The sequence below is a fragment of the Streptomyces sp. NBC_00878 genome, assembly GCF_026341515.1.
GTDB lineage: Bacteria > Actinomycetota > Actinomycetes > Streptomycetales > Streptomycetaceae > Streptomyces.
Map to the genome: position 1 here is coordinate 2,468,966 of NZ_JAPEOK010000001.1, position 57,671 is coordinate 2,526,636.

Genomic DNA, 57,671 nt, shown 5'->3' on the forward strand with positions numbered 1-57,671 from the left:
GGTCGGCGGACATCTCCGTCGGGTGGTGCGCGTACGAGTCGATGACCTGCACGCCCGCCGCCTCGCCCTTCAGCTGGAGCCGCCGCTTCACGCCCGTGTACGAGGCGATGGCCGGGGCCAGCTCCGCCGCCGGGATGCCCAGCGCCGCGCCCGCCGCCAGCGCCGCCACCGCGTTGTGCGCGTAGTGACGGCCGGGGACCGAGACCGTGAAGGTGAGCGGCGAGCCGTCCAGCTCGACGGTCACCTCGCTCTTCAGGCCCTGGGCGACCACGGACAGCACACGTACGTCCGCGTCCTCGGACTCGCCGTACGTCACCACCCGGACGCCGTCCGGCAGCCGCCGGGTCAGTTCGCGCGCGCCCTCCTGGTCCGCGGTGATCACCAGGGTGCCGCCCGGCACGATCCTGCCCGCGAACGTCTCGAAGGACTCGTAGATCTCGTCCATCGAGGCGTAGTTGGCGTGGTGGTCCAGCTCCACGTTCAGCACGATCGCCACCTCGGGCGCGTACTTGTGGAAGCTGCGGTCCGACTCGTCGGCCTCGGCGACGAAGATCTCGCCCTCGCCGTGCAGGGCGTTGGAACCGGGGGCGTCGAGGTCGCCGCCGATCGCGTACGACGGGTTCAGGCCCAGGGTCGACAGGGAGACGGCCAGCATCGACGTCGTGGTCGTCTTGCCGTGGGTGCCCGCGACCGCGATCGGCCGCAGGCCGTCCATCAGGCGGGCGAGGGCGTCCGAGCGGTGGACGACCGGGATGCCCAGCTCGGCCGCGCGGGCCAGCTCCGGGTTGTCGGCGCGGATCGCGGACGACACGACCACGCAGGTCGCGTCGTCGTCGAGATGCCCGGCCGCGTGGCCGATGTGCACCGTCGCCCCCAGCGCGCGCAGGGCCTCGGCGGTCGCGGACTCCTTCGCGTCACTGCCCGCGACCTCGGCCCCGCGCTGCGCGAGGATCTTCGCGATCCCCGACATCCCGGCACCGCCGATGCCGATGAAGTGCGGTCGGTCCATGGCGGTGGGAAGACCGGGTGCCATAGGTGTTTCTCCCAGGATTCGGGTACGACGATGAGCGCGCCCAGCTTATTCGGTACGGCGACAGCGGCCCCGCAAGGGCTGCGGAGACGGCGCCCTACAGGGGCGCGGGGAACTGCGCGACCAGCCCCCACGCACCCGCAGCCGAAACTCAGACCCCCGCAGCCGCAGCCCCACCACTCACGACTTACTGTGCGAGAACAGCTTCAACACCGGCACCCCCACCTTGTGCCGAGCCCGCGAGGCCCAGTCCCGGTGGAAGAACTCCTCCACGTAATGAGGGTCGGTCAGCACGATGACCTCATCCGCATCGATCTCGTCGACCAGCCCCTTCAGCGCATCCAGCGGATGATCCTCGATCAGCCGCCCCTCCGCCTCGCTGCCCGCCGCCCGCAGTGCCACCAGCGACACCTCCAGGGCCTTCTGTCCCTGGTCGACGGCCGCCACGCCCTCGGGCGTCTCACGCTCGCGGGTCGCCTCGTCCAGCTCGCCGAGCGCCACGTCGTCAATGGCCCGCAGCAACCGGTCCGCCTGGTCGCCCCGGGGCTGGAGCAGCACATGGAAGGCGACGCTCTCGTCACCGTGCAAGCTGGTGACGAACTCCACGTCCGCGGACGTCAGGGCCTTCTCGATCATCAGTACGCTTGTGAACACGACAGGCGCCCTTCTCATCCGTGGGCCGTCCGTAGGCCCCTGCGGAAACCATCCTGCCCCGAGACCACACGGGGTCTGCGAGATTTAGTGTGCCCAGCGGAAGCAAAACGGAACGGATGATTCCGCCTACTTGGTCAGGTCCGACGGTAGCGGCTGAAGAGGAACCCGGCTTCCTCCAGTAGAGACGTCAGCTCGAACCGCCTCGGCACCGCCACCGGGGGGCCGCCGGCGATGCGCTGGGCGTCGCCCGCGGTGAGCATCGGGGACAGGGTCAGACAGAGCTCGTCGAGAACCCCGGCCGCGACGAACTGGCCGAGCAGCCGGGGCCCGCCCTCGGTCAGGAGCCGGTACAGACCCCTGTCGGCGAGCTCACGTACGGCCCGGGCCGGGTCCACGCCCGTGCCGTCCCCGGCGATCACGACCTGTGCGCCCGCCTTCTCGGCGGTGGCGATCCGGTCGGGGGCGGCCCCGGCCCCGGTGAGCACGAGCGTGGGGACCAGCGGCGAGGTGAACAGCGGCAGCGAGTAGTCCAGGTCCAGGCTCGCGCTCACCACCGCGATCGCCGGGGCCGGGCCCTGCCCCGCCGCCTCCCTCAGCGCGGCGAAGTCCTCCCGCGCGCGTGCCGGGCGGTAACCCTCCTGGCGTACGGTTTCCGCACCGACCACCACGACGTCCGCGAGCCCCCGCAGCGTGCCGAAGATCCGCATGTCGGCGGCGCTGGAGATGGGCTGCGAACGCCCGTCGTGCGCGGCGGCGCCGTCGAGCGTGGACACCATGTTGGCTCGCAGCCAGGGCTGCCGCCGCGAGGCGCCCGACGGTCCCGAGCCGTCCGGCGGACCGGAGGCGCCCGACGGACCCGACGACCCCGACGACCCCGACGGATAGGCATACGCCTCCGCCAGTTCCTCCAGCCCCCACTCCCGGTCGACCCCGTCGACCCCCTCCGCACCGGCCCGGCCGGCCGTACCAGGGGCCTCATCCGAGGCCCGAGCTGCTGTCTCGTCAGTCACAGGGAACAGGCGTCGCATGTCGTGCAGTCTGGCACGAGCCGTACAGTAGGGAACCGTGTCAGCCTCCACCACCGCCTCCGGTCTCGGCTCCATAGCCGACGCGGCGCCGTCGTCCCTGTGCGCCCGCGAGCCGCACGTCCCCGCGGACCGGCTGGTCGCCGAGATGGTGCCGCCGCCGCGCTTCGACTCGGTCCGCTTCGCCACGTACATTCCGGACCCGAACCAGCCCAGCCAGACCGAGGCCGTCCGCGTCCTCGACGGCTTCGCGGCGGGTCTCGGCCGGGCACCGGCCACCGGTTCCGGAAAGAAAAAGGCGCGAAGCGCTTCCTTGGAAGGGCGGGGGCGGGAGACGGGCGGGCGCGGCTTCCTCGGCTTCGGGAAGAAGGCCGCGAAGGCCCCGGCCGGCTCCCGCGGTGTCTACCTCGACGGCGGCTACGGCGTCGGCAAGACACACCTCCTCGCCTCCCTCTGGCACGCGAACCCGGCCGAGCCCTCCCTCAAGGCCTTCGGCACGTTCGTGGAGCTGACGAACCTGGTCGGCGCCCTCGGTTTCCAGAAGACCGTGCAGACACTGAGCGGGCACCGGCTGCTCTGCATCGACGAGTTCGAGCTCGACGACCCCGGCGACACCGTCCTCGTGTCCAGCCTGCTGGGCAGGCTCGTCGAGGCGGGTGTGGCGCTCGCCGCGACCTCCAACACCCTGCCGGGCAAGCTCGGCGAGGGCCGGTTCGCCTCGGTCGACTTCCTGCGCGAGATCCAGGGCCTGTCGGCGCACTTCCGGTCACTGCGCATCGACGGCGAGGACTACCGCCACCGCGGGCTGCCCGACGCCCCGGCCCCGTACTCCGACGAGCAGGTCACGAAGGCCGCGTACGCGACGCCGGGGGCCTCGCTCGACGACTTCCCGCATCTGCTCGACCACCTGGCCCGGGTCCACCCCAGCCGGTACGGCGCGCTGACCGACGGGGTCACGGCGGTCTGCCTCACGGACATACAGCCCGTCCCGGACCAGTCGACCGCGCTGCGGCTCGTCGTCCTCGCCGACCGTCTGTACGACCGCGAGGTGCCGGTACTCGCCTCGGGGCGGCCCTTCGACCAACTGTTCAGCGAGGAAATGCTGAACGGCGGCTACCGCAAGAAGTACTTCCGCGCGATCTCACGGCTCACGGCGCTGGCACGGGACGCGAAGGACCTCGTAAAGGCGCAATGAACGGCTGAACGGCTGAACGGCCTCGTGAAGGAGTGAACCAGTCCCCCGTATCAAGGCCGTCGAATCAAGGCCGCCGAATCGGGGCCGTTTTTCGGTCTGTTTCCGGCCCGCATTCGATGCTCTTCAGCCCTCTTCAGGCTCTCTTCAGGGTGAAACGCTACGTTAACCCTGCAAACAAGTTCCCGCGTTAACGTACCTGTCAGCGTGAGAGCACCCGACCCGACGTCGGCCGAGAGGGGGCGCATGTCACGAGGTAAGACGACCCGGATCCTGTTCGCCCTGCTCTCCGTCGTCCTGCTCGCCCTGCCCCTCTCCACGCCCGCTTCGGCGTTCGCTTCCGCGCACGTGACCCATGTCATGGGCCCCAAGAGCGAGGCCGAGTTCGTCACTTGTGACGAGGCCCTGCACCCGGGCGGTCCGACGGGTCCCCTGCGGACCCGTGACCGGATCCGCGTCGCGGACCAGGTCTCCCAGTCACCCGCGCGTTCGTTGCTCTGCAAGGACCCCGCGACCTACGACGACGACCCGTCGCACGTCGCCGCTCCCGCGGCGCACCACCGTACGACGAGATCGTCAACAGCCCATTCCGCGGCGGCACTTCAAGTGTTCCGCTGCTGACCCGACCCCCCACCGGGCACGAAGCGACTCCGACCTGACCCGCCCTCACCACGCCACGTCCGCCGAGCGCGTCGACGTGGGGTCATGTCGCCGTACCCGCATGCGCTCCGTTTTTGTACGCCGACGCGCCCCCGGGCGCGCCAGGAGGAACAGACACATGCAGCCCCTCATCGATCACGCACGCTCCTTTCGCGCGCGGTCCGCGGACCGCGCGGAGGAGTTCGCCCGCCTCGCCGAAGGCCAGTCCCCGCAGGTCCTGTTCATCACCTGCTCCGACTCCCGGGTCGTCCCGGCCCTGATCACCGGAGCCCGGCCCGGTGAACTCTTCGAACTGCGCACGGCGGGCAACATCGTCCCCCCGCACACCTCCTCGCAGCCCACCAGCGAGGCGGCCACCATCGAGTACGCGGTGGAGGTGCTCGGGGTCGCGGACATCGTCGTCTGCGGCCACTCCCACTGCGGTGCCGTCGGCGCGCTGGTGCGCGGCGACGACCTGACGGCCGTTCCGGCCGTACGCGACTGGCTCGCGCACTCGACTCCCCGCCCCGAAGGCGCTGTTGAGGACCCGTCCGTCGCCGAGGCCGTGCGGAGCCACATACTCACCCAGCTCCTGCGACTGCGCTCCTACCCGTGCGTGGCACGGCGTCTGACGGATGGTCAACTGCGCCTGCACGGCTGGTTCTACGAGGTGCACACCGGCTCCGTCCTGGCGCACGACGTGCGCTCCGACTCCTTCGAGGAGCTGTGAGCGACGCGATGAACACTCCCACGAGCAACCACCCCACAAGCAAGCGCCCCGCAAACAACCGCCCCACAAACAACCGAATGAGCCCGGGCAACCGAATGAAGTTCCCCCGACTGCGGCAGGACTTCGCCGCCTCGCTCGTCGTCTTCCTCGTCGCTCTGCCGCTGTGCGTGGGCGTGGCGGTGGCGTCGGGCGTGCCCGCCGAACTCGGCCTGGTCACCGGCATCGTGGGCGGCCTCGTCACCGGACTGCTGCCCGGCAGCAGCCTTCAGGTCTCGGGTCCGGCCGCGGGTCTGACCGTGCTGGTCTTCGAGGCGGTACGCGAGTACGGACTGCCCGCGCTCGGTGTCATCGTGCTGGCCACGGGTCTGATCCAAGTCGCCATGGGCGCCCTGAAGTTGGGGCGCTACTTTCGGGCCATCTCGGTGGCCGTCGTCGAAGGCATGCTGGCCGGGATCGGGCTCGTCCTGATCTCGGGGCAGCTCTACTCCGTGGCGGGCACGGAGGCGCCCGCCTCGGGGCTGGGCAAGCTGGCCGGGCTGCCGGGTCTGGTCGCCGACTCCGCCGGGTCCACCGAGGCGCTGGCCTCGTTCGGGCTCGGGGTCGGCACCATCGCCGTACTCGTCCTGTGGAAGCGGCTGCCGAAGAAAGTGCGTACGGTCCCGGGGGCGCTCGCCGCGGTCGCGCTGGCCACCCTCGTGACGCTCGTGTTCAGCCTGCCCGTGGCGACCGTCGAGGTGAAGGGCCTGCTCGACTCGATCCAGCTGCCGGGCCTCGATGCCTTCGGCGAGCTGGCGAGCGTGGGCATGCTCGGCACGATTCTGGCCTTCGTACTGATCGCCTCGGCGGAGTCGCTGTTCAGCGCCGCCGCCGTGGACCGGCTGCACGACGGACCGCGTACCGAGTACGACAAGGAACTGATGGCGCAGGGCGCGGGCAACACGGTCTGCGGGCTCCTCGGCGCCCTGCCGATGACCGCGGTGATCGTGCGCAGCGCGGCGAACGTACAGGCGGGCGCGCTGACGAAGGCGTCCCGGGTGATGCACGGTATGTGGCTGCTGCTGTTCGCGGCGCTGCTGCCGGCCGTGCTGGCCTACATCCCGCTGCCGGCCCTCGCGGGCATCCTGGTGCACGCGGGCTGGAAGCTGATCCCGCTGCGCGAGATCGCGTCGCTGTGGCGCGAGCACCGGGGCGAGGCGCTGATCCTCGTCGTCACGGCCGGGTCGATCGTCGCGGTGAGCATGTTCGAGGGGGTTCTGATCGGACTCGCCCTCGCGGTCGCCAAGACGGCCTGGGAGGCCTCGCACCTCAAGCTGGAGGTCATCGACAAGGGAGCGGGCCCCGTGCAGGCGTACCTGTCGGGCAACGCCACGTTCCTGCGGCTGCCGAAGATCCTCGACAACCTGGAGGCACTGCCCCAGGACCGGCCGGTCGAACTGGACCTCTCCGGGCTGCACCACCTGGACCACGCGTGCCGAACGGCCCTGGAGAACTGGGCGGAGCGGCACAGCGCGACGGGCACGGAACCGGTGAAGGTCACGGCTCCCTAGTCCCCCGTAGCCCCCTGAGCAGGCACGATAGCCGCCTGAGCAGGCAGGAACGGCCCGAGGCTCGACCGAGCCCCGGGCCGTTCCGCTGCCGGAACTCGGGCGTATCGTTGAAATAGCCATATAAGCGGCGACTCGATCGACAGAGGGCGCGGAGGCAGGGGGTCGTCATGGTCGAAGAACTCGTGGTCGCGGCGGTGACGGTCGTGTCCGCCGGAGTCGTGTACGTCGCGGCGGCGGCACGGATCGTCAAGCAGTACGAACGCGGAGTGGTCCTCCGGCTCGGACGGCTGCGCGGTGACCCTCGCTCTCCGGGGTTCACGATGGTCGTCCCCGGGGTCGACCGGTTGCACAAGGTGAACATGCAGATCGTGACGATGCCCGTGCCCGCACAGGAGGGCATCACCCGGGACAACGTCACGGTGCGTGTCGACGCGGTCGTCTACTTCAAGGTGGTCGACGCGCCGAGCGCGATCATCCGGGTCGAGGACTACCGCTTCGCGGTCTCGCAGATGGCACAGACGTCACTGCGTTCGATCATCGGCAAGAGCGACCTCGACGACCTCCTGTCGAACCGCGAGAAGCTCAACCAGGGCCTGGAGCTGATGATCGACAGCCCCGCCGTGGACTGGGGCGTCTCCATCGACCGCGTCGAGATCAAGGACGTATCGCTGCCGGAGACGATGAAGCGGTCGATGGCCCGGCAGGCCGAGGCCGACCGTGAGCGCCGGGCACGGATCATCAACGCCGACGCGGAACTCCAGGCGTCGAAGAAGCTGGCGGATGCCGCCGGGGTCATGGCCGAGCAGCCCGCCGCACTCCAACTCCGGCTGCTGCAGACCGTGGTGGCGGTCGCGGCCGAGAAGAACTCGACACTCGTCCTGCCCTTCCCGGTCGAGCTGCTGCGGTTCCTGGAACGGGCACAGCAGCCGAACGAGCCCCAAGGAACGACCGACGGGCAGACGGCAATCCAGCCCGAGGGACAGGCGGCGATCCAGCCCGCCGGACAGGCGGCAGACCAGCCCGACAGACAGACGACAGATCGGCCCGACAGACAGACGACAGATCGGCCCGACAGACAGACGCAAGACCGGCCCAACGGGCAGACGCAAGACCAGGACGGGCCAACTCTCCCGCCATCCGGGTCATCTGACGGTCCGTAAGAACGCCACAGCTACGCGCGTGGTTCACGTGCCTGGGGTCGCGTGATACACACAGGCGGATCACATTCTCCTGTCCGCCAACAGGAAGGTCTGTCACATGTCTGCTTCTCGCATGCCCGCAACACGACGCGAGGTGCTCGCCCGCTCCGGTGCCCTGGGAGTTGGCATCGCGTTCACGGGAGCGATGTCGGAGCTCTTCACCGGCACAGCCACCGCGCTGGGCCACACCGGATACGGCCCCCTGGTCCCCGACCCGGACGGCCTGCTGGATCTGCCGGAAGGTTTCCGCTACCGGGTGCTCTCGCGCGAGGGCGACCAACTGCGCTCCGGCGAGGGCCGGGTGCCGAGCAACCACGACGGTATGGCCGCGTTCGCCGGACGGTCCGGCTCCGGCGACAGACACGGCCGCGTCGTCCACCTGGTCCGCAACCACGAGAACCGCAACACCGGCCGCATCCCGGTCCCGACGATCGAGGGCCTCACCTATGACCCGATGGGCAAGGGCGGCTGTACGTCGCTGACGGTCGACGCGCGCGGGAACGTACTCGACGAGCGGGTCGCGATCGCCGGTACGGCCGTCAACTGCGCGGGCGGGCCCACCCCTTGGGGCACCTGGCTCACCTGCGAGGAGACCGAGGACAAGGCCGGTACGAACGGCTACACCAAGGATCACGGCTTCATCTTCGAGGTCGACCCGGCGCATCCGCACCGCACGGGCGCGGTCCCCCTCACCGCGATGGGCCGCTTCCAGCACGAGGCGATCGCCGTCGACCCGAAGCGCGGCATCGTCTACGAGACCGAGGACGCCTTCGAGAGGCCCTTCGGCCTCTTCTACCGCTTCCTGCCCAACAAGCCGGAGGGCGGCCTGGGTTCGCTCCGCGCGGGCGGCCGGCTCCAGGCGATGCGCGTGCCGGGCGTACCGGACCTCTCCTCGATCCAGGAGACGGGCGCATCCTTCGACGGCATCGAGTGGGTGGACGTCCCCGACCCGCTCGCCGCCCAAACCGCCATCCGCTTCCAGGACTTCGGCCCGAAGGGCATCACCCACGCCCAGAAGCTGGAGGGCTGCTACTGGGGCGGCAGGTCCGTCTACTTCGTCTCGTCCTTCGCGCACAGCAGCGCGGGTTCGGCCGCCGACCACTTCGGCCAGATCTGGCGGTACGACCCCGACGCCCGCCGACTCACCCTGGTGATCGTCTTCGGCCCGGACACGGACGTACAGCTGCCCGGCGAGTCCCCGGACAACATCTGCCTCGCACCCAGCGGCGGCCTGATGGTCTGCGAGGACGGCGGGGGCGTACAGCACGTGTACGGCGTGACGCGGCGCGGCGAGGTGTACGCGATGGCCCGCAACCGGCAGAACATCGGTACGCCGGACGCGCCCGAGTGGGGCGAGTTCGCGGGCGTCACCTTCTCGCCCGACGGCAGGACGATGTACGTGAACTGCTACACGCCGGGGACGACGTTCGCGGTGACGGGCCCCTGGCGGAGGTAGCAACCGGCAGGTCACCTGCGGCACCTCACCTGGGGCAGTTCACGTCCGCCCAGACCGTCTTGCGGGGCGCCGGGCCGGGCTCGACGCCCCAGCGGTCGGCGAGGGCGGACACGATCAGCAGGCCGCGGCCGTGTTCGCCCTCCGGGCTCGCGGGGCCCGTGGCGAGCTGCCGTTCCGGGTGGGTGTCCGTGACCTCGATCCGCAGCACACCTTCTGCCGTACGGAGAGTCAGGCGCAGCTCGAAGTCCCGTCCGGGTACGCGGCCGTGGAGCACGGCGTTCGCGGCCAGCTCGGCGACGATCGCCTCCGCGTTGTCGGACGGGACGTCCCACTCCGTCAGCTGGTGCACCGCGAGAAGCCGGGCGAGGCGGGCGCCCCGCCGGGTGGACGAGAAGCGCTGTGTGAACACACGTACGGTAGCGGGAGGTTGGGGGGTGGTGGCTCTCATGGCCATCACGGTGCCGGGCCGGTGAGCGGTCTGACCAGGCCTACGGCGTGTACGGCGGGCGAGCGTACATGCGTGTTCGGTGGACAGTACGCGTAACGTTCCGTGACCCTGGGTGAGTTGAGCGCGGGGAGATGCAACTCACCAGGAGGTAGGCGCGGATGACAGGTGACTGGGAGCCGGACCCGTCCGACAGCCTGAAGACGTTCGGGGCGTTTGTGCAAGGGCTGCGGGAGCATGCGGGGTTCACTCGTGAGGAGTTCGCGCGGTTGGTCCGCTTCTCGGTGCACACGGTGACGTCGATCGAACTGGGCCGCCGAATGCCGGACAGCGAGTTCATCGAGCGGGCGGAGGCGGCACTGGGCAACACGGGTGCGCTGCGCAGAGCGGCCAAGCATTTGTCGCGGCAACCGGGGTTGGCCTCCTGGTTCCGGCGGTGGGCGAGCTTGGAGGGGCAGGCGGTGAGCTTGTGTACGTATGAATGCCGCCTGGTGCCCGGCCTCCTCCAATCGGAGGCATACGTAAGGGCGGTGTGCGACAACGACATTCCTCCGGTGCCCGACGACGAGCTGGAAGCTCTGGTCTCGGCACGAATGGAGCGACAGAAACTGCTTCGCGAGAAGCCCCGGACGACGTTCGACTTCGTCATCGAGGAAACCCTCTTCGTACGGCGTATCGGCGGCGTGGAAGTGACGCGTGGGCTGCTCGATCACGTCCTCGCCTTCTGCGCCTTGCGCAACGTAACGCTTCAGATCATGCCGTTAGCGAGCGAGCACCACGCCTGCCTGGCCGGGCCATTGCAACTGCTGGAGACTCCGGACGGCAAGTGGCAGGCCTACGCCGAGGGACAGGAGAGCGGTCGACTGATCACTGACCGGAAAGAGGTCAGCAGGCTCCAGATGCGCTATGCGAGACTGCGTTCGCAGGCCCTCTCCCCGCAGGATTCGGTGGGCCTGCTGGAGCGGATGCGAGGAGCGCTGTGAACACAACCGACCTAGCCTGGTTCAAGAGCAGCTACAGCAGCGCCCAAGGAGACAGTTGCATAGAAGTCGCCCTCAGCTGGCGCAAGTCCTCCTACAGCAGCGCCCAGGGCGACGACTGCGTTGAGGTCGCCGCCTGCCCCTCCACCATCCACGTCCGCGACTCCAAGGCAGCCGAGGGCCCCGCCCTCACCCTCTCTCCCGGTGCCTGGACGGCCTTCGTCGCGCACGCTCGGCGATAAAGTTAAGTAGACTTACCAAATCAGCCAACGGGTGCCATGAATGCGTGAGAATGGCGGGATGCCCGCCATTGACGTCGCAGAGCAGCCGGAACAGCCCTGGAGTCGCCGTCGGCTGCGCAGCACCAACGAGCGGTTGCTCCTGGACCGGCTGCGGTCCGCCGGTGCCGCTTCCCGTGCCCAACTCGCCCGCGAGACAGGCCTGTCGAAGCCGACGGTGTCCAGCGCGCTGGCGGCCCTGGCGGAGGCCGGCCTGGTCCACGAGGTCGGTACGCAGGCACCGGAGCGCGGCCGGATCGCGGTCCTGTACGCCCCTGATCCCGGCGCCGGTCACGCACTCGGAATCGATATCGGCCGCGGCTGGCTGCGCGTCGCGGTGGCCGATCTGGACGGCGAGGTGGTGGCCCGCGCCGATGTGCGCAACCGGGCCCGCTCCTCGGGCGCCATGGCCGACCTGGTCGTGGCCACGGCCCGGCAGGTGATCACCAACTCGGGCGTCGCCCACGACGAGGTGACCCACGCGGTGGTGGGCACTCCGGGCGTCTACGACGAGGAACGGCGGCGGGTGCGGTACGCGATGCACCTGCCGGGCTGGGGCCGGGCCGGGCTGTTCGACCGGATGCGGGAGGAGCTGGGCATCCCGCTGGAGATCCACAACGACGCCAATCTGGCGGCGCTCGGCGAGTACACGTACGGCATCGGCGCCGGCAGCAGACTGTTCGTGTACCTGCTGATCGGTACCGGTCTCGGCATGGGCGTCGTCAGCGAGGGGCGCCTGTTCACCGGTGCGCACGGCCTGGCCGGGGAGATCGGATTCCTGCCGTGGCCCGGGCAGCAGAAGCCGGAGACGCTGGAGGCCGCGGTGTCGGGTGTGGCGGTCGTCGAGTCGGCGCGGCGGTTCGGCATGAGCGGGCAGCTCACCGCGAAGGCCGTGTTCGACGCCGCCCGGCAGGGAGACCCGGCCGCGGTCAAGGCGGTCCGGCTGGAGGGCGAGCGGATCGCCTACACGGTGGCGGCCGCGGCGGCCATGCTCGACCCGGACCTGGTGGTTCTCGGCGGCGGGGTGGGCCACAACGTCGACCTGCTACTGAGCCCCGTACGCGAGACGCTGCGCACCCTGACCCCGCTGCGCCCGAAGATCGCGCCGAGCCGGCTGGGCGAGGACGCGGTGCTCCTCGGCGCGGTGGCGACGGCGCTGGGGACGGCCAGGGACGTGGCGTTCGAGCGGCGGACGGCTCTCTAGCCACTCCCTCGCCCGGCTCTCTAGCCACTCCCTCGCCCGGCCCTCCAGCCACTCCCCCGCCCGGCTCTCCAGCCACTCCCTCGCCCGGCTCTCCGGCCACTCCCTCGCCCGGCCCTCCAGCCACTCCCCCGCCCGGCTCTCCGGCCACTCCCTCGCTCGGCCCGCCCGGCCCAACCCGTCCGCCTCACCCCACCCCGTCACCCTCCGCACCCATTTCACCTCCATCCGGAGTCATTCCGGCCCTCCGTCGCGCCCCGTTCAACTTGCCCAATCGCAACGGTGATTGACACGGCCAACGCGTCCACTTAGCTTGTGGGACCAGTTAGTAAAGTTTCCTAACTTGAAATGTCGTCACGCGGATGCTCCCTCACCTCCCAAGGAGATCACCGTGTTCCACCGTCCTGTCCCATTGCGGCGCCTTGCCATGACAGCCGTCGTGCTGGGCCTGCTGGGCCCCCTCACTACCAGCGCCTGGGCAGGAGCCCGGGACCCCGACCCCGCGCCGCGCGCCCGGGAGACCCCGGTCTCCTCGGCGGCGGGCAGCAGCACCCCGCTCTCCGGTTTCGCCATTCAGTCGTCGGCGAAGGTCGGCGACCCGGCGGCCAAGGTCTCCTCCCCCGGTTATCGGGCGAGCGGCTGGTATCCGGCGGGTTCCCGGTCCACCGTGCTCGCGGCGCTCCTCGCGAACGGGAAGTACGCCGACCCGTTCTACTCGACCAACCAGAAGAAGATCCCGAAGGCCGACTTCCAGGTGCCGTGGTGGTACCGCTCGGACTTCACGGTCGCCGACACCTCCGCCCGTACGTATCTGGACTTCAGCGGCGTGATCTCGGCGGCCGACGTCTATGTCAACGGCAAGCGGATCGCCAAGGCCGCCGACACCGCGGGCGCGTACACGCGGCACGAACTGGACGTGACCTCGCTCGTCCGGTCGGGCACGAACACCGTTGCCTTCCGCATTCAGCCCAACGACCCGAACAAGAACCTCACCATGGGCTGGATCGACTGGCTCCAGCCGCCGCCCGACGAGAACATGGGCATCGTCCGCGATGTGCTCGTGCGCCGCGGCGGCCCGGTCGCCCTGCGCGACGCGCACGTCATGACCAGGCTCGACGTGCCGTCCCTCGACACCGCGGACCTGACGGTCAAGGCGCGGGCGCGCAACGACTCGGACGCCACCGTCACCACGACCGTCTCCGGCCGCATCGGCGAGATCTCGTTCAGCAAGCCGGTCACCCTCGCCGCGCACCAGACCAAGACGGTCACTTTCGCGCCGGCCGACGTCCCCGGGCTGCACCTGACCTCACCCAGGGTGTGGTGGCCGGCGGGCATGGGCACCCAGTCCCTGTACTCGCTCGACCTCGCCGCCTCCGTGTCCGGCACCACCTCCGACACGGCACACGAGAACTTCGGTGTCCGGGACGTGAAGGCGCCGCTCAACTCCGACGGCGCCCGGCAGTACAGCGTCAACGGCCGCAAGCTGCTCATCAAGGGCGGCGGCTGGTCGCCGGACGAGTTCCTGCGCTGGGACAGGACGTACGTCGAGGACCGTCTGAAGTACGCCCTCGACCTGGGCCTGAACACCATCCGCCTGGAAGGGCACATCGAGCCGGACGAGTTCTTCGACCTGGCCGACCGCTACGGCATCCTCACGCTGCCCGGCTGGGAGTGCTGTGACAAGTGGGAGGGGGACAACAACGGCGAGGAGAGGGGCGACAAGTGGACCGCCGCCGACTATCCCGTCGCCAAGGCGTCGATGGCCGCCGAGGCCGCCCGGCTGCGAAACCACCCGAGCGTGATCTCGTTCCTCATCGGCAGCGACTTCGCGCCGGAGGCGAGGATCGAGAAGACCTACCTCGACGCCCTGAAGGCCGCCGACTGGCAGACCCCGGTGGTGGCCGCCGCCTCCGACAAGTCCTCGCCGATCAGCGGTAGTTCGGGCATGAAGATGACGGGGCCGTACGACTGGATCCCGCCGAACTACTGGTACGCCAAGCGCGAGGGCGGCGCCACCGGCTTCAACTCCGAGACCAGCGCGGGCCCCGACATCCCCACCCTCGACACCCTGCGCCGCATGATGAGCCCCGCCGAACTCGCCACACTCTGGAAGGACCCGGACGCCAAGCAGTACCACCGCGCCCCGTCACCGACCTTCGGCGACCTGAAGCTGTACGACAACGCGCTCGCCGGACGGTACGGCGCACCGACGAGCCTCAAGGACTACGTGCGCAAGGCGCAGCTCGCCCAGTACGAGAACGTGCGCGCGCAGTACGAGGCGTACGGGCGCAACGCCACCGACTCCTCGAAGCCCGCCACCGGCGTCATCTACTGGATGTTCAACAGCGGCTGGACTTCACTGCACTGGCAGTTGATGGACCGTTACCTCGACCAGGGCGGCGCCTACTTCGGCGCCAAGAAGGCGAACGAACCACTGCACATCCAGTACTCCTACGACAACCGCTCGGTCGTGGTGGTGAACAACCGGCACGCGTCCGCCTCCGGACTCAAGGCCCGGGTCACGCTCTTCAACACCGACGGCACCCAGAAGTACGACAAGGCCGCCACCGGCTTGCGTGTGGGCGGGGACGGCGCGAAGAGCACGGCACTCACGGTGCCTTCGACGGTCAACGGCCTGTCGAAGACGTACCTGGCCCGTCTGATCCTGACCGACTCCGCAGGCAAGGAAGTGAGCCGCAACGTCTACTGGCTGTCCACCAAGCCCGACACGCTCGACTGGGCCCACACCGACTGGTACTACACGCCGACGACGAGCTTTGCGGACCTGAAGGGCCTCAACTCGCTGGCGAAGGCGCCGGTGTCGGCAACGGCGAAGTCGAAGACCACGGCGGGCGGGACGTCGACCACCACAGTCACCCTGCGCAACACGGGGACCGGCAAGACCCCGTCGCTGCTCACCGACGCGCACCTGGTGGACGCGAAGGGCCGGCCGGTACTCCCGGTCGAGTGGTCCGACAACCAGGTGAGCCTGTGGCCCGGCGAGTCCACGACCCTGACCGTGACCTATCGGACGGCTGACCTGCACGGCTCCGCGCCACGTGTGCGGATCTCCGGCTGGAACACCTCGGAACAGACCATCCCGGGGGCGTGATCCGGTGCGCCCGGCCCGGCCCGCATCGGGGGGCGGGCCGGGCGCACCTCTTGTCGTACGCAGTGCTGGTGGTGGGCGCGCCGGGCCGAGGAGTGCCGATTCATCACCACCGTCGCTCAAAGCGATCGGATTCTCTTGTTGGACGGCTAAAAGGTGACGGTGGAGGCTGGGAGCGTAGCGAATGAATCCCCAGGAGGAACCTCCATGCAGACACGCACCGTCGGTGACGTCCAGGTCGGAGCGATCGGTCTGGGCGGTATGCCGATGTCCATCGAGGGGCGCCCCGACGAGCAGCGTTCGGTGGCGACCATCCACGCCGCCCTGGAGGCGGGCGTCACGCTCATCGACACGGCGGACGCCTACCACCGGGACGCGCACGAGGTCGGTCACAACGAGTCCCTGATCGCCCGCGCGGTGGCCGAGTACGGCGGCGAGACCTCGGACGTGCTGATCGCGACGAAGGGCGGTCACCTGCGTCCGGGCGACGGCTCGTGGACGCTGAACGGCTCGCCGGAGTACCTGAAGAAGGCCTGCGACGCGTCGCTGGAGCGGCTCGGCGTCGAGGCCATCGGGCTCTACCAGTTCCACCGGCCGGACCCGAGGGTCCCGTACGCGGAGTCGGTCGGGGCGATCCGCGATCTGCTGGACGCGGGCAAGATCCGCTTCGCCGGGATCTCCAACGCCAATCCGGATCAGATCCGGCTGGCCAACGAGATCCTCGGCGGCCGACTGGTGAGCGTGCAGAACCAGTTCTCGCCCGCCTTCCGTTCCAGCGAGCCGGAGTTGGAGCTCTGCGCGGAACTGGACATCGCGTTCCTGCCGTGGAGCCCGCTGGGCGGGATCTCGAACGCCGGAGCGCTGGGTTCGCGCTTCGCGGTGTTCGCGGACGTGGCGCAGGCGCACGGGGTGAGCCCGCAGCAGGTGTGCCTGGCGTGGATGCTCGCGAAGGCGCCGGTGGTGATCCCGATCCCGGGTTCCTCCCGCCCGGAGACCATCCGCGACTCGGTCGCGGCGGCGGAGCTGAAGCTGTCGGCGGAGGAGCAGGCCCTCCTCGACGCGGCGTGACGGCCGTCGGGCGAGGCAATTGTCGCGAGAGTCCCAGCGACACGCCGTGAACCCGGCGTGTCGCTGGGACTCACAACCCACTTGCCTCGCCCGGTTGATCAGTCCCGGCGGGTGGTGAGTGCGCAGGCCGCGGCGATGGCCGCCGCTGCCGTCGCTCCCGCGATGAACAGTGGCAGCACCGGCGCCGGTACGACCCCGTCCTGCGAACCCGTCACCAGGGCGGTGACCGCCGTACGGGCCGGTGACCCCGTCACCACCAGCGCGAGCACCGCCGTGATCAGCATCGCGGGGACCGCCCGGCCCGTCGACCGCAGCAACGGCCGGGTCGTGAGCGCTCCGACGGCCGTGCCGAGCAGGGCACAGGCGAGCGTGGCGAGCAGTCCGGCGCCGCCCGCCGGTACGACGGGTATGGGCGTCCGGTGGTCGGTGCTCGCCGGGTCGCTGATCACGGCCACGACGAGCGTCACCACCACCCCGAGCAGCGCCGCCGCCCCGAACGCGACGAGCAGACAGGCGAGATGCGCCCGCGCGGGCCCGACCGCCGCCCCCACACAACTCCGGGCCGCGGGCGGCTCGTTGGTGGCGCAGATCCGTACGATCCAGGCCGCGACGGGGAGCACCGCGGCAGCCGTGAAACCGAGCGAGTCCAGCACCGGCTGGTCCGTCTGGACGCCGATACCCAGGACAGCCGCGTACAGCAGGACCGGCGGCAGCCAGCGCTGAGAGCGCAGCAGGAGCGCGGCCTGATAGCGAAGGAGCGCGATCATGAGCGGACCTCGACATCGGCAGCGGTATCGGTATCGGTATCGGCAGGGACGGGGACATGAACAGGAGCGGGTGTCCGTACGTCGGTCGCGGGTGACTCCTCCCCCACCCTCACCACATGCCACGGCGGGCGGGCCGTCAGCAGGGTCGTGAGCAGGGTGTCCGACTGCGTCTCCGGGACGGTGAGGCGGAACCTGCCGGGGCCGGGCTCCTCGACGGAGACCGTCAGCCGTGTCGCCTCCACGGGCGGTTCGGCATCCGGCGGCCCCTCCACCTCGACGACCACGTACGCCTCCCGCGGCGCCGAACTCCCCGTAACCGTACGCACGTTGGCGTCCACTACGGCGTACGTCACATCCGCCGCCCCCGCCAGCCGACGCGGGTCGTGGTCGACGAACACCACCGTGCCCCCCGCGGCCCTGCGTTCCAGCACCGCCCGCTCCAGTTCCGTACGGGCGGCCGTGTCGAGGCCGGTCCAGGCCTCGTCGAGGACGAGGAGTTCCGGTTCGGCGAGCAGGGCCTGGGCGACCGCGACCTTCTGGCTGCTGCCCTTGGAGAGTTCCGACATCTCCGTACGGGCGTACTCGGCGGCGCCGAGGCGTTCCAGCCACTCGACGGCGGCCCGGGCGGCCTCCCCTCGGGACAGGCCGTGGACGCTGCCGAGGTGGATCAGATATCCGGCCGCGGTGAAGGGCAGGGCGGGCGGGAAGCGCTCGGGGACGTACGCGGTGCGGGGGCGGCCCGTGATACGGCCCTCTGTGGGGGCGTCGATCCCGGCGAGCAGGCGCAACAGGGTCGACTTGCCGGTGCCGTTGGCGCCGTCGACACGCGTCAGGGTGCCCGGGGCCAGCGTGAGGTCGACGCCGCGCAGGACCCAGGGGGCGCCGCCGAACCCGTACCGGCGACCGACGCCTTCCAGTTCCAGCAGTAACTCGCGTTTCATGCGCTCCATCTTTGCGCGTACGTTCGTGCGTGCGCAGAGGAACCGTTCAGAGGATCCGTCCCGAGGAACCGCTCCGGGCAACGGATCTTCCGCCTGGCAGACTGGAGGGCGTGAGCAGTGATCGGACGACCGCCTCCGTTTCCGGAGCGCAGGACAGCCCCTTTCGGCACGAGCGGACCGACCGCGACGAGGCACCGCAGTTCGTGCTGCCCCTGGTCGTGCGCATCGAGCGGAACGAACCGCCGGGGCGTACGGACGCGCTGGAGACCGCGGCCCGTGCCGTGCTGGTGATGCTCAGCGACGAGCGGTCGCTGGGGGACGGGGAGTGGGCGCAGGCGATGCGGGACTGGCAGGACGCCCGGATCCGCAAGGTCGTCCGGCGGGCGCGCGGCGCCGAGTGGCGGCGGGCCGAGGCGCTGCCCGGCCTCACGGTGACCGGCACGTCGGCCGAGGTCCGGGTCTTCCCGCCGGTCCCGCTCGACGGCTGGCCCAAGGACCTGGCACGCCTCCAGGTCTCCGGCACGGACCTGGACGACCTGGAGCCGCCGGTGGCCGCCGACCCGGCCACGCCCGTGCTCTGGCTGAACCCGGGTCTGGACATGACGGCCGGCAAGGCGATGGCCCAGGCGGGCCACGGCGCCCAACTGGCCTGGTGGGAACTGTCGGACAAGGACCGCAAGGCCTGGCGCGAGGCGGGCTTCCCGCTCGCCGTCCGCACCGCCGACCCCGCCCGCTGGCCCGGACTCACCACCAGCGGCCTGCCACTGGTCCGCGACGCGGGCTTCACGGAGATCGCGCCCGGGGAGACGGTTGTGGCCGACGGGGGCGGTCGCTTCAGCCTTCTCGCACGCTGACCAGGTGCGGGGCCATACACCTCCGGACGCCGGACCGAGAGCCGCTTCGAGCGAGCGGGTTCAGAAGGTGGCAGCCGCGCGCTCACGTGCTGTGAGCGGAGGGGCTTCCAGAAGCGGTTTCTTCCGGCCGAGGTAGACCAGGGCGAGCATGTCGGGCATGAGCAGCCGGGCGGGCGGTTTTTCCATGCTCATCACGTCCAGCAGGATGCGGAGGGCGTGGGGGTTTCGCGAGCCGGCGTCGACGGCTTTGTCGACGAAGGCGGCGAGGGTCTTTTCGAGCCGGGTGGGGGGCTGGTCGCCGGCACCCGGGTAGAACACGTCCTGGCCCACGGCCAGGTTCCAGGCATGGTCGACCGGGCGTGCCGCGGCCTTCTGGATGCTCCGGGCTGTGCCGTGTGCGCGCAGGTCCTGCCGTTCCAAGGTGTGGCGCAGGGCGATGACGCTCTGCGCCGCGGCGCTGAGTCCGTGACCGTAGACGGGGTTGTAGCCGGCGATGGCCTCGCCGAGGACGGCGAAGCCGTCGGGCCAGCGTGCGGCCTTCTCGTAGTAGCGCCGCTTGTTGGCAGTGCTGCGAGTGGTGACGACGTCGGTTTCGGGCTCGGCGTCGGCGAGGAGCTCGCCGATGATCGGGTGCGGCAGGGTGAGCGCGAAGGGCACGAACTCCTCGTTCTTGCCGCTGGGCTGCCCGTCACGGGTTCCGGCGAGGGTGACGAGCCAACGGCCGTCCTCGATGGGGGTGATGATGCCGCCCTTGCCGGGGTTCTGGCGGGGGTCGGCCTGGACGTTGACGATCGGGAAGCTGTCGGCGGTGGTGCCGGGAGCGCGGTAGATCCGGCTGGCGTAGCCGAACCCGGCGTCGACCCTGCGCTCGGCCACCGAGGGGAGCCCGAGGTTCCGCAGCCAGACGGGGGCGCGGCTGCCCCGCCCGCCGGCGTCGATGACGAGGTCGGCCGGAAGGGTCACGTCGGTGTGTGCCGAGCGAATGCGGACGCCGGACACGCGTCGGGCGCTGCCTTCCAGGGATAGCAGTTCGGTCTGCTGACGCAGCGTGATGCGACGGTCTTCGAGGACTCTGGCGCGTATCACGGCGTCGAGGAGATCTCGGCTGCACAGGAGGTTGGTGTGGTGGGAGTGCGTGAAGCGCCGGAACCACTGGCCCGACGGGGCTTTGGACACCAGGTCGGTCATGATGTGTGCCTTCCGGGCACCGCGGTCGACGAGGTCGTCGATGATGCCCGGCAGCAGATCCTCGATGGCCTTGACGCCGCCGGACCACAGGACGTGGGCGTGCCGTGCCTGCGGCAGTCCCTTGCGGGGCTGGGGGGCGTCCGGGAGAAGGTCTCGCTCGATGATCGTGACGTCGGCGTGGTCGGCGAGGACCGAGGCGGCGAGCATGCCCGTCATACCCCCTCCGATGATGACGACGCTGCGTCCACCGGCGGACCTTCTGTCGGGCATTGGCGTTGGCCCTCTCTTGGTTCAGTCATGGCGTACTTCCCGCATGGCAGCCCGTTGGCGGGCATCGGCGACGACCGGCGAAGACGCGAGGGCCCAGGCCAGGCCCACCATCAAGTGTGGCTGCTTGACGCACTGCAGCAGGCCCACGTTCGAAGGAGAGTCGGCGCTCGGGTTGGCCGAGGCCCGTATTTTGGCTGCTGCGAGCATGGCCGCCTCGGCCACGATCTCCGCCTCGGCGACGACGACTTGGCTCGCCGTGCCACGGTCCGGTGTGGCGGCCTGGGCGCACACGGCAGCGTAGGCGGCCTTGCGGACGTCATTGTCGAGGTGGGGCGAACACAGCAGGACGCCGTCCAGGATCGTGATCTCCTGCTGGGCAAGGCGGACTGCGGGCGGATCCCACCAGTGGGTCTCGGCGGCCGGTGTCCGCAGGTCGCGCATTTCTGCCCACAGGGGCTTGAGGAGCCGGTGGCGTCTCCAGTCGCGCAGGTTGGCCGCCATGGACGGGCCGATGCGGGGCAGCGCGAAGCCGGCCGCAACGGTGACGCCCGCGATCGCCACCAGTGGAGGCGACAGGCTCGTAGAGAGAAAGTCCCAGTCGCGGCTGTTCCAACGGGCGGCGATGGCCGCGTACTTGGCGATCTGGTACGACAGGTCGAACATCACGCCGACGACGATGAGCGTCAGGCCCAGGCGTGTCAGGTCGCGTACCTCCCGCAGCCAGCTGAGGCACATGCCCGCGAGGATGACGGTGGCCAGGGTGTGGGACACCAGGTACAGCAAGATCATTTCGCGCATGTAGGGAGTGGATGCGTAGTACGTGTCCAGGTCCCGGGTCCGCTCGACGGGTACGTCGGCCAGGCTGAAGAGGGTCACGATGCCGACGATCACCAGTGTGTAGAAGCCCACGACCAGACGTGAGGCACGGCCGGCCTTCTCAGGCTCACCGCCTCGCCAGGCGATCATCAGCACGAGATAGCAGGCGCTGAGGGCGGACATGCCGGAGTAGACCAGCGGGGCGCTGAAGTTCGCGATGCCGGTGAGGCCGTTGACGACGCTGATGGTGGGCGGTGCGGCCAGCATGCACACCAGGGCGCCGATGAGCAGGAACGCGGTGCTCGCAGCCATCAGCGGGTCACGCCACGATCCCCTCATGGCGGACAGCTTGAACACGGCGGTGATCAGAAGGATCACGCCGGGAATGTAGAAGACAAAATCCATGTCTTCATCAACCTTCGTCCGCGACCGGCAGGCCGCTGGTGCCGACGGAGCGGTACGGGGCCTGTCTCGACCAGGGCCGCAGCGCCTGACGGGCGCTCAAGTGAGGCTGTGCGGCGGTGCGGACCTCGCTCATGTCGGGGACGTCTCGCCATCTTCGATTCGGAAGGCGGCAGCGTCCTTGCGAGCTGCCGCGACGATCGGGGAAGTACGCAGTGCGTGTGACACGTCGTCCAGCGCGCCCCTCACCGCACTGATCTCGGACTGCTCCAGAAGGCCGAGGGACTGGACGAGCTCGCCGCGGTGGGCAGCCAGGACCGCGGCGGCAACGGACACGTCGTCCAAGGCGTCCCGCACCGCGTTGATCTCGGACCGCCCGGGAAGGCCGAGGGACTGGTCGGGCTTGCCCCGGCGGGCTGCCAGGGCAGCAGCAGCGGCGATCATCGCCGCCCGGCCGATGTGGGCGGCCTCAACGGCGGTGTGGCCTGCCGCCCTGGCAGCCGTCTGCGCGTGAGAGCGGACATCGTCATCCAGCCATGGCCGTACCCGGCTCAGTCCGTCCTGGATGCCTGTCTCCCGCCGGGTGAGGCGGATGTGGGGCGACGCGTACCACGGGATGGGCCCCGCGAGGGATGTCCGGGGTGAAGCGCAGCCGAGTTCGCGCCACAGGGGGCCGAGTCGTCGGTAGGTGGTCATGGCCCGCCAGTTCGAGACGAGCCAGGGCCCCACCAGTGGCAGCAGGAAGCCGAGCGTGGCGCAGGGTGCGGCCGCGGCGGACATGAGGGGGGCGAGCGTCGTGCTGAGGGCGCTCCAGTCCCTCCCCGTCCAACTCGCGGCCACCGCCGCCAGTTTGAGGCTGCTGAAGGCCAGGTTGAGCAGCCAGCCGACGACGAGAATCCACAGGCCGGCGCGTAGCCACCCCGTGACCTGCAGCGCCCAGCTCCAGCACAGCGCCGTGGTGACGAGCGCCGCGGTCATGTGGGCGAGCAGGTAGAGCACGATCATCTGGCCGATGAACGGGGTTGTCGCGTAGTAGGTGTCGAAATCGGTCCGGCGTTCCAGGGGGGCGTCCCCCAGTGCGAACAAGGCGATCAGCGCGATGATGACCAGCAGGTACCCGGCCTGCCAGCGTCGCGAGACGCGCTGCACGTACACGGGTGGGCCTCCGCGCCAATGGACGATCAACAGGAGGCAGGAGGCGCTGAAGGCGCTGATGATGCTGTAGACGAGAGGGCTGCTGAAGTTGGCGATTCCGCTGGCCTTGTTCACGGCGGCGATCGTGGGCGGGGCGGCGAAGAAGAAACCGGCGCTGCCGAGGGTGATCACGAGGCAGACGGATCGTACGAGCGGGTCACGCCAGCCGCGCACCAGTCCGGGCAGCTTCACGGCCAGGCCGATCAGCAGTGCCACGGTCGGTATGTAGTAGTCAGAGGAGTCCACGGCTCAGGCCTGCGTCCGCCGCTGCCCCAGTGAGGCCCCGATACGGCCGGCGATCTGGCCGCGGTCTGTCGCCTCGCGGTCGGGTTCTCCCTCCAGCCAAACGCGGAACCGAGTGACCGCGAGCAGGCCGAACCTCTCGGCGTCCGCCTCCTCGCGTCTCTTGAACTCGGTGCGCGCAGCCACCTTCCGTACCGTGTCGGGGAGTTCGGGGAGATCGGCTCGGGTCGAGAGCATCCGAGTGGCCACCGTCCTGCCTACGGCGTGATTGCCGCAGTCTCCCTTGAGCATGTGCCAGACCTCATGGAAGAAGATCGCCAGCTGGTGGAGCGGGGTCGCCCGCTTGTCGACCACGATGAGGTCGAACTCGGGCAGGTCGAGCCACAGTCCGCTGGCGGTCTGGTGCGGGAACGCCTCCATGAGGAGTTGGACCTCGCGGCCCCTCATCTCGCTCACGATCGCGAGCAGCGCCGCGAACAGCTGGTCCGGGTCGGCGGGAACGGGCAGGCGCAGCCTGTCGGTCAACTGGCCGATCAGGTCCCGCATTTCCTTGGCTTTGCCTGTGCGCACTCTTCTCCCCACGAACTTCGGCGTGGGGCACCGTCGCACGGCGTCCGCCGATCCCCACCCTGCCTGCACAACGCCCGGTCGAAGGCGTTCGGTGGTCGTGCCGATGAGTCGGACCCGGCGCACCTTCCACTGGACGCATCACCAGCATGGACCGGCACGCCGAACTCGGGAGGCAAATATGTCAAAGGCGCGCTCCTTCGGCCACACCTGGCTCTACGCAGCACCACAAGCCGAGGGCGGACGAAATACCGATCAACCAGGACATGTACCGATCTGTAACTGGCGCATCCGATGTGCTCGTGAACCATGCCGGCCTGCCCACGGAAAGCCGCCAGTGACCGCACCCATCAGAGCGGGCGGGCCGGACAGCACAGCGTTGTGCCTGCGTACGGCCGGTCCGCTCGCGCTCCGTGCAAGTCGGCATGCGGGCAGCCCTGACCCCCGCCGCGTACACTCTGCGCCGTTTTGCGCTGCGGGATGGTTTCAATCCAGTCAGTTACCAACTCGCGTTCGTCTTCGGCCGGTTCCGGCGCACGCAGTCGGCCTGCGTGGATGCCGGCGGACCCCCGGAGCGGGCCGGACGCAGGTCCGCGGACTCCCGGGAGGACGTCCGCTCAGGCCGAGCCCCCGTCACCACGTCACGGTCATTGAGTCTCCGACCGGCAGTGTGTGCCAGCGGTTGGCGTAGTCGTCGAAGCGGGACACGATCCGGGCCGAGGAGTTGCACTTCGGCCGGGCCGCACTGCGATCCGCCCTGGCAGCGAATCCCAGCTCGTTGCCCTGCTCCGCAGGAGTCCGTTTCCTCTCCGCCCCGAAGGACGGAGCATCCACGGAGGTATCCGATGAAGAGGCGCCGGGGGCGAGGACGACCGCGGCGCCCGGAGCCCCATCGCGGGTGCGGCGACCGGGCTTCCGTCGCGACGGAGACTCCCCACAGCTCAGCCTCCCATGTCCCGCCGGGAGAACGCGGTGGCTCACGGTGCCGACTGGATGTCCCCGTGCGTGGACGACGCGATGGTGTCGCGGTGGGCGAAGTCGCCCGGGGGGATGCCGGGGTGGTGTCCGAGCCGGGCCGACGGCGCCGTGGCCGAGGGGTCGAGGGTGAGCCGGGAGACGATGCGGTAGCGGTCGCCGCGGTAGATCGAGTGGACGTATTCGACGGGCCGGCCCGTGGTGTCCGAGGTGAGCCGCTCGAAGAGCAGCGCCGGGGACAGCTCGGGCACGTCGAGCAGCTCGGCCTCGGCCCGCGTAACGACGGTCGGCTCGATCGCCTGGACGGCCTCCTGGACGTGCACGCCGTGCTGTTCGCGCAGGTGCTCGTACAGGTCGCCGTCCTCCAGTTCCTGGGCGGACAGGGTGGGGACCAGATCGGCCCTGATGTGCAGATGCTCGATGGCCATCGGGGCGCCGTCGACCAGGCGCAGCCGTGCCACGTACACGATCTCGGCCGCGGGTGAGATGCGCAGCTTGCGGCCCACGCGCGCGCCGGCCGGGAAGGTGGTGAACTCCAGCAGGCGGCTCGACCAGGCCCCGGAGGCCGGCGGCGCCGTCATGGTCCGCTGGGCGGAGACGAGTTCCTGGGTGATCTTCTCGGGTGCGACGAACATGCCGCGGCCGTGTTCCCGTACCAGGAGACCCGCGGCGACGAGTTCGTCGACCGCCGCGCGCAGGGTCGGGCGGGACACGCCCAGCTCGGCGCACAGGGTGCGCTCGGAGGGGATCGCGTCACCCGGGCGGTGCGACTCGACGAGGTCGAGGATGAAGTCGCGAGCCCGCTCCCGCTTGAGCACCGCACCTGGTGCGACGTCCTTCATTGCTGTGCCCCCATTGCTGTGCCCCCTCGCGCGCGATGTCAGGTTTACCAGTTGACCAGTGGTCGCACGCTGCAGCCTTCCTGGTCGGACGAAGTCTAACCGCTGCCGAACGATGATCGCCCAGGTCCGGACTGGCCTGTGAACCGGAAATCCCGCGAAGTTCAGGGGGTTGACGCCGGCGATTGGTCTATGCCAGTTTCATCCCCGCATCAAGAGGTGAGCTGTCCAGTGGGCTTCACTGGTCAGGTGATGGGGTCATGTCCTCCAGAGGTGAACCGTGAAGCTCCGCTTGTTCGCCGGCGTGTCCGTGCTTGTGATGGCCGCCGGGCTGAGTGCCTGCAGCAGTTCCTCCGACGACTCCGGCGGCAGCTCCGGCGGGAGCACCACCATCGACGTCTGGCTGATGCGCGACAGCGTCTCGGCCCAGTTCCAGAAGGACTTCGTCAAGGGCTTCGAGACCGCTCACCCGGACATCAAGGTCAAGGTGCAGATCCAGGAGTGGGACGGTATCGGCGAGAAGGTCACGGCGGCCCTCGCCAGCAGCGACGCCCCGGACGTGATCGAGACCGGCAACACCCAGGTCGCCCAGTTCGCGCAGAGCGGGGGGCTGCTCGACCTCAGCGACAAGGTCGACGAACTCGGGGGCAAGGACTGGCTCAAGGGCCTCGCCGAGCCGGGCGCCTACGAGGGCAAGCAGTACGGCATCCCGTACTACGCCGCCAACCGCGTGGTCATCTACCGCACCGACCTCTTCAAGGAGGCGGGTATCGACGCGGCGGCCATCAAGACGCGCGACCAGTGGATCGCCGCCACCAAGAAGCTCAACTCGGGTGGCACGCAGGGCATTTATCTGCCCGGTCAGATGTGGTACGCCCTCGCGGGCTTCGTCTGGGACGAGGGCGGCGACCTCGCCACCGAGTCGGGCGGCAAGTGGCAGGGCACCCTCGACACCCCCGAGGCGATCCGCGGCATGGAGTTCTACGAGAAGCTCCAGGCACACGGCAAGGGCCCCAAGGACTCCGACGAGGACAGCCCTCCGCAGGCAGACGTCATGGCCAAGGGGAAGGTCGCCCAGGTCATCTCAACTCCCGGCGGCGCCAACGTCGTCATCGAGAACAACCCCGAACTGAAGGGCAAGCTCGGCTTCTTCCCGATCCCGGGGAAGACCGCCGGGACACCGGGGGCCGTCTTCACCGGCGGTTCCGACCTCGTCATCCCCACCGCCTCCGGCAAGCAGGACGCGGCCTACACCTTCATCAAGGAACTCACCGGCGACACCTGGCAGAAGAAGCTCGCCGTCGCCATGAGCTACGTCCCGAACAAGACCACCCTGGCCTCCGCGGTCGCCTCCGACCCGGGCGCCGCGGCCATGGCGGTCGGCGCCGCCGAAGGCCACGCCACGCCCAACACACCCGGCTGGGCAGCCGTCGAGGCCAAGAACCCGATCAAGGACTACATGACCGCCGTACTCACCGGCGGCGACGCGAAGAAGCAGGCCGCCACGGCGTCCGAGGCCATCACCACCGCGTTGAACTCCGGCTCCTGAACCGTCACCGTCCACGCTTCGGAAGGAGGAGCGCCGTGTCGGCCGCCGTCCGAGAACAGACCGCCTCCCGCCCCCCGCTCGGCACCAGGCCGCCCCGGCGCTCCGCCGGCTCAGGGCCGCGCCGCCCGTCGAAGGACGGCAGCCGCGGGATCTGGCCGTACGTCCTGATCGCGCCCGCCGTCCTCGGCACTCTCTACCTGCTCGTCTATCCCCTGGTCCGCGCCGTGGTGATCTCGCTGCAGGACTTCCGGCTGCGCCAGCTCATCCTGGGCGACGCGCGTTTCGTCGGACTCGACAACTACCGGACGCTGCTGAGCGAGAGCCGCTTCTGGGAGGTCGTGGGCCGCACCTTCGTCTTCATGGCGATCAACGTCGTACTGATCATGACGCTGTCCACGCTGGTGGCGCTGATGATCGAGCGGCTCGGCCGGATCGGCCGGATCGCCGTGCTCAGCGCACTCGTACTGACCTGGGCGATGCCCGTCATCGCGGCGACCACCGTCTTCCAGTGGCTGTTCCACTCGGAGTTCGGCATCGTCAACGCGGTCCTGACCGACCTGGGGTTCTCGTCCTTCGACCGCTACCCCTGGTTCGCGCACGGACCGGCCGCCTTCGCCATCATCGTCACCCTCATCGTGTGGCAGTCCGTGCCGTTCGCGGCGATCACCCTCTACTCGGCGCTCACCACCGTGCCCACCGAGCTGTACGAGTCGGCGCGGCTCGACGGGGCGTCGGGCCCGCGGATCTTCCGCTCCATCACCTTCCCGATCGTCCGGCCGATCTTCATGCTCGTGTTCTCGCTCGAAGTGATCTGGACGTTCAAGGCGTTCGTCCAGATCTGGGTGATGACCAACGGCGGGCCCGGCGACGCGACCACGATCCTGCCCGTGTACGCGGTGCAGACGGCCCTGTCGAGCCAGCGCTACGACCTCGGCTCGGCGGCCTCGATGGTCACCGTCGTGCTGATGTCGGGCGTGCTCGTCTTCTACTTCCGCCAGATGTTCCGCCAGGAGGACGAGCTCGCATGAGTACGACTCGTATGAGCACGACTCGCGTCAGCACAGCTCGCGCCGGCACGGCTCGTCCGCGTACCGCCCGGCCCCGCATCCGCCGTCTGCCCCTGAACGTCGCCGCCGTCGTCACGGTCGTGGTCTGTCTGTTCCCGGTCTACTGGATGGTCGCGACCGCGTTCACCCCCACCCGTGACATCCAGTCCGACAACCCGCGGTTCCTGCCGGAGTCCTGGACGCTCGACCACTTCCGCACCGCGGTCGGTGCCGACGGCTTCGGCCTGTTCTGGCGCAACAGCCTCCTCGTCACGCTGAGCGCCGTGCTGCTCGCCCTCCTCATCGCGCTCGGCGCCGCCTACGCGGTGGCCCGGATGAGGTGGAAGGGGCGCCGGCAGTTCATGCTCATGGTCTTCATCGCCCAGATGGCGCCCTGGGAGTCACTGATCATCCCGGTCTACATCATCTCCCGGGACACCGACATGCTCGACCGGCTGCCGACCCTGACCCTCGTCTACTTCATGATGACGCTGCCCTTCACCGTCATCGTCCTGCGCGGCTTCATCGGCACCATCCCCCCGGAACTGGAGGAGTCCGCCCAGGTCGACGGCTGCACCCGGCTCGGCGCGTTCCGGCACATCGCGTTCCCGCTCCTTGCCCCGGGCCTGATGGCCACCTCGCTGTTCGGCTACATCACCGCCTGGAACGAGTTCACGTACGCCAACTTCCTGATCATCAAGCAGCAGGACAACCGCACCCTGCCCGTGTGGCTGTCCTCCTTCCAGAACGTGTTCGGCACCGACTGGGGCGCCACCATGGCCGCCTCGACGCTCTTCGCCGCCCCTGCGCTCGTGGTGTTCCTCCTGCTCCAGCGCCACGTCACCTCGGGCTTCGCCGCCGGCGCGGTCAAGGGCTGACCCGCACACCCCATACGTCCCCCCGCAGACCCCGTTCCGGAGGCGATCCGTGCCCGCACACCGGCCCATACCCGCCCTCGTACCCCGCCCCACCGAGGCCGCGTTCCGGTCCGGCCACTTCACGCTCGACCGCGGCACCGCACTGCACGTCGACTCGGGCGCCGAACCGGCCGCGGACCTGCTGCGGACCCTGCTCGCCCCCGCCACCGGGCTGCCCCTGCCCTCGTCCCCGGACGGCCGGTTCGCCCTGGTGCTCGACCCCGGGCTCGGCGGCTACGGCGAGGAAGGGTACGGGCTCACCGTCAACCCGCAGGCCGTGCTGCTGCGCGCCGCTCACGTCACCGGCCTGCTGCGCGGCATCCAGACGATCCGTCAACTCCTCCCCCTCGAAGCCCTGTCGGAGACCCCGCAGCGCGGTACGCGGTGGCTGCTGCCGTGCGCCGACATCACCGACGTCCCGCGCCAGCGCTGGCGCGGCGCGATGCTGGACGTGGCACGCCACTTCCAGCCCGTCTCCTACCTGCGCCGGTACGTCGACGTGCTGGCCCTGCACAAGATCAACGTGTTCCATCTGCATCTCACCGACGACCAGGGCTGGCGCATGCCGGTCTCCGCCTGTCCCAAGCTCACCGAGATCGGCGGTCACCGCGCCGAGTCCCAGACAGGCCCGGCCGGCAGCGACGCGTTCGACGGCACCCCGCACGGCGGGTCGTACACACGGGCCGAACTCGCCGACCTGGTCAGGTACGCCGCGGCGCGCGGCGTCACCGTCATGCCGGAGATCGAGATGCCCGGGCACGTACGCGCCGCCCTCGCCGCCTACCCAGGACTGGGCAACGACCCGGAGCGCAGCCTCGACGTCTGGACGCGTTGGGGCGTGTGCGACACCGTCCTCGGGGTCCACGACGAGGTCCTCGACTTCTGCCGCACCGTCCTCGACGAGGTCATGGACGTCTTCCCGTCGCCGTACATCCACCTCGGCGGCGAGGAGTGCCCCACCGCCGAGTGGACGAACAGCGCCGCCGCACGCGGACGGGCGGCGGCGGAGGGACTGCCCCACCCCGAGGCCCTGCGCGGCTGGTTCCTCGGACAGATCGGCGACCATCTCGTCCGGCGCGGGCGCCGCCCGGTCGGCTGGGCCGAGACCGGCATCGAACTGCCCCCCGACTTCACCGTGATGACCTGGCGCGACTCGGCCCACACCCTGACGGCGGCCCGCCGCGGCCACTCCGTGATCAGCGCGTACCACCGCGCCACCTACCTCGACTACGCCCAGTCCGACGACCCCCACGAGCCGCCGGCCCAGCCCGGACCCGTCGTCGATCTGCGCGCCGTCCACGCCCACGATCCCGTACCCGAGGACGCGGACGCCGAGGCGGCCGGGCGGGTGCTCGGCACCCAGGCCCAGCTGTGGACCGAGTTCGTCACCACCCCCGCCCACATCGAGTACCTCACCTACCCGCGGCTGTGCGCCCTCGCCGACCGCGGCTGGAGCGGCGCGACCGACTGGGCCGACTTCCGCTCCCGCCTCGACCGGCACACGGCCCGGCTCGACGCGCTGGGCGTCCAGCGCCACCCCTGACCCGTCCATTCCGGGAATCACCCCCACCTTTCTGGAGAGGAACAACCATGAGATTCGCGAAGAACCGGCTGCGCGCCACCGCACACACCGCCGTCGCGGTGGCCATGGGCGCCGCCGCGCTCACCGCACTCCCGGCCACCGCGAGCGCGGCCGCCGACGGGCTCAGCGTCCAGTACCGTACGAGCGCCTCCGGTGCCCGTGCCGACCAGGTCGAGCCCTGGTTCAAGGTGAAGAACACCGGCACCGCGAGCGTGCAGTTGAGCGGCGTCAAGGTCCGCTACTACTTCAAGGCCGACTCGGCGAGCGCGACCTACCGCTTCGCCTGCTCCTGGGCCGTCAAGGGCTGCGCCAACGTCACGGGCACCTTCGGCACGCTCGCCAACCCGACCGCCACGGCCGACCGCTACCTGGAGATCGGCTTCACCTCCGGTGCCGGCTCGCTCGCCCCGGGCGCCGACACCGGCGACCTGCAACTGCGCTACTACCAGTCGAACTGGGCGTCGATGGACCAGAGCGACGACTACTCCTTCGGTGCCTCGCAGACGTCGTACGGCGACTGGTCCAAGGTCACGGCGCAGCTGGCCAACACCCTCCTGTGGGGCCAGGCCCCCGCGGGCAACGGGCCGACGGATCCGCCCACCGACCCGCCGACCGACCCTCCCGCCGAGGGCGCCACGCTGTTCGACGACTTCAACTACAGCAGCCACACCGACCCGAACATCTCGGCGCACGGCTGGAGCGTGCGCTCCAACTCCGGTGGCCCTGGCGTGCCCGGCGCCACCTGGGCACCCGAGAACGTCACCTTCGCCACCACCGGCGGCAACTCCATCATGAACCTGGAGACCTCGACCGCCGGCACCGGAGCGAGCACCAAGCAGACCGAGATCCTCACCAAGTCGATGAAGTTCAAGAACGGCACCTACGCGGCGCGGGTCAAGTTCAACGACGCGCCCAAGTACGGCCCGGACGGCGACCGCCTCGTCCAGACCTTCTTCACCATCAACGACCTCCAGGCACCGATGGCGGACAACTACGCCGAGTACGACTTCGAGTACCTGCCCAACGGCGGCTGGGGCATACCGTCCAACATCCTCTACACGACGTCCTGGGAGACCTACCAGGCCGACCCGTGGGTGGCGGTCAACGAACACACCGAAGCCCAGCGGAGCTTCAGCGGCTGGCACGACCTGGTGCTGACCATCGACAACAGCACCATCAAGTACTACATCGACGGCCAGCTCTTCGGCACCCACGGCGCCCAGTACCTGCCGGAGCGGCCCATGTCGATCAACTTCAACCAGTGGCTGATCGACCTCGCGGGCCAGACCAGCACCACCGCGCGGGCGTACGACCAGCAGGTCGACTACGTCCTGCACGTCAAGGACCAGGTCCTCACGCCGGCGCAGGTCACCACCAAGCTGAACGCGTACCGCAGCGCGGGCACCAGGTTCGAGGACACCGTCCCCGGCGTCTGACCGGCTCCGGGCCGTTCACCCTCCGCTGCCGGGCAAGCGGCTCGCGGCCGACTTGACGATCGTCGAGCACCATGCGAGGTCCGCGGCGTCCACGGGCGCCGCGGACAGGGTGTCGAGCCAGCGCCGCCAGAGGTCCGCCCGGCTCCACGCGGTGAAGCGCCGGTGCGCGGTGGAGTGCGAGATCCCGAACTGCGCCGGGAGCTGCTGCCAACCGCAGCCCGAGGTGAGCACGTAGACAACGGCGGTGAACGCCGTGCGTTCGTTCCCTGATCCGGAAGGCAGCAGCGGTTCGGCGGCGGCCCACAGCGCGTCCGGTACGAGATGGCGTGCCAGGACCGGGCTCAGCGTGGCGGAGAGGCGGTTGCGGATCTCCTCGTCGTCCGCCGGCGCGGACGTCGACGACGGTTCCCCTGCGACGGGGCCGCCCTGCTCCTGGAGCCCGGCGGCCGGGTCCGCGCTCTCGTCCGTCGGCCGGTCCGTCGCCTGGTCGGCGGCCTGGGACCGGTACGTACGCCATTGGGTCAGCAGTTCGTGGTGGCTGCCCCGCAGCCAGCGCATGTAGTCGCGCATGTTGCCCAGTCGGCGGCGAGGCGCCTCCTCCTCCGGGCCGAGCAGTTCGATGGCCCGCTCGGCGAGCTGTTCCTGCCGGTCCAGATAGCGGCGTTCGCCGGCCAGGAAGCTGCCCCACACGTCGTCGTCGACGCGGAAGTAGTGACTGCGTTCCCCCGGCACCGCGTGCCGTCTGATGAACCCGGCCTCGACCAGGCGGCGGGTCGCCAGCGAGACGGAACCGGCGCTGACCCGCAGGGCACGGGCGAGCGCCGCCGACGAGACGTACGGAACATCCGTGATGAGCAGGTAGGCGATGATGCGGCCGTCCATCCGGCTGCTCCCGGCCGCTTCCCATACCAGCCCGACCTCCTCCACGAACGACTCCCGGCTCCAGCCGCCGCCACTGTCCTGATGTCCGGAGCTGTCGTACGTGGTGCTGGCTGGCGCCTCGCCCGGCATTGATTCCTCCTCGTAAACTTTCATCTCATCTTAAAAGTTTCGCAGCTTTGCATTGACATGGCATCTCAGCGAAGCCCAGTATCCCGGTACGCGCCCTGGTGAGCACCCTGCCGCCCAGCCCCTTTGCCCGGGGCGGGCAACGGCGCGCCCTGCTCTCTCATGGAGTCGTCTTGCCCAGATCACCCATGTTCACAGTCCCGGCGAGCCTATCGCTGGCCCTCGTTCTCGCCCTCGCCGGTTCCGGTTGTTCCAGCGGCGCGAAGAGCGGCGGCGGTGCGACGAAGACCGGCGGCTTCTCGGTCGCCGTCGCCGAACCCGACCATCTCACGCCGGGCCGCAGCACCCTCGGCTCCGACGAACTCCGCGTGATCTTCGCTCCCCTGGTCAAGGTCGACGCCAAGGGCGGGATCAGTTACGTACAGGCGAAGTCGGTGACCTCCACCGATGCCCGGCACTGGACCATCAAGCTCCGCTCCGGCTGGAAGTTCCACAACGGCGAGGCGGTCACCGCCCAGAGCTACGCCGACGCCTGGAACGCCACCGCCTACGCCCCCAACGGCTGGGCGGGCAACGGCCAGCTCGCCAGCATCGAGGGCTACCCGGCGCTGAACCCGGCCAAGGGCAAGCCGAAGACCAAGACCCTCTCGGGCGTGAAGGTCGTCGACGCCACGACGCTGGAGGTCACCCTCACCAGCCCGGACAGCCAGTTCCCGCTCCAGCTCACACCGCTCCAGCTGGGCTTCTACCCGTTGCCGAAAGCTGCGTTCAAGGATCCCAAGGGCTACGACAAGAAGCCGATCGGCAACGGGCCGTTCAGGATGACCTCCGCCTGGAAGGCCGACAAGGGCACCACGGTCAGCGCCTACGCGGAGTACCAGGGGCCCAAGCCGAAGTCGTCCGCCATCACGTTCAAGAGCTACTCCGACCTCAACACCGCGTACACCGACGTGCAGGCGGGCAACATCGACCTCGCGTACGTGCCGGTCAGCAAGTACGGCCAGGCCAAGGCCGACTTCGGTGCCCGGCTGTACACGTACGAGGCGCCGTCGCTGGAGTTCATGGGCCTGCCGTTGCAGGGCAAGAGGTTCGACGACATCCGGCTGCGCAAGGCGCTGTCCATGGCGATCGACCGGGCCGCCATCAACAAGGCCATCTACGGCGGCCTCTACACCCCGGCCACCTCCCTCACCCCGCCCTCCGAGGTCGGCGCCGAGACGGACCTCTGCGACGCCTGCGTCTTCGACCCGGACGCGGCGAAGAAGCTGCTCAAGGAGGCGGGCGGCTGGTCCGGCGAGCTGACCATCACCTACCCGGGCGGGCTCGGCCTCGACGAGCTGTACAAGGCGGTCGCCAACCAGATCAGGCAGAACCTGGGGATCAGCGACGTCAGGGCCGAACCGACCGCCGACTGGGCGGAGTTCAGCGAGAAGGCGTTCGGCAACAAGATCACCGGGCTCAACCACGCGCACTGGGGCGCCCTCTACCCGAGCATGCAGGCGACCCTGCGCGGCATCTTCACCAAGGCCGGCGGCTGCCAGGTGTGCAGCCACTACAGCGACGGCGACGCCGACAAGCTGCTCCAGCGGGCCGACAGCGCGCCCGACACCGCCGCGGCCGCGAAGCTCTACAACGACGCGCAGAAGCGCATCCTCCAGGACTTCCCGGTGATCCCGCTCTTCTACGGCAGCTACATCTACGCGAGCACCGACAAGGTGACCGGGGTGACGGTGGGCCCGGCCGACGTCGAACTCGGCCGGATATCCGTCGTCGGCTGACCGTCCCGTAGCCGTGCACCTACGTGTACGGGTACGCGTACACCGGCACCCGCAGCCCCGTCCGCCTCTACCCCGGAGAGCCGCACCCGCATGACCGCCGCGACATCCGAGCAGTCCGCCCCCGCCATGCCGTCCCCCGGGAACTGGGTACGGCACGCGGCGACCGTCCCCGAGACCCATGCCTACCCGGCCGTGGACGAACTCCTCGCCTTCTTCAGGGAGTTGGCCGCGGCTCATCCCGGCCTGGTGACCGAGAGCCGGATCGGCACCTCCACCCTCGGTGAACCCCTGTACTGCTTCACCGTCGGCGACGGCCCCGCGAGCCTCGCGGCCGACGAGGGCGGCGGATACGTCGTCGTCGGCGGGGTGCACCCCAACGAGCCGGTCGGCGCGGTGACCGCCCTGCACCTGGCCACCGCCCTGTGCGAAAGCCCGGAGCTGCGCGGGCACTTCGGCGGGGCCTGGCACATCGTGCCCTGTGTCGACCCGGACGGGGCCCGGCTGAACGAGGGCTGGTTCGCCACCCCGACCGACAAGCGCAACTACGGGCGCCACTTCTACCGGCCCGCCGGCAACGAACAGGTCGAGTGGACCTTCCCGTTCGCCTACAAGAAGGCGTGGTTCGACCGCATCCTGCCCGAAACCCTGGCGCTGATGCGGCTGTTGGATGCCACCCGGCCGCGCTTTCTGACCACCCTGCACAACTGCGAGGCGGGCGGCGTCTATTACTACATGAACCGTCCGGCTCCCGAGCTGTACGACGTCCTGGCCGAGATCCCGGCCTCGCTCGGCATGCCGCTGGCGACCGGCGAGCCCGAGGCCGCGCACGCCCCGGTCTACTCCCCGGCCGTCTACGGCTGCATCGACATGGAGGACGCGTACGACTACCTCGAAGGGCTCGGCGTCGACGCCGCCGCCAAGATCGCGGGCTCGTCGAGTGCCGCGTACGCCGAGCGCTACGGCACCTTCTACTTCGTCACCGAGGTGCCACACTGGAGCCATCCGGACGCCGACGACAACACGCCCATCGAGCGGCGCCACGCCGACGTGGTCCGGGGCCGGGCGCGGGCGCTGGGCGAGGCGGGGGCGTTCCTGGGCGGCATCCTCGACGCGGCGAACCCGCACCTGACCATCCCGTCCCCGTTCCTGCGGGCGGTCCGCGACTTCGTACCGTCGCTTCCCGAACTCGCCGCGATGGAGTCGGCCCGCGCCGACGGACTGCCCGACCGGGCCGCCACGGTGTCCGAACGCTTCGACTGCGAAGCCGGAGTGCACATTCTCCGCGTCCGCGCCGGGGGCATGCTGCTGCGCGCCCTGAACGCGGAAGTGGTCGCGGGCACCGCCACCCCCGAAGTGCGCCGGTGCCACCGGGAGTTGCTGGAGACGTACGAGATGTGGGAACGCGAGGCCGGCCCGGCCACGGGCGAGCCGATCGCGATCTCCACGCTGGCCGGGATCCAGTACGGGGCGCTGCTGGCCGCCGCCGACCACGCCCGCGCCCGCGCCCGCGCCCGTGACATCACGGGGGACCCCGGATGACGTACCTCATACGCCGCCTGCTGGAGGCGCTGCTCGTCTTCTTCGGCATCAGCCTGGTCATCTACGCGATGACGTACGTCCTGCCGGGCGACCCCATCGCCGCGCTCGCGGGCGACCGGCCGCTCGCGCCGAGCGTGGCGCGGGCCCTGCGCGAACAGCACCACCTCGACGATCCGCTGCTGGTCCAGTACGGGCACTACCTGGCCGGTCTGTTCCACGGCGATCTCGGGACCGACTTCAGCGGGCGCCCGGTCGCCGAGCAGATGGCCGACCGCTGGCCGGTCACCCTGCAACTGGCGCTGACCGCCTGGGGAATCGAGGCGGTCGTCGGCATCGGGCTCGGGGTGCTGGCAGCGCTGCGCCAGGGGACCTGGACGGACCGTACGGTGCTCGCGTTCACGATCGGCGCCACCTCCGTGCCGGTGTTCGTGCTCGCGTACACCGCGCAGGTCGTTCTCGGCGTGAAACTGGGGTGGTTCCCGGTCGCCGGGAACACCGACGGCTGGCCGACGAGCTATCTGCTGCCCGCGCTGTGCGTCGCGGCGTTCGGACTGGCGTCGGTGTCCCGGCTGGTCCGGGCCGAGGTGATCGAGAACCTGCGGGCCGACTACGTACGCACCGCCGTCGCCAAGGGCCTCACCCGGCGCCGGGTGGTCGGCGTCCACGTGCTGCGCAACTCCCTCATCCCGGCCGTCACCTACCTCGCCATCGACCTCGGCTATCTGCTCGGCGGCACCGTGATCATCGAGGGCGTCTTCAACCTCCCCGGCATCGGCCAGCTGCTCTTCCAGGCCATCCGCGCCCACGCCGGGCCGACGGTGGTGGGGGTGTCGACCGCTCTCATCCTGATCTTCCTGGCCGCGAGCGTCCTGGTCGACCTCCTCAACAGCCTCCTGGACCCGAGGATCCGCCATGACTGACATCGCGCTCTCCCCCGAGCAACATGGGCCACACGGGACTTCGACCGAGACTTCGTCCGCGGCCTCCCACGGGACCTGGCACGAACTGCGCCGCAGGCCGGTGTTCCTCCTCACCGGCGGCTGCGCGCTGCTGCTCCTCCTGCTCGCCGCCGCGCCGGGGCTCTTCGCGGGCTGGTTCGGCCACGGCGACCCGACCGTCTGCGACCTCGGCCACAGCGCCGGGGGACCGGCCCCCGGACACCCCTTCGGATACGACGTCCAGGGCTGTGACCTGTACGCCAACGTCATCCACGGAGCGGGCGCCTCGCTCGGCGTCGGCCTGCTCGCCACCGGCCTCGGGCTCGCCGTCGCGCTGGTCCTCGGCTGCCTCGCCGGGATGGCCGGGCGGATCGTCGACAGCGTGATCGCCAGGATCACCGATGTCTTCCTCGGCTTCCCGTTCCTGCTCGGCGCGATCGTCGTCCTCAACAGCGTCACCACCCGCGACGTACCGACGGTGGCCGGTGTCCTGGCGCTGTTCGGCTGGCCGACCATGACCCGGGTGGTGCGGGCGTCGGTACGGTCGGTGCGCGAGGCCGACTACGTGGTGATGGCCCGCGGCCTCGGCGCGAGCCAGTGGCACATCGTGGTCAGGCACGTCCTGCCGAACGCCCTCACCCCGGTCCTCGTCCTCGCCACCATCACGGTCGGCGGTGTGATCGTCGCCGAGGCCGCGCTGACGTTCCTCGGTGTCGGGCTCCAACCCCCCTCGATCTCCTGGGGACTTCAGCTCGCGGGAGCCCAGAACTCCTTCCAGACCCACCCGCACCTGCTGATCTTCCCAGGGCTCTTCCTCTCCTTCACCGTCTTCGTCCTCATCACCTTCGGCGACACCGTGCGTGACGCCCTGGATCCGAGAGGCCGGTGACCCCCTCATGGACCACGAGAGCATGAACCACAAGAGCTTGGACCGCACGACCACGAACGCGCCGCTGCTGGACGTCCAGGACCTCACCGTCGACGTGCTGTCTCGCTCCGGCGCTGCCCAACGGGTCGTCCACGGAGTCTCGTTCACCCTCCACGAGGAGGAGACCCTCGCTCTCATCGGCGAGTCCGGGTCCGGCAAGAGCATCTCCGCGATGGCCGTCATGGGCCTGCTCCCGGCCGCCACGGCCCGGGTCGGCGGCAGCGCCCGCCACCGGGGCACGGACCTGCTCGCCCTGCCCGAGGACCGGTTCCGCGCCCTGCGCGGCAGGCGCATCGCGATGGTCTTCCAGGACGCCCTGTCCGCCCTCAACCCCACGCTCACCGTGGGCTTCCAGATCGCCGAGACCATCCGGGCCCACGAGGGCGTCGGCCGCCGCGAGGCCCGCGCCCGGGCCGTCGAACTGATGGCCCGGGTCCGCATCCCCGACCCGGCCCGCCGCTACCGCGACCATCCGCACCAGTTCTCCGGCGGCATGCGACAGCGCATCATGATCGCGATGGCGGTGGCGCTCAGCCCCGACGTGCTCATCGCCGACGAACCCACCACCGCCCTGGACGTCACCGTGCAGGCCCAGATCATGGAACTGCTCGCCGAACTCCGCGAGGAGACCGGCTCCGCGCTGCTGCTGATCACCCACGACCTGGGACTCGCGGCGGGCACGGCCGACCGGGTCGCCATCATGTACGCCGGGCGGATCCTGGAACAGGCCCCGGTCCAGGAGCTGTACGACCGGCCCGCCCACCCCTACACCCGGGGGCTGCTCGCCGCCGTACCCCGCCTCGACGGGGACGCCGACGACCTCACCCCCATCCCGGGCAGCCCGCCAGGGCCCGGACTGCTGCCCGCCGGCTGCCCGTTCCACGTCCGCTGCTCCGACGCCCGGGACCGCTGCGCGACGGAACCGCCCGCCCTGCTCCCGGCCTCGGGCGGGACCGCCCCGCCCGTGCGCCTCGTCGCCTGCCACTATCCGCTGGAGGTCTCCGGTGTCCGATGACGTCCCGGCCGGCGCCGCGCTGCTGGAAGCCCGCGGAGTGGTCAAGCACTACAAGGTCGGCGGGTTCGCGGCCGGCGGCCGGCGCCGGGCCACGGTCAGGGCCGTGGACGGTGTCGACCTGACCCTGCGGCGGGGCGCCACCCTCGGCCTCGTGGGCGAGTCCGGCTGCGGCAAGTCGACCCTCACCCGCCTTCTGATGGCCCTGGACCGGCCCACCTCCGGCACCGTGCTGGTCGAGGGCCGGGACCTGCTCCGGCTGCCGTCGGCCGAACTGCGCCGCCGCAGGCGGGACATCCAGCTGGTCATGCAGGACCCGTACACCTCGCTCAACCCGCGGATGACGGCCCTGGAGATCGTCCGGGAGCCGCTGGACATCCACCGCGACCTGGTGCCGAAACAGGACCGCGCGAACCGGGCCCGCGAGCTGCTGGAGATGGTCGGACTCGACCCGGGGCACGCGAACCGTCATCCCCACCAGTTCTCCGGCGGCCAGCGCCAGCGCCTCGGCATCGCCCGCGCGCTCGCGCTCCGCCCGAAGATCCTGGTCTGCGACGAGCCGGTGTCCGCGCTCGACGTCTCCGTCCAGGCGCAGGTCATCAACCTCCTCAAGCAGCTGCAACGCGAGTTCGGACTGTCGTACGTCTTCATCGCGCACGATCTGGCCGTGGTCCGGCACGTCGCCGACGAGGTCGCCGTCATGTATCTGGGGCGGATCGTCGAGCACGGCGACCGCGACACCGTCTACTCCCGCCCCGCGCATCCGTACACCCGGGCGCTGCTCTCGGCCGTTCCCGATCCGGACCCTCGCGCTCGGGGCGCCACCGGCCGCATCGTGCTCCAGGGCGACCCTCCCAGCCCGACCCGGCCGCCCGCCGGGTGCGCCTTCCACACGCGCTGCTGGAAGGCCGAGGAGCTGTGCGGCACGGAGCGGCCGGTGCCGACCGCGCCGACGACCGACGGACGACGGCAGGTCTCCTGCCACTTCCCCGAGAACTGACCGGCCCGAACCGACCGGCCCGAACCGACCGGCGCGAACTGACCGGCGCGAACCGACCGGCGCGAACTGACAGGACGGAACCGCGCACATGCTGGAGCAGGAGATCTTCCGGGTCACCGACCCCGGATGGATCCGTGATCTCGCGAGAGCCCACCCCTGGGCCACCCTGATCAGTCACACTCCCGACCGCGGACTGGTCGTCTCCCACCTGCCGGTCCTGGTCGACGACTCACGCCAGGACACCGTGCTGCTCGGCCACCTCGCCAGGACCGACGCACGGAAACACGAACTCGGCTCCCACGACGTCGTCGTCGTGCTCCAGGGGCCGCACGGCTACCTCTCACCCGTCTGGTACGGGGAGACGCCCCACGTCCCGACCTGGAACTTCACGGTCCTGCACGTCCACGGCCGGCCCGAGGTCCTCGACCCGGCGGACACCTACGACGTACTGTCCGCAACCGTCGACCACTTCGAGGACCGCTTCCCCGAGCCATGGCGGCTGGCCCGGGTGGAAAGCCACGCGCACCGGATCGCCGCCGCCGTCACCGGCTTCCGGCTCCCCGCCACGAAGGTGACGGCCAAGGCGAAGCTCAGCCAGGACGAGCGCGAGGAAGTCGTCGTCCGCCTCGCCAAGGCCCTCGAATCCGGCCGGCCGTACGCCAGTCCCGAACTCGCCCGCGCCATGCGCGACATCCGGAGGAAGCCGTGACCACCACGACCACCCCAGCGCCCGGCACCCCGTCGGCCACCGAGCCGCTCACCCTGCGCCGTGTCCACCTGGGCGCGGGCGGACCGCTGAGCGATGTCCGGATCGAGAGCGGTCTCGTCAGGGCCGTCTTCCCGGCGGGCGAAGCACCGCGCGCCGACGGGCAGAGCCACGACCTCGACGGCCGTACGCTGCTGCCGGGGCTGTGGGACTCGCACGTACACATGGTCCAGTGGGCGGGCCTGCGCCGTCGGCTCGACGTGTCCGGCGCCGGTTCGGCACGGGAGGCCGCGGCCTCGGTCGGCGAGCGGGCCGCCACCCTGCCACCCGGTGAGCCGGTGATCGGCCACGGCTTCCGCGACGGACTGTGGCCGGACGCCCCGCACAAGGACCTCCTCGACGCCCTCGTCCCGGACCGCCCCGCCCTGCTGATCAGCATGGATCTGCACTGTGCGTGGCTCAACTCGGCCGGACTCGCCCTGGTGGACCGCGGCGACCACCCCACCGGACTCCTGCGCGAGGACGAGTGCATGCGGGCCATGGCCCAACTCCCGTCCGCCCCGGTGGAGTTGACGGACCAGTGGGTACAGGACGCCTGCGTCGCCGCCGCCGCGCGCGGGATCACGGGCATCGTCGACTTCGAGTACGCCGACAACATCGCGGACTGGACACGCCGGATGAACAGCGCCGCGGTGCCGCTCCGCGTGGCGGCCTCCATCTGGCCCCCGCATCTGGAGGCGGCGATCAGCCGCGGGCTCCGCACCGGCCAGACCCTGGACACCCCCGGCGGGCTGCTGGAGGTCGGACCGTTCAAGCTGTTCACCGACGGCTCGCTCAACACGCGCACCGCGCTGTGCCACGAGGCGTACCCGGGCGCGATCCCCGGCGAGCCCGGCTCCCACGGACTGGAGCAGCTGCCGCCGCGGGAACTGGTGTCCCTGCTGCGCCGCGCCTCCTCCCACGGGCTCGAACCCGCCGTGCACGCGATCGGGGACCGCGCCAACGAGATGGCCCTCGACGCCTTCGAGGCGGTGCGCTGCCACGGCCGGATAGAGCACGGCCAGCTGCTCGCCCGCAAGGACATCCCGCGCTTCGCCGAACTGGGCGTCACCGTGAGCATCCAGCCCACCCACGCGGTGGACGACCGGGACGTCGCCGACCGGCACTGGGCAGGCCGGACCGACCGTGCGTACGCCTTCGCCGATCTGCTCGCCGCCGGGGCCGTCCTGGCGCTGGGCTCCGACGCCCCCGTCGCCACCCTCGACCCCTGGCTGACCATCGCGTCCGCCGTGACCCGGACCGGCGACGAGCGCCCGCCGTGGCACCCGGAGCAGCGGATACCGGTGGCGGACGCCCTCGCCGGTTCGTCCCTGGGGCGACGGCTGATCCGGGTCGGCGACCGGGCGGACCTGGTGGTGACCGACACCGACCCGCTCACCGCGGACGCCCGCACCCTGCGCGAGATGCCGGTGTACGCCACCCTGCTCGCCGGGGCCTGGACCCACGGCCCGTCGCGGTGACCCACGGCCCGTCGCGTGACGTGCACCCCGTCGCGGTGATGTACGTCCGCCCGAAGTCGGCCTGTGGTCCGGGAAGTTGACGCCGAGTCGCCGCGCCGGTGCCGCCCGCATTCAACGATGACCCTTTTTGGTCTAGACCTTGACGTGTTCCGCTCACCGAGTCACTCTGAGAGCGCTCTCATCCGTTCGGAAGCGGCCGTGGTTCTCCCCTGTCCTCCCCTGGGCGGGGCGCGGCCCCCACCCCCCATCCGCCGCAATTCGACTCCGGTGGGAGAAGCCCACCTGGCAGGAGGAAGAGCGTGCTTGCCCTACGGAAGATGCTGGTCGCTCTGGTCGCCGCGGCGACCGTCACCGCGGGACTCACCACCGTGGGCCCCGCACCCCGCGCCGAAGCCGCGGTGCCCACGACCATCCCCCTGGAGATCAAGAACACCTCCGGGCGCGGCGATCAGGTGTACATCTACAACATCGGGACCCTGCTCTCGACCGGGCAGCAGGGCTGGGCCGACGCGAACGGCACGTTCCACGCCTGGCCCGTCGGCGGCCAACCGCCGACCCCCGCGCCCGACGCGTCGATCGCCGGACCGGCCAACGGCCAGACCACGACGATCCGGATGCCGAAGTTCTCCGGCCGGGTCTACTTCTCCTACGGCCAGAAGCTCGTCTTCAAGCTGACCACCGGCGGCCTCGTGCAGCCCGCGGTGCAGAACCCGACCGACCCGAACGCGAACATCCTCTTCAACTGGACCGAGTACACACTCAACGACTCCGGCCTATGGATCAACAGCACACAGGTGGACATGTTCTCGGCCCCGTACGCGGTCGGCGTCAAGAACACCGCCGGCGCCACCAAGAACACCGGTCACCTGAAGCCGGGCGGGTACGCGGGCTTCTTCAACGCCCTGAGGGGCCAGCCCGGCGGCTGGGCCAACCTCATCAAGACCCGGTCCGACGGAACCATCCTGCGCGCCCTCGCACCCGGCCACGGCATCGAGGCGGGCGCCCTGCCCAGCACAGTCATGAATGACTACATCAACCGGGTGTGGACCAAGTACTCCACCTCCACGCTGACGGTGACACCGTTCGCGAACGAGCCGGGCACCAAGTACTACGGCAGGGTCTCCGGCAACGTCATGAACTTCACCAACGGCTCCGGCGCCGTCGTCACCAGCTTCCAGAAGCCCGACTCCGACAGCATCTTCGGCTGCTACAAGCTGCTGGACGCGCCGAACGACCTGGTACGCGGCCCGATCTCCCGCACCCTGTGCGCGGGCTTCAACCGCTCCACCCTCCTGACCAACTCCAACCAGCCCGACACGAGTTCCGCGGGCTTCTACCAGGACGTGGTGACCAACCACTACGCCCGGAAGATCCACGCCCAGATGGCTGACGGCAAGGCCTACGCCTTCGCCTTCGACGATGTCGGCAACTACGAGTCGCTGGTCCACGACGGCGACCCGCAGACGGCGTACATCACGCTCGACCCGTTCAGCTGAGCACCGGCGAACGCAGAGGGAGAGACCCGACAGGGAGAACGGCAGACGGCCCGGGTCGTCGCACGTGGGGTGGCGCGCCCGAACAAGGTTGTGAGGGATCAGACATGAACCGTTGAACACACCGACCGCCCGGCACGTATCTCCATGCACTGGCCAAGTACAAATTTCCAACGACCAGTTGGTTTATCCCGGGAGGGACCCTTGCGGCGTATCAACGGTACGGCCCTCGTCATCGTGGCACTCGTCGGCACACTGGGCGCGCTGGCATTCCCCGTGTGGTCGTACGCCGACCGCGCCGGTACGGGGGAGGCGAACCTCGCAGCCGGGACCGTACCGACACAGTGGGGGCCGCTGACCGCCACCGACCGCGATCTGATCGTCCGGGTGCGCCTGGCCGGTCTGTGGGAGCTGCCGGCGGCGCAGCAGGCACTTGAGCGTGCCCCCAACGAGGCGACGAAGGAGGCGGCCGACCACCTGATCGTCGGCCACACCGACCTCGACAAGCGGGTCCGGGGCATCGCGCGGAACCTCGGCGTCGAGCTGCCGAACCAGCCGAACGAGCAGCAGCAGGGCTGGCTGAACCAGATGACCGCGGCGTCCGATCAGGACTACGTGAAGGTGTGGGCCAACCTCCTGCGGTCCGCGCACGGCAAGATCTTCCCGGCGATCGGGGCGGTGCGGAACCAGACGCGCAACACCCTGGTGCGGCAGCTCGCCTCGGACGCCAACCAGACCGTGCTCGACCACATCACGGTCCTGGAGAAGACCGGCGCGGTCGACTTCGACGCGATCGCCAACGACTCGGTGGCCGGATCGACGGCCAGCCCGTCCGGTCCTCCGCCGCCGGCCGCCGGGGTGACCCCGAGTTCGGCGCCGCCCGTGGAGGCGAACGGGAACATCGACACCACGTCGAGGCCCTCTCCGGGGGCGCCGGGCACGGTCAACACGAGCCGTCCGGATCCCGAGGACCCGGACGCCACGCCCACGGCCACGCCGTAGCGGTTCCTGACCGCCACCCGCGTCCGGAAGCTCAAATGTTGCTCTGAACGTCCCCGCCGATGGGTTCGGCCCCGCTTCCCGGGGCCATCACCCCGTCACGCCGGAACACAGGTCCGTCGAAGGAGACGACACACAGGTCCTGGTAAAGCCGTGATGAAGGAGGGGGATCATGAAGCACTTGGGTACGGGAATCGGGTGGCGGCCGGAGATCGCCGACGCCGTGGAGCGCATGCCCGGCATCGACTGGGTCGAGGCCGTCGCGGAGAACGTGTGCCCGGGGCATCTCCCCGAGTCGCTGGTGCGGCTGCGCGAGCGCGGTGTCACGGTCGTTCCGCACGGGGTGTCGCTCGGGCTCGGCGGCGCCGACCGCCCCGCCGAGGAGAAGCTCGCCGAACTGGCGGCCACCGCCGAGGCCCTCGGCTCCCCGCTGGTCACCGAACACATCGCGTTCGTCCGCGCGGGCGGGGCGCTCACCGCCTCGCCACGCCTGGAGGCCGGGCATCTGCTGCCCGTCCCCCGCACCCGGGACGCCCTCGACGTCCTCTGCGAGAACATCCGCATCGCCCAGGAGGCGCTGCCCGTGCCGCTCGCGGTGGAGAACATCGCGGCGCTGATCTCCTGGCCGGGCGAGGAGATGACCGAGGGACAGTTCCTGTACGACCTGGTCGACCGCACCGGCGTACGCCTCCTCATCGACGTGGCCAACCTTCACACCAATCACGTCAACCGAGGCGAGGACCCCGCCAAGGCCCTGGACGAGCTGCCCGTCGAGGCCATCGCGTACGTCCATGTCGCCGGCGGCTTCGAGCGCGACGGTGTCTGGCACGACAGCCACGCCCACGCCGTGCCGCCGGCCGTCCTCGCGATCCTCGCCGACCTGTCCTCCCGGGTCCGCCCGCCCGGCGTACTCCTGGAGCGCGACGAGAACTTCCCGGCACCGGCCGAGCTGGAGCGGGAGCTGATGGTGATTCGCGAGACGGTGGAGAAGGGGGCGGCACAGCAGCCGCCTCGCGTCGGCACACCGGATTCCGGCGATCAGCGGGGTTCCAGCGTTCAGGAGAGTTCTGACGATCAGGAGAGTTCCGGTGCTCCGAAGAGTTCCGGTGCCCCGCAGGATTCCGGTGCCCCGCGGACTTCTGATGCCCCGCAGGAGCCGTCAGCGTCCACCGACCCCGCCCGTCAGCGGCTCGCCCTCGCGCAGGCGGCCCTGTTGTCCGCACTCGTCGCCGGGACGCCCGTGCCCGAGGGCTTCGACGGGACCCGGCTGTCGGTGCAGGCCCGGGCGCTGGCGGGCAAGCGGGCCGATGTCGTCGCCAAGGTCGCTCCGGAGCTGCCGGAGATCCTGGCGGGGGCGTACCGGAAGGCGTTCCTCGCGTACGCGCACGTCCACCCGATGACCGACGGCTACCGGCGGGACGCGCTGGACTTCGCCGAGCATCTGCTGCTGAACGGCCGGCTGGAAGACGCGGACGTACGGCGGCGGTTGAGCCACTGGTGGCTGGAGCGCTCGGGCCCCGCCCCGCTGTCGCAGCACCCGGCGGCCCGGCTGGCCCGCGCCACGCGCCGGGTACTGCTGAGGCGTTGACGAGGGTCCCGGGGAGACGCTGAGAACCGGTCGGCGCCCGGCGCCGAGGCCTTCGTCACCCCGTGACATCTCTCACCCGACGACACGGACACCGCGTTTGTCCACGGCCGCGGGCTTCGTACCTGCTCAGAGCCGCCGCGCCGAGGGCCGGGCGCGCGGGCTCGCATCCAACGGACGCCCGGCGCACTCCGTGCGGGCAGGTCGTGCGCGGGGCCCCACACGCCGTCGTTCGTCCGCCGCCACAGGGCCACCACCTGCGACAACACCCCTCCTACCACTGTTCGTTCAGGTTCGTCCCACAGCCGTCCGAACCTGTACCTCACTCGAAGTACACCGGGCAGTAATATTCGGGATCCCATCCGAAGCGCACTAACGTGCGGTGCCGCAACAGGAGGCACCATGCGATCCATCAACAGCCGCGGACTGTTCAGCGGCACCGGGCTCATCATCGCGGGCCTGACGGCGACCCTCGTGGCGCTGATCTTCCCGATCTGGTCGTACGCGGACCGGTCCGACACCGGCGTGGACACGCTGAACGCCGAGACCGTGTCGACGAGATTCGGCCCGCTGTCCGCGCTGGACCGCGAGTTCGTCACCAAGGTGCGGCTCGCGGGCCTGTGGGAGCTGCCCGCCGGCCAGCAGGCCGAGGAACGCGGCACGACCCAGGCCGTCAGGACGGCGGGCGAGCACCTCGTGGAGGGCCACACGTTCCTGGACGAGCGCGTGCGCGACGTGGCCTCGCGGCTCGCCCTCCAGCTGCCCAACCAGCCCAACGAGCAGCAGCGGGAGTGGCTCGGCACGCTGAGCTCGGCACGGGGCGAGGAGTACGACACCCAGTTCGCGAACATCCTCCGCGCGGCGCACGGCAAGGTGTTCGGCCTGGTCGCCCAGGTCCGCGCGAACACCCGTAACGCGCTCGTCCGCGAACTCGCCGACGACGCGAACACCACGGTCCTGGACCACATCGAGGTCCTGGAGGCGACCGGCCTCGTCGACTTCGACGCCCTGGCCCGGGCCGCGGCCGCCGCGACCCCGCCGCCGCTCACCAACGCCCCCGCCCGGCCCGGCCCGACGGACTCCCCGAGCCCGCCCCGCCCGGTCTCCCCGCCCGCTTCGCCGACCTACGCCCTGCCGCCCCCGGCGACGAGCCGCCCGCCGGAGGAAGCCAAGCCGAAGGATTCCAAGGAGCCAAAGGAATCCAAGACGTCACAGGGCAGCGACCGGTCCGAGGACAAGAAGGCCTAGCAACCGGAGCGCGCCGAAGCGAAACGTCACACGGTGAAGACGATCCGTCCAAATTGTGAACAAGCTGTGGCGCACCCGGGCCTCCTTCGCATAGAAATCCCGCATGTTCTGGGTCCTCCTCCTGCTCCTGGCCTGGGCCGCGGCCGGCATGACCTGTACGCGTCTGTGCCTGGCCTCCGTCCGCGCCGCCGCCGTCGACGAGACGGATCGGCTGCACGGCCGCGGCCTCACGCTCTACGAGGCGGCGTTCCTGTCGGGCGGCCCCGCGCGGGTCGCCGATCTGACCCTGGTGTCGATGGCCCGCCAGCGCCGGCTGCTGCTCGCCCACACGGGCTGGGCGACCGTCGTGGACCCGCGCGGCCGGGACGAGATGGAGTGTTCGGTGCTGGGCGCGATAGGCCCGGACGGGCAGTCCCGGATCGCGCCGGTCCGTACGACCGCCGCCGCCGCGGAGTGCGTACGTGCCCTCGCCGACGGCCTTGTCGCGGCCGGCCTCGCCGTGCCGGACGGCGCCCGCACCACCGTCGCGGGCGCCGTCCGCCAGGTGCGGGCCGCCGCGGCGGCCGTGCTGGTGCTGGGCGGCGTCGCCCTGCTGATGCCTTCTCAGGCCCAGGAGAACCGGGCGCTGGTGGCCATCTGGTTCACGCTGCCCCTCATCCTCACCCTGAGCTGCCTCGCCGTCGCCCGGATCGAGGTCCACCCCTACACGCGCTGGGCGTCCCCGGCCGGCCAGCACCTGCTCAGCGCCCTGGCCCGCCGCGCACACACCGACAGCGACGACCGTACGTACCTGACCACTGTGGCCGTACGCGGCGTCCGCGCGATCGGCGAACCGGAGCTGCGGGCGGCCTTCGCGCACCGCGAGCCGCACGCCTAGAGCGCGCCCGGGACGCGCGCCGGACGCGCATCGGGGTCATTGGGCCGACACCGGCGGGCCGGTGCTTTACTTCGCCAAGTACCGAACGAAACATCCCTTTTGTTGCTGCCGTGCACTGAAGGGAAAGCGATGCGAGCTGCCGCCCTCTACGGAACAGCCGGGTCCCTGGTTCTGACCGCCCTCGTCGCCTCCCCCGCGGGCAGCGCGCAGCCCCGCCTCGGCCGGTCCGAGCTGCACGGCACGGCGGTCGCCGCCCAGCGCGCCGCCGCCGAAGGCATCCGGTTCGGCAACTGCTCTCAGGAGCAGGACACCCCGGGCAGCCTGCAGTGCGGCACGGTGGAGGTGCCGCTCGACTACGCGCACCCCGAAGGCAAGAAGATCAAACTGACCGTCAGCCGGGTGAAGGCCACCGGCAAGAACGGCAAGCGGCCGGTTCCCCGGCAGGGCTCCCTCGTCTTCAACCCGGGCGGCCCCGGCGCCTCCGGCATGTACTTCCCGCTCATCGGCATGATCCCCGAGTGGAAGCGCATCGCGGCGGCATACGACCTGGTCGGCTACGCCCCGCGCGGGGTCGGCCGCTCCGCACCGCTCTCCTGCCAGGACCCGAAACAGCTACTGAAGGGCCCGTCCCAGTCGCCGACGTACCCCTCGGAGTCGTACAAGGAGGAGCGCATCGCCGGGGCCAAGGCGTACGCGCGCGGCTGCGTCGAGCGGTCGGGGCGCGAGATCCGGCACTTCTCCTCGCTCAACAACGCCCGCGACCTGGACGTCCTGCGCGCCGCCCTGGGCGAACGGAAGCTGACCTTCATGGGGGCCTCGTACGGCACGTACTTCGCGTCCCTGTACGCGACGCTGTTCCCCTCGCACGTACGCCGGATGGTCTTCGACTCGGCCGTGAACCCTGACCCGGAGAAGGTCTGGTACCGGAACAACCTCGACCAGTCGGCCGCCTTCGAGGGCCGCTGGGCCGACTTCCGCGCGTGGATGGCCAAGCACGACAAGGTGTACGGGCTGGGGCGCACGCCGGAGGAGGTGCTGCGCAGCTACGAGCGGGCACGGGCACGGCTCGCCGCCGAGCCCGCGGGCGGCAAGGTCGGGCCGGGCCAGCTCCAGAGCGCGTTCCTCCAGGCCGGGTACTACGACGACTACTGGCCGCATCGCGCGCAGGCGCTCTCCGCGTATCTGAAGGGCGATCCACAGCCACTGATCCGGCAGGCCGGGCCGTACCCGGAGGGCGTGGAGGAGCGGGAGAACGGCAAGGCGGTCTACACCGCCATCGAGTGCAACGACGCGCCGTGGCCGCGGGCCTGGCACACCTGGGACCGGGACAACACGCGGCTCGCGCGCGTGGCCCCGTTCGAGACCTGGGACAACGTCTGGATGAACCTGCCGTGCGCGTACTGGCCGCTGTCCCGGCAACGGCCGCTCGACGTACGCACGTCACCGGGCGAGCTGCCGCCGACACTGATCCTGGCCGCCGAACGGGACGCGGCGACGCCGTACACCGGCGCTCTGGAGCTGCACCGGCGCCTTTCGGATTCAGTACTGGTCACGGAGCAGGCATCGGGCTCGCACGGCATCGGCGGCGGGTCCAATGAGTGCGTCAACAGGTACTTGGACGCGTACTTGCTGGAGGGCAAGCTCCCGGCGCGACGCGCGACCTGCGCGCCGCACAAGGAGCCAGGTCCGGGTGCGCCCCGTTAGGGGCGCGGGGCTGTATCGATGTGCGGCTCCTCCCCCACTCTCGGCTTTCGCTCGAGCGGGGGGACCCCCATCGTGGGCGCGACAAGCCCCCACGCACCCGCAGCCGACGGACAACCCCACCCGCGGAGCGCTCGGCAGCGCAGTTGTTACGCGAGCCCGGCGACCAGCTCAGCAACAGACTTACGGCGCCCGGTATAGAACGGCACCTCTTCCCGCACATGCATCCGCGCCTCGGACGCCCGCAAGTGCCGCATGAGGTCCACGATGCGATACAACTCGTCCGCCTCGAAGGCGAGGATCCACTCGTAGTCGCCGAGCGAGAACGAGGCGACCGTGTTGGCACGCACGTCCGGGAAGCCGCGCGCCATCTTGCCGTGGTCGGCGAGCATCCGACGGCGGTCCTCGTCGGGCAGCAGGTACCAGTCGTAGGAGCGCACGAAGGGGTACACGCTGATGTAGTCGCGCGGCGTCTCGTCGGCGAGGAACGCCGGGACGTGCGAGCGGTTGAACTCCGCCGGCCGGTGCAGCGCCATGTTCGACCAGACCGGCTCCAGCGCACGGCCCAGCTTCGTACGGCGGAAGAGGTTGTACGCCTCCTGGAGCTGGTCGGCGGTCTCGGCGTGCCACCAGATCATGAGGTCGGCGTCGGCGCGCAGCCCGGACACGTCGTACGTGCCGCGGACCGTGACGTCCTTGGCGGCGAGCTGGTCGAAGAGCTCCTGGACCTCGTCCGCGTACCCGGCGCGCGCGGCGTCCTCGGGAAACACGTCGCGCAGTTTGAACACGGACCAGAGGGTGTAGCGGATGACCTCGTTCAGGTCCTTGGCCTTCTTGCCGGCGTTCGGAGTCCTGGCCGGGCCGGTGGTGGGGGCGTCGTCACTCATGGGGCTATTCTCCCGCTCCGCCGTGGAGGCTCTGCACCGGGTTCGCGATCAGCGCGTCCGTCAGTCCGGCGCGGTCGCCGGTGACCTTGTCCACGGCCGCGTCGGCGCTCGCGATGCAGGCAGGGATGCCGACGCCGTCGTACGCCGCTCCGCAGACGGCGAGGCCGGGCAGCTTGCCGATGTGCTCACGGATGCGGGCCACGCGCGCGTGGTGCCCGACCGGGTACTGGGGCAGTCCGTCGGTCCAGCGGGTCACCCGGGTCTCGACGGGCTCGGCGGCCAGGCCGGTGGCCTCGCGCAGGTCGTCCCGTGACACGTCGACGAGGCCGGCGTCGTCCCGGCCGAGGATCTCCGTCTCGCCGTACCGCCCGACGGACGTGCGCAGGACCACGATGTCCGGGTCCTCCTCGGCGATCCACCCCCACTTCTGGGAGGCGAACGTCGAGGCCTTGATGGTGCGCCCGTCAACAGGCGGCACCAGAAAACCGCTGCCTACGGGGAGGGCGATTTCGGCACGCCGGTAGGCGAGGGTGATCAGCGCCATGGAGGCGTACTCGACGGTCGCGAGTTCGGCCGCGGCGGCCGGGGCCTCGGCGCCGAGCAGCTGGGCCGCGGCACCGGCGGGCACCGCCACGACGACGGCGTCGGCCTGGAGGACGCGACCACCGGCGACGCCACCGACGACGACGCGCCATGGCCCGGTGCCGTCCGCCTCAGCCGTCCCGGCCGTCCCGCCCTCGACCCGCCGCAGCTCCGTCACCGGTGCCCCCGTGACGATGTCGCCGCCCCGCGCGCGCACCGACTCCGCGACGGCGAGCGGGAGTCCGCCGATGCCGCCCTCGATACCGGTGAAGACCGGCCCCGCCTGCTGGTTCCGCGCCGCCCTGGCCTGGATCTCGCGGACGGCCTCCGTCAGCGACGTGTGGGTGCGGGCCGCCTCGAAGAGCTGGGGGACGGCCGAGCGCATCGAGATGCGGTACGCGTCGCCCGCGTAGACCCCGCCGAGGAGGGGCTCGATGAGGCGGTCGACGACCTCGCGGCCGAGGCGCTCCGCCACGAACTCCCCCACCGCCACGTCGTCGCCGACCTCTGTGCGCGGCAGGTCGCGGTCGCGCTCGATCCGGCGCAGGCCCTCCTCCGAGAGGACTCCGGAAAGGGCTGCCGCATCGCCGGGGACTCCCATGACGTGGCCCTTGGGCATGGGCCGCAGCGCCCCGCGCGTCCAGATCGAGGCGCTCGCCGTCGCGGGCGGCTGGAGCCGGTCGGCGAGGCCCACCTCGCGGGCGAGCGCCACCGCCTCGGGCCGCCGGGCGAGCATCGACTCGGCGCCGAGGTCGACCCGGACCCCGGCGATCTCCCCGGGCAGCAGCTTCCCGCCGAGCCGGTCCGAGGCCTCCAGGACGGTCACGCGCACCCCGCCGTCCACCAGCCGGTGAGCGGCGGCCAGACCGGCGATACCGCCCCCGATGACGACGACATGACCCGTGCCCGTACGTGTGTCTGCGTGCATGTCTCCACTGTCCCAGACCCACCGACAGTCCCGCGGGCCCCGGTGCCCGTGAACGTGCCGGTGAGGGTGTCCATGACGAGTCCGGACCGTGACCTCTTCGGAACCGGATCCGGCCAACGTCTCGCGGGGGTCGGGCGTCGTAGAAGCGTCAGTCATCACGAGACTCTCGGGGGTAAGCCGATATGCAGACGCGTGGCAGTGGTACGACCGGGCGCCGGTCCGCACGACCCGTCCAGATCATTTCGGCGCTGTGCCTCGCCGCGGCCCTCGCGCTGACGGGGTGCTCGGGCGCGGCCGACGGTGGGGGCTCGAGCTCGGATGCCGACAAGGCCGCCGCCCCGGGCGCGAACGAGGCGGGCGCGGGCGCGGCCGACAGCGACGCGAGCGGCGGCAAGAAGGAGCAGGCCGCCGCGCCACCGAAGCTGACCGCCCACATCATCCACACCGCGTCCCTGACCGTGCAGGTCAAGGATGTGCCGAAGTCCCTCGACGAGGCCCGCACGGTGGTCGAGAACGCGGGCGGCCTGGTCGGCAACGAAACCACGGACCGCGACTCCAAGGGCCGCGAGCGCTCCCATGTCGTCTTCCGGGTGCCTTCGGACAAGTACGAGGAGGTGCTCACGGAGCTGGAGGGCTCGGGCAAGCTCATCGACCGCAAGGCGAAGGCCGAGGACGTCACGGACCAGGTCGTCGACGTGGAGAGCCGTATCAAGACGCAGCGCGCCAGCGTGATACGGATCCGCGAGCTGATGGACCAGGCGACCAAGCTGAGTGATGTGGTCACCCTTGAGGGCGAGTTGAGCACCCGGCAGGCCGACCTGGAGTCGCTGCTGGCCCAGCAGGCGGCCCTGAAGGACCGTACGAGCCTGGCCACGATCACCCTGTCGCTGTCCGAGACGCCGGTGAAGAAGGCCGCGGACGACGACCCGGGGTTCGCCGACGCGCTCGGCGGCGGCTGGGACGCGTTCGTCACCATGTTCCGCTGGCTCGCGCTCGCCCTCGGTGCGGTCCTGCCCTTCCTGGTGGGCGCGGCGCTGCTGCTGCTCCTGTGGATGCGTTTCCTGCGCGGCCGGACCCTGGGCCGCCCGGTCGCGGCGGCCCCGGGCGGCGCGGCCACGGGCACGAGCCCGCTGCCGGTCGCCCCGCCGGTCAGGGGAGACGGCACCGACCAGGACTGAGCGGACTGAACTGGGTGGACCGAGCGGATCCGCGCGAGTCTGCGCGGGACCGAAATGCGGCGCCCCCGTAGCGTGTTCGTATGGACATGAGCCCCGTGAGCCGTACGAAGGAACGCCTGGTGGTCGTCGGTGGGGACGCGGCGGGCATGTCCGCCGCGTCCCAGGCACGCCGTCTGAAGGGCCTCGACGAGCTGGAGATCGTGGCGTTCGAGCGGGGCCACTTCAGCTCCTACTCGGCCTGTGGCATCCCCTACTGGGTCGGCGGTGACGTCGCGGAGCGGGACCAGTTGATCGCGCGGTCACCGGAGGAGCACCGGGCGCGCGGGATCGACCTGCGGATGCGTACGGAGGTCACGGAACTCGACGTCGCCGGCGGCCGCGTACGCTCCCGGGACCTGGAGTCCGGGGACGAGGCGTGGACGTCGTACGACAAGCTCGTGCTCGCGACGGGCGCGCACCCGATGCGGCCATCGCTGCCGGGCATCGACGCACCAGGGGTGCACGGCGTGCAGACCCTCGACGACGGTCAGGCCCTCCTCGACACGCTGGCCCGTACGGCGGGCCGCCGCGCGGTGGTGATCGGCGCGGGTTACATCGGCGTGGAGATGGCCGAGGCGCTGATCAACCGCGGGTACGAGGTGACGGTCGTCAACCGCGGCCAGGAACCCATGTCGACGCTGGACCCGGACATGGGCCGGCTGGTGCACGTGGAGATGGAGGGCCTCGGCATCACGATGGTGAACGACGCCGAGGTCACCAAGATCCTTACCGGCGCGGACGGCCGGGCCCGGGCGGTCGTCACGGAGGACGCCGAGTACCCGGCGGACGTGGTGGTCCTGGGCATCGGTGTCCGCCCCGAGACCGCGCTCGCCGAGAGCGCGGGGCTGCCGCTGGGCGACCACCGCGGGCTGCTGACCGATCTGGCGATGCGGGTGCGCGGGCACGAGAACATCTGGGCGGGCGGCGACTGCGTCGAGGTCCTCGACCTGGTCTCGGGCCGCGAACGCCACATCGCCCTCGGCACCCACGCGAACAAGCACGGCCAGGTGATCGGCACGAACGTCGGCGGCGGTTACGCCACGTTCCCCGGCGTCGTCGGCACGGCGGTCAGCAAGGTCTGCGCTCTGGAGATCGCCCGCACCGGCCTGCGCGAGAAGGACGCCCGCCGGGCGGGCCTCCAGTTCGAAACGGTCACCATCGAGTCGACGAGCCGCGCGGGCTACTACCCGGGCGCCGGCCTCATGACGGTCAAGATGCTCGCCGAACGCCGCACCGGCCGCCTCCTCGGCGTCCAGATCGTCGGCCAGGAGGGCGCCGCCAAACGCGTCGACATCGCCGCGGTGGCACTCACCGCCTGCATGACGGTGGAACAGATGACAGCCCTGGACCTCGGCTACGCCCCACCGTTCTCCCCGGTCTGGGACCCCATCCTGGTAGCGGCCCGCAAGGCGGTAACGGCGGTACGGGGAAGGACGACCTAGCCATATCAGGGGCGCGGGGCTGTATCGATGTGCGGCTCCGCCGCGTGGGCGCGACAAGCCCCGACGGGCCGTCGGCCAAGCCACGACCTCAGCCGCCCCAGGGGCGCGGGGAACTGCGCGACCAGCCACGGCGAACCCGCAGCAGACAACGCACCTCAGGCCCCTTGAGCCGACCCATTGCCGTTGATCTTCTCTATGGCCTGCCGAGCCTGCTCCCCGGGCGACCGCGTCAGCGACGAGACCGTGGACACCGCAGGCGCCGACATCGCAGGCGGCGACACCGCCGACGACGGCGGCATCGGCGGCGCCTGCTGAGGCCGCGCATGCGACCCCGCCTGCCGGCTCCGCAGCCGGTGGCTCACCGCCTCGTCCAACGTCACGGGCCGCTGCATACTGGCGGCCAGCCGACCGGCCTCCTGGCCGAGCGCGGCCACGTCCTCCCACGGCAGCCTGACGACAAGGGCAAGCTCCGCCTCTCCGTCCGGCGTGGCGATCAGGGGCTGAGTGACTCGGTCGTTCATTGACCTGTTCCTCACGAGTTGCTTGGATCACGGGCGGTTGCCGAGACATACGCACACACCCGCGCTCCTGTTCAGAGTCCCCCGAACCCGGGCAGAATTTCCCCGTGGTCATACCCGTCCATGACGTGAATCCGGTCCGGCGCACGCCGTATGTGACGTACGCGCTGATCGCCGCCAACTTCGTGGTGTTCCTGGCCACTCCGGGTGCGGCGGGCTCGATCGGCGGTGAGAGCGGTCTGGCCCAGCTGTGCCATCTCCAGGCGTTCCTGGACCACTGGGCGGCGGTGCCGCGCGAGCTGATCCACAACCAGACACCGACGGTCGTCCCCACCGGTGACGTGGGCGTGGGATCCGGAGGCCCCGGCTGCGTGGTGGGCCCGCCGGGCTACGACAAGTCGCCCCCGCTGTCGGTCCTCACGGCGATGTTCCTGCACGGCAGCTGGCTGCACCTGCTCGGCAACATGCTGTTCCTGCTGATCTTCGGCAACAACATCGAGGACCGCCTCGGCCACGTCCGCTACGTGCTGTTCTACGTGGCCTGCGGCTACGCGGCGGCGTACGGCTTCGCCTTCGTCAACGCCGACTCCGGCGACCCGCTGATCGGCGCGTCGGGCGCGATCGCGGGCGTCCTGGGCGCGTATCTGGTGCTCTATCCGAAGGCCAGGGTCTGGGTCCTCGTCCCGTTCCTGATCTTCCTGCCGCTGCGCCTGCCCGCCTGGATGGTGCTGGGCTCCTGGTTCGTCCTCCAGGCGGTGTACTCGTCCGGCACGGGCGTGTCCGAGGCAGGCACCGTCGCGTACGTGGCCCACGTCGTCGGCTTCCTGGCAGGCATGCTCCTCGCCTGGCCCCTGCGCCCCGGCACCCCACCACCACCCGAGCCACGCGGCCTGCTGTGGGGCAGACGCGCGCGACCGCGGTGGTGAACTAGCGCGCGGTGCGCGTGTGGACGTACTCGACGAGCCGCGTCAACGCGTCCGGATCCATCGACGGCAGGACACCGTGCCCGAGATTGAAGATGTGCCCCTCCAGACCGGCCGCGGCGTCGAGGACCTCCTGGGTCTTCTCCTCGACGGCCTCGGTCGGGGCGAAGAGCACGGCAGGGTCGAGGTTGCCCTGGAGCGCCTTGCCGGGCCCGACCCGCCGGGCGGCCTCGTCGAGCGGGACGCGCCAGTCGACTCCGACGACATCCGCACCGGCCTCGCCCATCAGCCCGAGCAGCTCACCGGTGCCGACCCCGAAGTGGATGCGCGGCACGCCGTACTCCTCGACGGCCTTGAACACCTTCGTCGAGGCGGGCATCACGGACCGCCGGTAGTCGGCGGGTGCGAGCGCGCCGACCCAGGAGTCGAAGAGCTGGACGGCACTGGCCCCCGCCTCGATCTGCACCTTGAGGAAGGCCGCCGTGATGTCCGCGAGCCGGTCGAGCAGGTCGGCCCACAGCTGCGGGTCGCCGTACATGAGCGCCTTGGTGTGCTCGTGGTTGCGGGACGGGCCGCCCTCCACGAGGTAGCTGGCGAGCGTGAAGGGCGCGCCGGCGAAGCCGATGAGGGGTGTCGGGCCGAGTTCGCGGGTGAGCAGCCCGATCGCCTCGGTGACGTACGAGACGTCGTCGGGCGTCAGCTC

51 protein-coding genes (2 of these 51 running past the window's edge) are annotated in these 57,671 nt (G+C 70.5%); 34 read left to right on the forward strand and 17 right to left on the reverse strand.

The annotated features are described in order from the left end of the window. The 3 genes from murC to OHA11_RS10070 all read right to left on the reverse strand — a co-directional run. Nucleotides 1–1,033: the 5' portion of a UDP-N-acetylmuramate--L-alanine ligase gene (gene murC, locus OHA11_RS10060; protein ID WP_266494276.1), read on the reverse strand. 356 nt of this gene lie to the left of the window's left edge; the window shows 1,033 of its 1,389 coding nt (coding positions 1–1,033); the start codon lies at nt 1,031–1,033; its stop codon lies off the left edge, out of view. Nucleotides 1,034–1,210: 177 nt separating this feature from the next. Then, nucleotides 1,211–1,684, reverse strand: coding sequence for an indole-3-glycerol phosphate synthase (locus OHA11_RS10065; protein WP_266494278.1), 474 nt, complete (start codon nt 1,682–1,684; stop codon nt 1,211–1,213). Between the two features lie 134 nt (nt 1,685–1,818). Beyond that, nucleotides 1,819–2,712, reverse strand: coding sequence for a pyrimidine reductase family protein (locus OHA11_RS10070; protein ID WP_266494281.1), 894 nt, complete (start codon nt 2,710–2,712; stop codon nt 1,819–1,821). A 37-nt stretch (nt 2,713–2,749) separates the two neighbouring features. Between OHA11_RS10070 and zapE the strand changes: the two genes are divergently transcribed. The 6 genes from zapE (at nt 2,750) to OHA11_RS10100 (ending at nt 9,472) form a co-directional block, all read left to right on the forward strand. Next, nucleotides 2,750–3,904, forward strand: coding sequence for a cell division protein ZapE (gene zapE / locus OHA11_RS10075; RefSeq protein ID WP_266494282.1), 1,155 nt, complete (start codon nt 2,750–2,752; stop codon nt 3,902–3,904). Between the two features lie 243 nt (nt 3,905–4,147). Next, nucleotides 4,148–4,522, forward strand: coding sequence for a hypothetical protein (locus OHA11_RS10080; RefSeq protein WP_266494285.1), 375 nt, complete (start codon nt 4,148–4,150; stop codon nt 4,520–4,522). Nucleotides 4,523–4,679: 157 nt separating this feature from the next. Beyond that, nucleotides 4,680–5,270, forward strand: a complete 591-nt coding sequence (locus tag OHA11_RS10085) for a carbonic anhydrase (RefSeq protein WP_266494287.1) — start codon at nt 4,680–4,682, stop codon at nt 5,268–5,270. A 77-nt stretch (nt 5,271–5,347) separates the two neighbouring features. Continuing rightward, a complete protein-coding gene (locus OHA11_RS10090; RefSeq protein ID WP_266494290.1) occupies nt 5,348–6,817 on the forward strand; it encodes a SulP family inorganic anion transporter in 1,470 nt (489 codons plus the stop codon). Between the two features lie 167 nt (nt 6,818–6,984). Then, nucleotides 6,985–7,977 (forward strand): slipin family protein, encoded by a 993-nt coding sequence (locus OHA11_RS10095; protein WP_266494292.1) that lies wholly within the window; start codon nt 6,985–6,987, stop codon nt 7,975–7,977. Between the two features lie 97 nt (nt 7,978–8,074). Then, nucleotides 8,075–9,472 carry a PhoX family protein gene (locus OHA11_RS10100; protein WP_266494294.1) on the forward strand — a complete coding sequence of 466 codons (1,398 nt, stop codon included), beginning with the start codon at nt 8,075–8,077 and terminating at the stop codon, nt 9,470–9,472. A 25-nt stretch (nt 9,473–9,497) separates the two neighbouring features. Here the strand turns inward: OHA11_RS10100 and OHA11_RS10105 are convergent, their stop codons facing one another. After that, a complete protein-coding gene (locus tag OHA11_RS10105; RefSeq protein WP_266494296.1) occupies nt 9,498–9,920 on the reverse strand; it encodes an ATP-binding protein in 423 nt (140 codons plus the stop codon). Nucleotides 9,921–10,078: 158 nt separating this feature from the next. Here OHA11_RS10105 and OHA11_RS10110 point away from each other — a divergent pair, with 158 nt between their 5' ends. The 5 genes from OHA11_RS10110 (at nt 10,079) to OHA11_RS10130 (ending at nt 16,553) form a co-directional block, all read left to right on the forward strand. Further along, on the forward strand, nt 10,079–10,900 hold the full coding sequence (locus OHA11_RS10110; RefSeq protein ID WP_266494299.1) for a helix-turn-helix transcriptional regulator: 822 nt from the start codon (nt 10,079–10,081) through the stop codon (nt 10,898–10,900). Continuing rightward, on the forward strand, nt 10,897–11,139 hold the full coding sequence (locus OHA11_RS10115) for a DUF397 domain-containing protein (protein WP_266494301.1): 243 nt from the start codon (nt 10,897–10,899) through the stop codon (nt 11,137–11,139). The genes OHA11_RS10110 and OHA11_RS10115 overlap by 4 nt, the downstream gene beginning before the upstream one ends. Before the next feature lie 58 nt (nt 11,140–11,197). Then, nucleotides 11,198–12,379, forward strand: coding sequence for an ROK family protein (locus tag OHA11_RS10120; protein ID WP_266494304.1), 1,182 nt, complete (start codon nt 11,198–11,200; stop codon nt 12,377–12,379). 388 nt (nt 12,380–12,767) lie between these two features. Further along, nucleotides 12,768–15,488, forward strand: coding sequence for a sugar-binding domain-containing protein (locus OHA11_RS10125; protein WP_266494307.1), 2,721 nt, complete (start codon nt 12,768–12,770; stop codon nt 15,486–15,488). A gap of 204 nt (nt 15,489–15,692) precedes the next feature. Next, nucleotides 15,693–16,553 (forward strand): aldo/keto reductase, encoded by an 861-nt coding sequence (locus OHA11_RS10130; protein ID WP_266494309.1) that lies wholly within the window; start codon nt 15,693–15,695, stop codon nt 16,551–16,553. Nucleotides 16,554–16,651: 98 nt separating this feature from the next. Here OHA11_RS10130 and OHA11_RS10135 read toward each other — a convergent pair whose 3' ends face one another. Both OHA11_RS10135 and OHA11_RS10140 read right to left on the reverse strand, forming a co-directional pair. Continuing rightward, nucleotides 16,652–17,320, reverse strand: a complete 669-nt coding sequence (locus OHA11_RS10135) for an ABC transporter (protein WP_266494314.1) — start codon at nt 17,318–17,320, stop codon at nt 16,652–16,654. After that, entirely contained in the window at nt 17,317–18,261 is a 945-nt protein-coding gene (locus OHA11_RS10140; RefSeq protein ID WP_266494318.1) for an ATP-binding cassette domain-containing protein, read from the reverse strand. The genes OHA11_RS10135 and OHA11_RS10140 overlap by 4 nt, the downstream gene beginning before the upstream one ends. A gap of 110 nt (nt 18,262–18,371) precedes the next feature. Here OHA11_RS10140 and OHA11_RS10145 point away from each other — a divergent pair, with 110 nt between their 5' ends. Further along, nucleotides 18,372–19,115, forward strand: coding sequence for a peptidyl-tRNA hydrolase (locus OHA11_RS10145; protein ID WP_266494321.1), 744 nt, complete (start codon nt 18,372–18,374; stop codon nt 19,113–19,115). Nucleotides 19,116–19,175: 60 nt separating this feature from the next. Here OHA11_RS10145 and OHA11_RS10150 read toward each other — a convergent pair whose 3' ends face one another. The 6 genes from OHA11_RS10150 to OHA11_RS10175 all read right to left on the reverse strand — a co-directional run bounded on the left by OHA11_RS10150 (nt 19,176) and on the right by OHA11_RS10175 (nt 25,612). After that, nucleotides 19,176–20,573 carry an NAD(P)/FAD-dependent oxidoreductase gene (locus tag OHA11_RS10150; RefSeq protein ID WP_266494324.1) on the reverse strand — a complete coding sequence of 466 codons (1,398 nt, stop codon included), beginning with the start codon at nt 20,571–20,573 and terminating at the stop codon, nt 19,176–19,178. A 21-nt stretch (nt 20,574–20,594) separates the two neighbouring features. Next, a complete protein-coding gene (locus OHA11_RS10155) occupies nt 20,595–21,767 on the reverse strand; it encodes an MAB_1171c family putative transporter (RefSeq protein WP_266494326.1) in 1,173 nt (390 codons plus the stop codon). Between the two features lie 156 nt (nt 21,768–21,923). Continuing rightward, complete coding sequence (locus OHA11_RS10160; RefSeq protein WP_266494328.1) at nt 21,924–23,231, reverse strand: MAB_1171c family putative transporter; 1,308 nt, start codon at nt 23,229–23,231, stop codon at nt 21,924–21,926. A 3-nt stretch (nt 23,232–23,234) separates the two neighbouring features. Next, nucleotides 23,235–23,798, reverse strand: a complete 564-nt coding sequence (locus OHA11_RS10165) for a toxin-antitoxin system, toxin component (RefSeq protein ID WP_323186544.1) — start codon at nt 23,796–23,798, stop codon at nt 23,235–23,237. A gap of 630 nt (nt 23,799–24,428) precedes the next feature. After that, nucleotides 24,429–24,629, reverse strand: coding sequence for a hypothetical protein (locus OHA11_RS10170; RefSeq protein WP_266494330.1), 201 nt, complete (start codon nt 24,627–24,629; stop codon nt 24,429–24,431). 143 nt (nt 24,630–24,772) lie between these two features. Continuing rightward, nucleotides 24,773–25,612 (reverse strand): GntR family transcriptional regulator, encoded by an 840-nt coding sequence (locus OHA11_RS10175; protein WP_266494332.1) that lies wholly within the window; start codon nt 25,610–25,612, stop codon nt 24,773–24,775. Between the two features lie 277 nt (nt 25,613–25,889). Between OHA11_RS10175 and OHA11_RS10180 the strand changes: the two genes are divergently transcribed. Genes OHA11_RS10180 through OHA11_RS10200 form a run of 5 tightly spaced genes read left to right on the forward strand, consistent with a single transcriptional unit; the run spans nt 25,890 to nt 32,139 of the window. Then, complete coding sequence (locus tag OHA11_RS10180; protein ID WP_266494335.1) at nt 25,890–27,158, forward strand: extracellular solute-binding protein; 1,269 nt, start codon at nt 25,890–25,892, stop codon at nt 27,156–27,158. 35 nt (nt 27,159–27,193) lie between these two features. Beyond that, a complete protein-coding gene (locus OHA11_RS10185) occupies nt 27,194–28,186 on the forward strand; it encodes a carbohydrate ABC transporter permease (protein WP_266494342.1) in 993 nt (330 codons plus the stop codon). Nucleotides 28,187–28,197: 11 nt separating this feature from the next. Next, on the forward strand, nt 28,198–29,082 hold the full coding sequence (locus tag OHA11_RS10190; RefSeq protein WP_266507066.1) for a carbohydrate ABC transporter permease: 885 nt from the start codon (nt 28,198–28,200) through the stop codon (nt 29,080–29,082). Nucleotides 29,083–29,131: 49 nt separating this feature from the next. Beyond that, the gene (locus OHA11_RS10195) at nt 29,132–30,664 is read left to right on the forward strand and encodes a beta-N-acetylhexosaminidase (RefSeq protein ID WP_266494345.1); all 1,533 of its coding nucleotides are present in this window, start codon (nt 29,132–29,134) and stop codon (nt 30,662–30,664) included. Nucleotides 30,665–30,711: 47 nt separating this feature from the next. Beyond that, a complete protein-coding gene (locus tag OHA11_RS10200) occupies nt 30,712–32,139 on the forward strand; it encodes a cellulose binding domain-containing protein (RefSeq protein WP_266494348.1) in 1,428 nt (475 codons plus the stop codon). Nucleotides 32,140–32,154: 15 nt separating this feature from the next. Here OHA11_RS10200 and OHA11_RS10205 read toward each other — a convergent pair whose 3' ends face one another. Then, complete coding sequence (locus OHA11_RS10205) at nt 32,155–33,150, reverse strand: transposase (protein ID WP_266494350.1); 996 nt, start codon at nt 33,148–33,150, stop codon at nt 32,155–32,157. Nucleotides 33,151–33,320: 170 nt separating this feature from the next. On the opposite strand from OHA11_RS10205, the gene OHA11_RS10210 reads away from it, so the two are divergent. The 14 genes from OHA11_RS10210 to OHA11_RS10275 all read left to right on the forward strand — a co-directional run bounded on the left by OHA11_RS10210 (nt 33,321) and on the right by OHA11_RS10275 (nt 50,474). Next, nucleotides 33,321–34,925 carry an ABC transporter substrate-binding protein gene (locus tag OHA11_RS10210; RefSeq protein WP_266494352.1) on the forward strand — a complete coding sequence of 535 codons (1,605 nt, stop codon included), beginning with the start codon at nt 33,321–33,323 and terminating at the stop codon, nt 34,923–34,925. A 90-nt stretch (nt 34,926–35,015) separates the two neighbouring features. Next, complete coding sequence (locus tag OHA11_RS10215) at nt 35,016–36,464, forward strand: M14 family zinc carboxypeptidase (protein WP_266494355.1); 1,449 nt, start codon at nt 35,016–35,018, stop codon at nt 36,462–36,464. Beyond that, nucleotides 36,461–37,384 (forward strand): ABC transporter permease, encoded by a 924-nt coding sequence (locus OHA11_RS10220; RefSeq protein WP_266494357.1) that lies wholly within the window; start codon nt 36,461–36,463, stop codon nt 37,382–37,384. Before OHA11_RS10215 ends, OHA11_RS10220 begins: the two co-directional genes overlap by 4 nt. Then, a complete protein-coding gene (locus OHA11_RS10225; protein ID WP_266494360.1) occupies nt 37,377–38,291 on the forward strand; it encodes an ABC transporter permease in 915 nt (304 codons plus the stop codon). Before OHA11_RS10220 ends, OHA11_RS10225 begins: the two co-directional genes overlap by 8 nt. 22 nt (nt 38,292–38,313) lie before the next feature. Next, nucleotides 38,314–39,345: an ABC transporter ATP-binding protein gene (locus OHA11_RS10230; RefSeq protein WP_266494363.1), complete on the forward strand. Its 1,032-nt coding sequence runs from the start codon at nt 38,314–38,316 to the stop codon at nt 39,343–39,345. Nucleotides 39,346–39,382: 37 nt separating this feature from the next. Beyond that, nucleotides 39,383–40,342, forward strand: a complete 960-nt coding sequence (locus tag OHA11_RS10235; RefSeq protein ID WP_266507068.1) for an ABC transporter ATP-binding protein — start codon at nt 39,383–39,385, stop codon at nt 40,340–40,342. 88 nt (nt 40,343–40,430) lie between these two features. Continuing rightward, entirely contained in the window at nt 40,431–41,051 is a 621-nt protein-coding gene (locus tag OHA11_RS10240) for an FMN-binding negative transcriptional regulator (RefSeq protein ID WP_266494366.1), read from the forward strand. Beyond that, the gene (locus tag OHA11_RS10245) at nt 41,048–42,568 is read left to right on the forward strand and encodes an amidohydrolase (RefSeq protein WP_266494367.1); all 1,521 of its coding nucleotides are present in this window, start codon (nt 41,048–41,050) and stop codon (nt 42,566–42,568) included. Before OHA11_RS10240 ends, OHA11_RS10245 begins: the two co-directional genes overlap by 4 nt. Before the next feature lie 317 nt (nt 42,569–42,885). Continuing rightward, a complete protein-coding gene (locus OHA11_RS10250; RefSeq protein WP_266507069.1) occupies nt 42,886–44,064 on the forward strand; it encodes a glycoside hydrolase family 64 protein in 1,179 nt (392 codons plus the stop codon). 201 nt (nt 44,065–44,265) lie between these two features. Then, nucleotides 44,266–45,063: a DUF4142 domain-containing protein gene (locus OHA11_RS10255; RefSeq protein ID WP_266494369.1), complete on the forward strand. Its 798-nt coding sequence runs from the start codon at nt 44,266–44,268 to the stop codon at nt 45,061–45,063. A 169-nt stretch (nt 45,064–45,232) separates the two neighbouring features. Beyond that, nucleotides 45,233–46,648, forward strand: coding sequence for a DUF692 domain-containing protein (locus tag OHA11_RS10260; RefSeq protein ID WP_266494372.1), 1,416 nt, complete (start codon nt 45,233–45,235; stop codon nt 46,646–46,648). A 399-nt stretch (nt 46,649–47,047) separates the two neighbouring features. Further along, a complete protein-coding gene (locus tag OHA11_RS10265) occupies nt 47,048–47,893 on the forward strand; it encodes a DUF4142 domain-containing protein (RefSeq protein ID WP_266494375.1) in 846 nt (281 codons plus the stop codon). Between the two features lie 103 nt (nt 47,894–47,996). After that, nucleotides 47,997–48,770, forward strand: a complete 774-nt coding sequence (locus tag OHA11_RS10270; RefSeq protein WP_266494377.1) for a TIGR04222 domain-containing membrane protein — start codon at nt 47,997–47,999, stop codon at nt 48,768–48,770. Between the two features lie 129 nt (nt 48,771–48,899). Continuing rightward, nucleotides 48,900–50,474 carry an alpha/beta hydrolase gene (locus OHA11_RS10275; RefSeq protein ID WP_266494380.1) on the forward strand — a complete coding sequence of 525 codons (1,575 nt, stop codon included), beginning with the start codon at nt 48,900–48,902 and terminating at the stop codon, nt 50,472–50,474. Nucleotides 50,475–50,620: 146 nt separating this feature from the next. Here OHA11_RS10275 and hemQ read toward each other — a convergent pair whose 3' ends face one another. Beyond that, complete coding sequence (hemQ, locus tag OHA11_RS10280; protein WP_266494383.1) at nt 50,621–51,358, reverse strand: hydrogen peroxide-dependent heme synthase; 738 nt, start codon at nt 51,356–51,358, stop codon at nt 50,621–50,623. 4 nt (nt 51,359–51,362) lie between these two features. After that, on the reverse strand, nt 51,363–52,868 hold the full coding sequence (hemG, locus tag OHA11_RS10285) for a protoporphyrinogen oxidase (RefSeq protein WP_266494385.1): 1,506 nt from the start codon (nt 52,866–52,868) through the stop codon (nt 51,363–51,365). Nucleotides 52,869–53,050: 182 nt separating this feature from the next. Between hemG and OHA11_RS10290 the strand changes: the two genes are divergently transcribed. Both OHA11_RS10290 and OHA11_RS10295 read left to right on the forward strand, forming a co-directional pair. Continuing rightward, nucleotides 53,051–54,046 (forward strand): DUF4349 domain-containing protein, encoded by a 996-nt coding sequence (locus OHA11_RS10290; RefSeq protein WP_266494388.1) that lies wholly within the window; start codon nt 53,051–53,053, stop codon nt 54,044–54,046. A gap of 80 nt (nt 54,047–54,126) precedes the next feature. Continuing rightward, a complete protein-coding gene (locus tag OHA11_RS10295) occupies nt 54,127–55,527 on the forward strand; it encodes an FAD-dependent oxidoreductase (protein WP_266494391.1) in 1,401 nt (466 codons plus the stop codon). A 155-nt stretch (nt 55,528–55,682) separates the two neighbouring features. On the opposite strand, the gene OHA11_RS10300 is transcribed toward OHA11_RS10295, so the two are convergent. After that, nucleotides 55,683–56,048, reverse strand: coding sequence for a hypothetical protein (locus tag OHA11_RS10300; protein ID WP_266494393.1), 366 nt, complete (start codon nt 56,046–56,048; stop codon nt 55,683–55,685). 104 nt (nt 56,049–56,152) lie between these two features. Here OHA11_RS10300 and OHA11_RS10305 point away from each other — a divergent pair, with 104 nt between their 5' ends. Continuing rightward, nucleotides 56,153–56,971, forward strand: a complete 819-nt coding sequence (locus tag OHA11_RS10305; RefSeq protein WP_266494396.1) for a rhomboid family intramembrane serine protease — start codon at nt 56,153–56,155, stop codon at nt 56,969–56,971. Nucleotide 56,972: 1 nt separating this feature from the next. On the opposite strand, the gene hemE is transcribed toward OHA11_RS10305, so the two are convergent. Then, nucleotides 56,973–57,671, reverse strand: the 3' portion of a protein-coding gene (gene hemE / locus OHA11_RS10310) for a uroporphyrinogen decarboxylase (protein ID WP_266494398.1). Its footprint extends 369 nt past the window's final position; only the last 699 of its 1,068 coding nucleotides appear in the window; its start codon lies off the right edge, out of view; its stop codon occupies nt 56,973–56,975.

What these genes read in the sequence shown, in the direction of transcription:
- OHA11_RS10275 (WP_266494380.1), top strand. Translation starts at nt 48,900, where the DNA reads ATGCGAGCTGCCGCCCTCTACGGAACAGCCGGGTCCCTGGTTCTGACC.
- OHA11_RS10240 (WP_266494366.1), top strand. Translation starts at nt 40,431, where the DNA reads ATGCTGGAGCAGGAGATCTTCCGGGTCACCGACCCCGGATGGATCCGT.
- OHA11_RS10080 (WP_266494285.1), top strand. Translation starts at nt 4,148, where the DNA reads ATGTCACGAGGTAAGACGACCCGGATCCTGTTCGCCCTGCTCTCCGTC.
- OHA11_RS10130 (WP_266494309.1), top strand. Translation starts at nt 15,693, where the DNA reads ATGCAGACACGCACCGTCGGTGACGTCCAGGTCGGAGCGATCGGTCTG.
- OHA11_RS10265 (WP_266494375.1), top strand. Translation starts at nt 47,048, where the DNA reads ATGCGATCCATCAACAGCCGCGGACTGTTCAGCGGCACCGGGCTCATC.
- OHA11_RS10200 (WP_266494348.1), top strand. Translation starts at nt 30,712, where the DNA reads ATGAGATTCGCGAAGAACCGGCTGCGCGCCACCGCACACACCGCCGTC.
- OHA11_RS10270 (WP_266494377.1), top strand. Translation starts at nt 47,997, where the DNA reads ATGTTCTGGGTCCTCCTCCTGCTCCTGGCCTGGGCCGCGGCCGGCATG.
- hemQ (WP_266494383.1), bottom strand. Translation starts at nt 51,358, where the DNA reads ATGAGTGACGACGCCCCCACCACCGGCCCGGCCAGGACTCCGAACGCC.
- OHA11_RS10110 (WP_266494299.1), top strand. Translation starts at nt 10,079, where the DNA reads ATGACAGGTGACTGGGAGCCGGACCCGTCCGACAGCCTGAAGACGTTC.
- OHA11_RS10300 (WP_266494393.1), bottom strand. Translation starts at nt 56,048, where the DNA reads ATGAACGACCGAGTCACTCAGCCCCTGATCGCCACGCCGGACGGAGAG.
- OHA11_RS10090 (WP_266494290.1), top strand. Translation starts at nt 5,348, where the DNA reads ATGAGCCCGGGCAACCGAATGAAGTTCCCCCGACTGCGGCAGGACTTC.
- OHA11_RS10250 (WP_266507069.1), top strand. Translation starts at nt 42,886, where the DNA reads ATGCTGGTCGCTCTGGTCGCCGCGGCGACCGTCACCGCGGGACTCACC.
- OHA11_RS10100 (WP_266494294.1), top strand. Translation starts at nt 8,075, where the DNA reads ATGTCTGCTTCTCGCATGCCCGCAACACGACGCGAGGTGCTCGCCCGC.
- OHA11_RS10150 (WP_266494324.1), bottom strand. Translation starts at nt 20,573, where the DNA reads ATGCCCGACAGAAGGTCCGCCGGTGGACGCAGCGTCGTCATCATCGGA.
- OHA11_RS10085 (WP_266494287.1), top strand. Translation starts at nt 4,680, where the DNA reads ATGCAGCCCCTCATCGATCACGCACGCTCCTTTCGCGCGCGGTCCGCG.
- OHA11_RS10230 (WP_266494363.1), top strand. Translation starts at nt 38,314, where the DNA reads ATGAACCACAAGAGCTTGGACCGCACGACCACGAACGCGCCGCTGCTG.
- OHA11_RS10095 (WP_266494292.1), top strand. Translation starts at nt 6,985, where the DNA reads ATGGTCGAAGAACTCGTGGTCGCGGCGGTGACGGTCGTGTCCGCCGGA.
- OHA11_RS10215 (WP_266494355.1), top strand. Translation starts at nt 35,016, where the DNA reads ATGACCGCCGCGACATCCGAGCAGTCCGCCCCCGCCATGCCGTCCCCC.
- OHA11_RS10295 (WP_266494391.1), top strand. Translation starts at nt 54,127, where the DNA reads ATGGACATGAGCCCCGTGAGCCGTACGAAGGAACGCCTGGTGGTCGTC.
- hemG (WP_266494385.1), bottom strand. Translation starts at nt 52,868, where the DNA reads ATGCACGCAGACACACGTACGGGCACGGGTCATGTCGTCGTCATCGGG.
- OHA11_RS10290 (WP_266494388.1), top strand. Translation starts at nt 53,051, where the DNA reads ATGCAGACGCGTGGCAGTGGTACGACCGGGCGCCGGTCCGCACGACCC.
- OHA11_RS10140 (WP_266494318.1), bottom strand. Translation starts at nt 18,261, where the DNA reads ATGAAACGCGAGTTACTGCTGGAACTGGAAGGCGTCGGTCGCCGGTAC.
- OHA11_RS10105 (WP_266494296.1), bottom strand. Translation starts at nt 9,920, where the DNA reads ATGAGAGCCACCACCCCCCAACCTCCCGCTACCGTACGTGTGTTCACA.
- OHA11_RS10190 (WP_266507066.1), top strand. Translation starts at nt 28,198, where the DNA reads ATGAGCACGACTCGCGTCAGCACAGCTCGCGCCGGCACGGCTCGTCCG.
- OHA11_RS10220 (WP_266494357.1), top strand. Translation starts at nt 36,461, where the DNA reads ATGACGTACCTCATACGCCGCCTGCTGGAGGCGCTGCTCGTCTTCTTC.
- OHA11_RS10205 (WP_266494350.1), bottom strand. Translation starts at nt 33,150, where the DNA reads ATGCCGGGCGAGGCGCCAGCCAGCACCACGTACGACAGCTCCGGACAT.
- OHA11_RS10260 (WP_266494372.1), top strand. Translation starts at nt 45,233, where the DNA reads ATGAAGCACTTGGGTACGGGAATCGGGTGGCGGCCGGAGATCGCCGAC.
- OHA11_RS10135 (WP_266494314.1), bottom strand. Translation starts at nt 17,320, where the DNA reads ATGATCGCGCTCCTTCGCTATCAGGCCGCGCTCCTGCTGCGCTCTCAG.
- OHA11_RS10070 (WP_266494281.1), bottom strand. Translation starts at nt 2,712, where the DNA reads ATGCGACGCCTGTTCCCTGTGACTGACGAGACAGCAGCTCGGGCCTCG.
- OHA11_RS10225 (WP_266494360.1), top strand. Translation starts at nt 37,377, where the DNA reads ATGACTGACATCGCGCTCTCCCCCGAGCAACATGGGCCACACGGGACT.
- OHA11_RS10120 (WP_266494304.1), top strand. Translation starts at nt 11,198, where the DNA reads ATGCCCGCCATTGACGTCGCAGAGCAGCCGGAACAGCCCTGGAGTCGC.
- OHA11_RS10175 (WP_266494332.1), bottom strand. Translation starts at nt 25,612, where the DNA reads ATGAAGGACGTCGCACCAGGTGCGGTGCTCAAGCGGGAGCGGGCTCGC.